General features: G+C 71.1%; 36 protein-coding genes and 5 pseudogenes. 24 read left to right on the forward strand and 17 right to left on the reverse strand.

Annotated elements, in window-relative coordinates; all coding sequences use genetic code 11:
• Positions 1-111 precede the first annotated feature (111 nt).
• Entirely contained in the window at positions 112-708 is a 597-nt protein-coding gene (locus LE181_RS32615; protein ID WP_225660445.1) for a GNAT family N-acetyltransferase, read from the forward strand.
• 280 nt (positions 709-988) lie between these two features.
• Here the strand turns inward: LE181_RS32615 and LE181_RS07775 are convergent, their stop codons facing one another.
• Entirely contained in the window at positions 989-1,396 is a 408-nt protein-coding gene (locus tag LE181_RS07775; protein ID WP_225660446.1) for a DUF4258 domain-containing protein, read from the reverse strand.
• Positions 1,397-1,642: 246 nt separating this feature from the next.
• Here LE181_RS07775 and LE181_RS07780 point away from each other — a divergent pair, with 246 nt between their 5' ends.
• The 3 genes from LE181_RS07780 to LE181_RS07790 all read left to right on the forward strand — a co-directional run bounded on the left by LE181_RS07780 (position 1,643) and on the right by LE181_RS07790 (position 5,715).
• Entirely contained in the window at positions 1,643-2,878 is a 1,236-nt protein-coding gene (locus LE181_RS07780) for a S1 family peptidase (protein ID WP_225660447.1), read from the forward strand.
• A 140-nt stretch (positions 2,879-3,018) separates the two neighbouring features.
• Entirely contained in the window at positions 3,019-5,568 is a 2,550-nt protein-coding gene (gene lanKC, locus LE181_RS07785; protein WP_225660448.1) for a class III lanthionine synthetase LanKC, read from the forward strand.
• A gap of 51 nt (positions 5,569-5,619) precedes the next feature.
• Positions 5,620-5,715 (forward strand): class III lanthipeptide, encoded by a 96-nt coding sequence (locus LE181_RS07790; protein ID WP_225660449.1) that lies wholly within the window; start codon positions 5,620-5,622, stop codon positions 5,713-5,715.
• A gap of 493 nt (positions 5,716-6,208) precedes the next feature.
• On the opposite strand, the gene LE181_RS32430 is transcribed toward LE181_RS07790, so the two are convergent.
• Together LE181_RS32430 and LE181_RS32435 are read right to left on the reverse strand one after the other, a co-directional pair.
• Positions 6,209-6,457, reverse strand: coding sequence for an IclR family transcriptional regulator domain-containing protein (locus tag LE181_RS32430; protein WP_308103105.1), 249 nt, complete (start codon positions 6,455-6,457; stop codon positions 6,209-6,211).
• 190 nt (positions 6,458-6,647) lie between these two features.
• Positions 6,648-7,112, reverse strand: coding sequence for a hypothetical protein (locus tag LE181_RS32435; protein ID WP_225660484.1), 465 nt, complete (start codon positions 7,110-7,112; stop codon positions 6,648-6,650).
• A gap of 23 nt (positions 7,113-7,135) precedes the next feature.
• Between LE181_RS32435 and LE181_RS07805 the strand changes: the two genes are divergently transcribed.
• From LE181_RS07805 to LE181_RS07815, 3 genes are all read left to right on the forward strand, one after another.
• Positions 7,136-7,426, forward strand: a complete 291-nt coding sequence (locus LE181_RS07805; RefSeq protein WP_225660450.1) for a DUF6596 domain-containing protein — start codon at positions 7,136-7,138, stop codon at positions 7,424-7,426.
• A gap of 144 nt (positions 7,427-7,570) precedes the next feature.
• Positions 7,571-8,023 carry a hypothetical protein gene (locus LE181_RS07810; protein WP_225660451.1) on the forward strand — a complete coding sequence of 151 codons (453 nt, stop codon included), beginning with the start codon at positions 7,571-7,573 and terminating at the stop codon, positions 8,021-8,023.
• A gap of 13 nt (positions 8,024-8,036) precedes the next feature.
• The gene (locus LE181_RS07815; RefSeq protein ID WP_372458281.1) at positions 8,037-8,288 is read left to right on the forward strand and encodes a transposase; all 252 of its coding nucleotides are present in this window, start codon (positions 8,037-8,039) and stop codon (positions 8,286-8,288) included.
• 244 nt (positions 8,289-8,532) lie between these two features.
• On the opposite strand, the gene LE181_RS07820 is transcribed toward LE181_RS07815, so the two are convergent.
• Positions 8,533-8,958 carry a MarR family winged helix-turn-helix transcriptional regulator gene (locus LE181_RS07820; protein ID WP_225660452.1) on the reverse strand — a complete coding sequence of 142 codons (426 nt, stop codon included), beginning with the start codon at positions 8,956-8,958 and terminating at the stop codon, positions 8,533-8,535.
• Positions 8,959-9,164: 206 nt separating this feature from the next.
• Here LE181_RS07820 and LE181_RS07825 point away from each other — a divergent pair, with 206 nt between their 5' ends.
• Positions 9,165-9,809, forward strand: coding sequence for an MBL fold metallo-hydrolase (locus tag LE181_RS07825; protein ID WP_225660453.1), 645 nt, complete (start codon positions 9,165-9,167; stop codon positions 9,807-9,809).
• A 39-nt stretch (positions 9,810-9,848) separates the two neighbouring features.
• On the opposite strand, the pseudogene LE181_RS07830 reads toward LE181_RS07825, so the two are convergent.
• Positions 9,849-10,073: pseudogene (locus tag LE181_RS07830) on the reverse strand (transposase); the annotation flags it as partial.
• A 43-nt stretch (positions 10,074-10,116) separates the two neighbouring features.
• On the opposite strand from LE181_RS07830, the pseudogene LE181_RS07835 reads away from it, so the two are divergent.
• Positions 10,117-10,266 (forward strand): annotated as a pseudogene (locus LE181_RS07835) (NmrA family transcriptional regulator); the annotation flags it as partial.
• Positions 10,267-10,288: 22 nt separating this feature from the next.
• Here the strand turns inward: LE181_RS07835 and LE181_RS32735 are convergent.
• A pseudogene (locus LE181_RS32735) lies at positions 10,289-10,554 on the reverse strand (IS5/IS1182 family transposase); the annotation flags it as partial.
• 318 nt (positions 10,555-10,872) lie between these two features.
• Between LE181_RS32735 and LE181_RS07845 the strand changes: the two are divergent.
• Positions 10,873-11,115 (forward strand): MbtH family protein, encoded by a 243-nt coding sequence (locus LE181_RS07845; protein WP_225660455.1) that lies wholly within the window; start codon positions 10,873-10,875, stop codon positions 11,113-11,115.
• Positions 11,116-11,201: 86 nt separating this feature from the next.
• Here the strand turns inward: LE181_RS07845 and LE181_RS07850 are convergent, their stop codons facing one another.
• Positions 11,202-11,600: a VOC family protein gene (locus LE181_RS07850; protein WP_225660456.1), complete on the reverse strand. Its 399-nt coding sequence runs from the start codon at positions 11,598-11,600 to the stop codon at positions 11,202-11,204.
• Positions 11,601-11,693: 93 nt separating this feature from the next.
• Here LE181_RS07850 and LE181_RS07855 point away from each other — a divergent pair, with 93 nt between their 5' ends.
• The 3 genes from LE181_RS07855 (at position 11,694) to LE181_RS07865 (ending at position 14,899) form a co-directional block, all read left to right on the forward strand.
• Positions 11,694-12,686 carry a helix-turn-helix transcriptional regulator gene (locus tag LE181_RS07855; protein ID WP_225660457.1) on the forward strand — a complete coding sequence of 331 codons (993 nt, stop codon included), beginning with the start codon at positions 11,694-11,696 and terminating at the stop codon, positions 12,684-12,686.
• 332 nt (positions 12,687-13,018) lie between these two features.
• The gene (locus tag LE181_RS07860; protein ID WP_225660458.1) at positions 13,019-13,963 is read left to right on the forward strand and encodes a LysR family transcriptional regulator; all 945 of its coding nucleotides are present in this window, start codon (positions 13,019-13,021) and stop codon (positions 13,961-13,963) included.
• 129 nt (positions 13,964-14,092) lie between these two features.
• Entirely contained in the window at positions 14,093-14,899 is an 807-nt protein-coding gene (locus LE181_RS07865) for an MBL fold metallo-hydrolase (RefSeq protein ID WP_225660459.1), read from the forward strand.
• Positions 14,900-15,790: 891 nt separating this feature from the next.
• Here LE181_RS07865 and LE181_RS07870 read toward each other — a convergent pair.
• Positions 15,791-16,309 (reverse strand): winged helix-turn-helix transcriptional regulator, encoded by a 519-nt coding sequence (locus LE181_RS07870; protein WP_225660460.1) that lies wholly within the window; start codon positions 16,307-16,309, stop codon positions 15,791-15,793.
• Positions 16,310-16,412: 103 nt separating this feature from the next.
• On the opposite strand from LE181_RS07870, the gene LE181_RS07875 reads away from it, so the two are divergent.
• Both LE181_RS07875 and LE181_RS07880 read left to right on the forward strand, forming a co-directional pair.
• A complete protein-coding gene (locus tag LE181_RS07875; RefSeq protein WP_225660461.1) occupies positions 16,413-16,832 on the forward strand; it encodes an SDR family NAD(P)-dependent oxidoreductase in 420 nt (139 codons plus the stop codon).
• Complete coding sequence (locus LE181_RS07880) at positions 16,829-17,188, forward strand: nuclear transport factor 2-like protein (RefSeq protein WP_225660462.1); 360 nt, start codon at positions 16,829-16,831, stop codon at positions 17,186-17,188. Before LE181_RS07875 ends, LE181_RS07880 begins: the two co-directional genes overlap by 4 nt.
• Positions 17,189-17,231: 43 nt before the next feature.
• On the opposite strand, the gene LE181_RS32180 is transcribed toward LE181_RS07880, so the two are convergent.
• Entirely contained in the window at positions 17,232-17,360 is a 129-nt protein-coding gene (locus LE181_RS32180) for a hypothetical protein (RefSeq protein WP_263868578.1), read from the reverse strand.
• A 12-nt stretch (positions 17,361-17,372) separates the two neighbouring features.
• Here LE181_RS32180 and LE181_RS07885 point away from each other — a divergent pair, with 12 nt between their 5' ends.
• Genes LE181_RS07885 through LE181_RS07895 form a run of 3 tightly spaced genes read left to right on the forward strand, consistent with a single transcriptional unit; the run spans position 17,373 to position 19,370 of the window.
• Positions 17,373-17,720, forward strand: a complete 348-nt coding sequence (locus tag LE181_RS07885; RefSeq protein ID WP_225660463.1) for a hypothetical protein — start codon at positions 17,373-17,375, stop codon at positions 17,718-17,720.
• A complete protein-coding gene (locus tag LE181_RS07890) occupies positions 17,717-18,400 on the forward strand; it encodes a hemerythrin domain-containing protein (RefSeq protein WP_225660464.1) in 684 nt (227 codons plus the stop codon). The genes LE181_RS07885 and LE181_RS07890 overlap by 4 nt, the downstream gene beginning before the upstream one ends.
• Positions 18,401-18,446: 46 nt before the next feature.
• Positions 18,447-19,370, forward strand: a complete 924-nt coding sequence (locus LE181_RS07895) for a TIGR03619 family F420-dependent LLM class oxidoreductase (RefSeq protein WP_225660465.1) — start codon at positions 18,447-18,449, stop codon at positions 19,368-19,370.
• Between the two features lie 8 nt (positions 19,371-19,378).
• Here LE181_RS07895 and LE181_RS07900 read toward each other — a convergent pair whose 3' ends face one another.
• Together LE181_RS07900 and LE181_RS07905 are read right to left on the reverse strand one after the other, a co-directional pair.
• Complete coding sequence (locus LE181_RS07900) at positions 19,379-22,780, reverse strand: ATP-binding protein (RefSeq protein ID WP_225660466.1); 3,402 nt, start codon at positions 22,778-22,780, stop codon at positions 19,379-19,381.
• 615 nt (positions 22,781-23,395) lie between these two features.
• On the reverse strand, positions 23,396-23,839 hold the full coding sequence (locus tag LE181_RS07905) for a hypothetical protein (protein WP_225660467.1): 444 nt from the start codon (positions 23,837-23,839) through the stop codon (positions 23,396-23,398).
• Positions 23,840-23,986: 147 nt separating this feature from the next.
• Between LE181_RS07905 and LE181_RS07910 the strand changes: the two genes are divergently transcribed.
• Entirely contained in the window at positions 23,987-24,820 is an 834-nt protein-coding gene (locus LE181_RS07910) for an IclR family transcriptional regulator (protein WP_225660468.1), read from the forward strand.
• Between the two features lie 364 nt (positions 24,821-25,184).
• Here the strand turns inward: LE181_RS07910 and LE181_RS07915 are convergent, their stop codons facing one another.
• The 6 genes from LE181_RS07915 to LE181_RS07940 form a co-directional block, all read right to left on the reverse strand.
• Positions 25,185-25,997, reverse strand: a complete 813-nt coding sequence (locus tag LE181_RS07915; RefSeq protein ID WP_225660469.1) for an SDR family NAD(P)-dependent oxidoreductase — start codon at positions 25,995-25,997, stop codon at positions 25,185-25,187.
• Complete coding sequence (locus LE181_RS07920; protein ID WP_225660470.1) at positions 25,984-27,519, reverse strand: class I adenylate-forming enzyme family protein; 1,536 nt, start codon at positions 27,517-27,519, stop codon at positions 25,984-25,986. Before LE181_RS07920 ends, LE181_RS07915 begins: the two co-directional genes overlap by 14 nt.
• 1 nt (position 27,520) lies before the next feature.
• Complete coding sequence (locus LE181_RS07925; RefSeq protein WP_225660471.1) at positions 27,521-28,132, reverse strand: hypothetical protein; 612 nt, start codon at positions 28,130-28,132, stop codon at positions 27,521-27,523.
• A gap of 252 nt (positions 28,133-28,384) precedes the next feature.
• Entirely contained in the window at positions 28,385-28,540 is a 156-nt protein-coding gene (locus tag LE181_RS07930; protein ID WP_225660472.1) for a P-loop NTPase family protein, read from the reverse strand.
• Positions 28,541-28,626: 86 nt separating this feature from the next.
• Entirely contained in the window at positions 28,627-29,826 is a 1,200-nt protein-coding gene (locus LE181_RS07935) for a cytochrome P450 (RefSeq protein WP_225660473.1), read from the reverse strand.
• A gap of 167 nt (positions 29,827-29,993) precedes the next feature.
• Positions 29,994-31,637, reverse strand: coding sequence for a PLP-dependent aminotransferase family protein (locus LE181_RS07940; RefSeq protein ID WP_225660474.1), 1,644 nt, complete (start codon positions 31,635-31,637; stop codon positions 29,994-29,996).
• A 1,062-nt stretch (positions 31,638-32,699) separates the two neighbouring features.
• Here LE181_RS07940 and LE181_RS07945 point away from each other — a divergent pair.
• From LE181_RS07945 to LE181_RS07965, 5 genes and pseudogenes are all read left to right on the forward strand, one after another.
• Positions 32,700-33,113, forward strand: a complete 414-nt coding sequence (locus tag LE181_RS07945; RefSeq protein WP_225660475.1) for a hypothetical protein — start codon at positions 32,700-32,702, stop codon at positions 33,111-33,113.
• 357 nt (positions 33,114-33,470) lie between these two features.
• Positions 33,471-34,706 carry a cytochrome P450 gene (locus LE181_RS07950; RefSeq protein WP_225660476.1) on the forward strand — a complete coding sequence of 412 codons (1,236 nt, stop codon included), beginning with the start codon at positions 33,471-33,473 and terminating at the stop codon, positions 34,704-34,706.
• A 370-nt stretch (positions 34,707-35,076) separates the two neighbouring features.
• Positions 35,077-44,589: pseudogene (locus tag LE181_RS07955) on the forward strand (SDR family NAD(P)-dependent oxidoreductase); the annotation flags it as partial.
• 3 nt (positions 44,590-44,592) lie between these two features.
• Positions 44,593-45,855 carry a cytochrome P450 gene (locus LE181_RS07960; RefSeq protein WP_225660478.1) on the forward strand — a complete coding sequence of 421 codons (1,263 nt, stop codon included), beginning with the start codon at positions 44,593-44,595 and terminating at the stop codon, positions 45,853-45,855.
• Between the two features lie 48 nt (positions 45,856-45,903).
• Positions 45,904-47,903: pseudogene (locus LE181_RS07965) on the forward strand (type I polyketide synthase); the annotation flags it as partial.

Consider the following 47,903-nt stretch of genomic DNA (forward strand, 5'->3'; position numbering starts at 1 on the left):
GTCGGCGGCTCGTGCAGCGAGTAGGGAACCAAGCCCGGCCCCGCCGGGTCCATTCATCCGCGCCCCGCCGTTCAAGAACGCGCCCTGCAGGGGCTGGGGACTGACACCTGATTGACGCCCTCCGCCGGCAGTGCTCGCAGGAGAACCTCCTGCGCCGCTGGGGCCGCACCCGCGTCACCGGGCGCCACGTCGAACGCCTGCTGGAGCACAGCACCTGCTGGATCAGCCTCGACCGCGCCGGCCGCCCCCCTCGCCCTGACCTCCGCCGGGTGGCTCAGCCAAGAAGCCGGCGTCGTCGACCTCGCACTCCAGGTCGCCAACGCACACCAGCGTCGCGGCACCGGCACCGCCCTGGCCCGGCACGTCGCCGCTCACGCCCGCAGCCGCGGCGCTCACACCCTGACCGTGCACACCGACGATCGAACGGCGCGTGGCGCCCTCGGCACCGAGGTCGCCGGAGCCGCATCGCCTCGACCTCGTCACGGTGCACCTCCGGATCGAGCGCATCGGAATCGACCGGGCCGCCCTTGCGATGGGAGACCGTCTTCGCCCTGCCCCGCGGACCGTCCAGTGCCGGGAACCGCAGCCCGATACCCGCTCCCCCGTCCCACAGGAAGGCTGGGTGCCGGTCAGTGCCGAAAGGGCCGGTCCGCCGCGGGGCGCGAACCGGCGTATGACCCGGCGCTCGGTCCGGAAAGGCACGGCTGACCGGCGGGCAGCCGTCCCGGCCGCGCCCTGGCGGTGACGAGCCGCTCCGTCATTCGGCGCCGTGGGCGGCGGTCGGTTCGAGGCGAGCCGTCATCGCGAGCCCGGGCCGCACGGCCCGGCCGCCTGTCCGGTGATGCCCGCCCCACGCGGACGGCGTTGGCGGGCGGCCAATGGCGCCCGGAATGGCAGCAGCCGAGCCGCTGAGGAGAGCGGATTCATCGGCGTGCCCTCGGAGCCCGGCGACGACTGTCGCCCTCCCCCCAGAAGATGACGTCGCCTGCTACTCATTCCAGAAGACCGTCACGACGACCGCAGCACTGTCGTGGCTCCAGACAAGGATGACTTTCAGGATGCCGGCTGCCGAGCCCAGCTCATAACGCCACTTGCCGTCTTTCTGGCACACAGCGGTCCTGGCGCCGAGCTCGACCGCCTTGTGGACCTGGTCCTCGCTGATCCCGCGCTCAGCCATCCGGTCCCGCGCGTGCTTGGTGAAGCGGTCGACCGAGGTGGGCGCGGTCCCACCGCAGTCGGTATTCGGCAGCAGGCAGCTGGAGTCGCAGTGGATCGACGGATTCCCCAGTGCTGCTGCGGGTGCCGCGGCGAGTACCGGGCCGGATAAGAGCGCGGCACCCGAGGCCGCCAGGGCGAGGAAGGCGCGACGGAAGCGTTGCGAACGGAACACGGTCATTTCCGATCCTTTCAGGGACATACGTCTGGGTCCGGTACGGCGCTTGCCACCGACCGCAGACGACGGTGCCAAGCGCTGTTCAACACCGTGCAAATGCCCCGTTTATCGAGCGGTGATCGGCATGGCCGACGGTACGGCCATGCCGATCCGCGGCGAACCGACCTCCCTGGAACGAGGCTCGTCGGCGTACGGCCGGACCGCACGCTGCCGGGCACCGGCGGCATGCCTCGACGAAGGAGGACGCCAGTGAAGGTGCGACGTACGGCACAGTTGCTTGCCGCGCTCGCCGTGGTGGGCGCCGGCTCCATAGTGGCGATACCGGCGCAGGCATCCGGCGAAGCCGGCAGAGCCGGAGGTCCGGACCTGACGCTCGGGACACCATCGGGGCGCCCGTCCCTGGACGCCATGGCAGCCGCGCTCCAGCCACAACTGGGCATACCGAAAGCCCGCATCGTCGCCAATCTCAAGCGTCAGCCCAAACTCGCGGCTAGCGCTGAAACGCTTCGAAAGCAACTGGGGTCCCGCTTCGCGGGGCTTTGGATCGACCCGGTCGCCGGCACCCTGAACGCGAACGCCCTCGACGCTTCCGAGTCCACCAGGATTCGCGGCGCAGGAGCCGTACCCCATGACGCGGCCTACTCGATGGCTGACCTGGAGCGCGTCAAGGCGGCTCTGGACAAGGTCGCCCAGCGGGGTCACGCGCCAAAGGACTCCTCATGGGGCATCAATCCGAGGACCAATCGGGTCGAGATCGACCTGCCGGCCAAGTCCGGCGGCAAGGGGAGCCCCAAGGCCGCCGATGAACTTCTGGCTCGCGCCGGTCTCAACACCGCTTCCAGCGCAGCGAAGATCACCATCAAGCACCATCCGGGCAAAAGCGCCAGAATGGGTCTGGTTGGCGGGGACGGACTGACCACACCCAGGGGAACGTGTTCGGCGGGAATCATGGTCCAGCGGGGGGAGGTCACCTCCATGGTGACCGCGGGCCACTGCGTGGACAAATCCGGCGACATCGTATCCCGCAACGACGGCTCCGGCCTGATCGGCGTAGTGGCAGATCGCGACTACGACCGGAACGACTTCGCCCTCGTAGGCGTGCTCCGCCCGCGGAACTGGCACCCCTTCGGGACATGGGTCACCCAGTACAACGGCAGTTTCACAGCCTACGACGGCTGGGCCAACGCGACTGCGGGCGCGAATGTCTGCAAGTCGGGTGTCAAGACCGGATGGACCTGCGGAACGGTCGTCGACGACGGTGAGACCTGGACGGACTCTTTGAATCCGCCCCACACCACGTACAACCTCATCAAACTGAGGGACATCGATGCGTCCGGCGGAGACAGCGGTGGCGCGGTGCTGTCGGGCAACCAGGCGCTGGGCACAGTAGTCGGCGGCAACGAGCAATTCCGGCAGGCGTACGTGGAGCCCATCAGCTTGGTACTCGCCGCTACGAACACAACGGTTCTCAACTGGCGGCAGTGACAGGGCGGATGATCCGGCCTCGAACCGGCCCCGGGTGAACCGGAGGGCCGGTGGAATACACCGATCGGCGCGGACGGACCTCAACGGTCATACCGCATTCGACCTCGTCAAAGGATCCCGAGGTGAACGAAGGAGCCCCGATGGACCTGTTGCAAGTGCATCTGCATTGTCTCGCCGATCCGGTGTATTTCGAGGGACCTCAGCGAATCCGGGACGAGAAGACGCGATGGACACCACCTCCGGTCGGCAACGGCACGAGGATCGAGGACGAGGGCGTCTGGGTGCGCGTGTCCTTCGGCAGGAGGCTGCCGTCGCAGGGCTGGAAGATCCACGTCTCGGCTGCTGCAGACGCCGCGCAGACGATCCTGGACACGGCCGCGGCCATCTGCACCCGTCACCGCGCGGCTTTCAAATATCTGCGCAGTGCCCAATTGCTGGCGGCGTTCAACTCCAAATACTCTCACCGGGGCTCCTCCGGCAAGTTCATTACCATCTACCCTGCCGACGATGGCGAACTCCGGGAGCTCCTGGCCGACCTCGCCACCGGATTGGAAGGGCAGCGCGGCCCATACATCCTCTCCGATCTGCGCTGGAACGACACCAGCCCTGTATTCATCCGGTACGGCGGATACACCGCACGGTGGACCACCGGGCCGGCCGACGAGCCGGTGCCGGCCATCGCCCGGCCTGACGGCGCACTCGTCCCCGACCTGCGCACAGCGGCGTTCACCCTGCCCGACTGGGCGCCCGTCCCCGACTTCGTCCAGGACAGGATCGCCGAGTTCGCCGCGGTGAGCAGGGCCGACTTGCCCTACGAGATCGTCAAGCCGCTGCACTTCTCCAATGGCGGCGGGGTATACCTGGCCAAGGACCGGACGAGCGGCGAGCCTGTCGTCCTCAAGGAAGCGCGGCCGCTGGCAGGTCTCGACGCCGAAGGACTGGACGCCGTCGTCCGCCTCCGACGAGAACGCGACATGCTCCTAGCGCTGGCCGGGACCGGGCTCGTCCCCCGCGTACTCGGCTACGAGGTCTACTGGGAGCACCACTTCCTCATCCAGGAGTACGTCGAAGGCGATCCCCTGGGGAAGATGACCGTGCTGCGTCAGCCGCTGGTCCGCCCTGATGCCACCGATGGTGACTATGCGGAGTACACGTCCTGGACCCTCGATGTCATCGACCGGGTGGACAAGGCGGTGGCCGTAGTCCACAAGACCGGAATCGTCTTCGGCGACCTGCACCCCCATAACATCATCATCCGTCCCGACGGCAGCGTCGCCTTCGTCGACCTGGAAGCCGCCCACCCGATCGGCAGCCCTCGTACCGGACTTCTCGGCGCGCCCGGATATGCCGCACCCCGCCATGTCACCGGCACGGAGATCGACGGGTACGGACTGGCCGCACTCAGGGTGGGACAGTTCGTACCGCTCTGCGCCATGGCTTCCGTCGTCCCCGACAAGCCGACCCAGATAGCGCGTTGGGCGCACGAGCGCTTTCCCTTGCCGACCGGGTACGCCACCCGCGCCGCCGCCGTCATGCGGACCATTGCCGGTGTCACCGCCGTGGCGTCCGAGCCCGGACTGGCTTCGCATACCTGGGAAGCGAACCGGGAGCTGCTCACTGCCGCGATCACGAATTCGTCCACCCCTGATCGCACCGACCGTCTTTTCCCCAACGACCCCGGTGGATCGAGGGAAGGGGGTGGCATCGGCCTGTCCCACGGCGCCGCGGGAGTCCTCTACGCCTTGCACGCGACGGGGCATGCCGTCGACCCTGCATGGGGCGACTGGCTCGTCGCGGCCGCCGGCCGGACCGCCGCCCTCGCACCGGCCGGGCTGTTCAACGGATTGTGCGGCGTGGCGACAGTCCTGGACCTGCTGGGGCGGCGCAGCCATGCCGCCTCCATCATGAGCCAGGCCATCGCCCGCACCGGCGAGTTGTCCAGTCTGAGCCTGCTGACGGGGCTGCCCGGCGCGGGCTTGGCCGCCCTCGGATTCCATGGCCGCAGCGGCGACAGCGGCTATCTGGAGCAGGCTTGCCAGATCGCCGACCGGACTGAAGCCGCGCTCACCCGGCCGGGTGACGAGAGCGTCACCCCCGGCGCCGGCTGGGCGACCGGGGCGGCCGGAGCGGCCCTGTTCCTGACGCGGCTGTACGAGCGGACCGGTGACGGCGGTTACCTCGATCTCGCCGCACAAGCAGTGCGTCGCGACCTCGGGCGGTGCGCGGACTTCAACGGGTCGCTGCAGGTCAACGACGGCTGGCGAGCGGTTACTTATCTCGGTTCCGGTTCCATCGGGATCGGGCTCGCTTTGGCGGCCTATACGCGTCACCGCACCGACGCCGAGTTCTCCGGCGCCCTGGCCGGTATCCGAAAGGCCGCGCGGAATCAGTTCACCATCTTTCCCGGGCTGCTCCATGGCCGTGCCGGACTGCTGTATTTCCTGAGCGTCACCGGGCAGGGTGATGACGAGGCGGCGATCAGGGGCCATCTGCGCGAGCTGTGGTGGCATTCCGTTCCCCATCGCGGCGGCCTCGCCTTTCCGGGTGAGCAGTTGGTCCGGCTGTCGATGGACCTCGCGGCCGGTACCGCCGGCGTGCTCGCGGCGATGGATGCCGTTCACCGCCGGATCGACCACCTTCTCCCGCTGCTCGGCGGTCGGAGTCCACAGACCGCCGCGTCAGCCTGCTGAACCGGCTCCTCCGGTTCGGTACCCCGCTTCAACGGAAGGGAGGTGAGAACCATGCCCATCCTCGATCTTCAGCAGCTCGAGACCACCAAGGACGGTGCCGAGGCGCTGCACAGCAACTACAGCATCGCCTGCCAAGTGACGATCTGAGCCACGGTTCGCCCGGTTTCAGGTCCGACAGGAAAGGGGGTGAACACCCATGCACATCCTTGCACTTCAGAGCCTCCAGCGGGAGCCGGACGCGGAACGACTGATGGGCAGCCTTATTTCCCTGGGCTGCGACGACACCGTGATATGAGAACGAGAGGAGAACCGTCATGTCGGTCCTGCACCTTCAGAGCCTGGCCGCCGAGGCCGCTGACCAGCCGCTGTTCGGCAGCGCCTGGAGCATCGGGCACTGCGACAACCTCACTCTTGTCACCGTCGCGGCCGGCTAGCGCGTCGCGCGCCCAACGGTGACCGAGAGCCCTGACCTACGCATCCGGCAAGGAGGTGAACACACATGTCGATCCTCAATCTCCAGACCCTGGCCGACCGGGCCCGACCGGCTGAGGCACTCGCCTACAGCTTCATCAGCTACGGCGGCTGCGGAACCGCGGTCTAGCAGCGGATAGCCGGCTGGTGATACCGGTTGACACCGGTATCACCAGCCCATCGCGTTGTCAGCGCCGGCTGACCTGCGTGGCCTCCTGGCCGCCTCCCGCACGGTGGCGATCAGCTGCTGCCGGCGGGTGTGCAGGTCGTCCGGGCGGACGCAGAGCGAGACGGAGCCGATCACGTCCCCGTCCGCGCCGAGAACGGGCGACGCCAGGCAGGCCAGCCTTTCCTGGGCCTTCTCGAGGCCGAGGGCGACTCCGGTCCTGCGGATCTGCCGGAGTTTTCGTCGAGCCACTCGGCGGAGGCGATCGTGTGCGGGGTGAACCGGCGCAGTCCGGGCTCTTCGAGGTAGCGGCGGCGAGCCGCCGGCCCGGCGGAGGCCAGTGCGATCTTGCCGTGCGCCCAGGCGTGACTGCGCGGGTCGACGCCGACGGCGAGGTCGGGGCCCTCGTCGCCGTCGACGGCGGCGGTTCTGATGTCCGCGATCAGCAGGTCGTCGCCTGGTAGGCCACGTACTTGGCCGAGGCGCGGGTGGCTTGCCGCAACCGCGCCAGCAGCCCGTGGATGCCGTCGTCCAGGCCCATCTGGTTCTGGAACGAGCGGTGGAGGGCGGGGATCCGGTACCCGAGGGCGTAGCCGCCGTCCGCGCGGACCAGGTATCCGCGCTCGGTGAGCGGCGTTCGCAGGGGGTAGACGGTGGACGGGGCACAGCCGAAGGTGCGGGCCCATGCCTTGGCCGATACCGGAGCCGATGGCGCGCTGCGGCGGTGGCCGGCCGACGGCGTGCCGGACAGGCCACTGGCCTGGTACGCGGAGCGGCTCGCGGCGCGGCGGGTGGAGAGCGACCGGGCGGCCGCCGCGGCCCGCCGAGCCCGGATTCCACGACATCCCCGACGAGAGGCCGACTGTTCTTCACCTGCTGCCGCCCCGCCATCACCCCCAAGGCGCACACTGCGCTGCCCTGCGCTTCCTCGTGGGCCTGCCCCCCGAAGTCGCCCGTGCCTTCCTGCCGCCCACCGCGACGATGGCCCAGCGCATCGTGCGCGCGAAGCGCAAGGTCCGCAGCGCGCGGATCCCGTTCCGCGTCCCCGGCGCGGACAAGTTGCCCGCGCGGCTGCCCAGTGTGCTCCGCGTCGTCTACCTCGTCTTCACGGAGGGGTACGCCGCCAGCTCCGGCGATGACCTCCTCCGCCCTGACCTGGCCGACGAGGCCATGCGGCTCGCCCGGATCCTGGACCGGCTGCTCCCCGGGAACGCGAGGTGACGGGGCTGCTCGCGCTCCTCCTCACCGACGCCGGGGCGCGGCAAGGGTCGACGAGACGGGGGGCCAGGTGCTGCTCGAAGACCAGGACCGCGCGCTCTGGACGCCGACCTCATCGCCGGCGAACAGATCAGCGGGGACGGCGCGGTGTCCTCCCACCTGGCGGCGGTGTCGCGGATTCCCACCAGCATGGAGGCCTTCTCCTGCAGTCGGAGCCCTGAGGGCGGGATCGACACCCATTACTGGTACGAGGGCGACAGGTGTCGCGTCAGGGGGATCGCGCCGGTGGACACTGACTTCACCACGACGCCTTTGGCCGCGCTCTCGCGTGTACCCGGGCACATGGAAGTGTGGTGGGACAGCCGCCCCCGATCCCTCGACGGCGCGTACTGGTACGGGCAGGACTGGACCTGTTACCAGCTCTCCCCGGGTCCATTGGCGATCGGTCGCACCGCGGTCTCGCACAAGCCGGAACACATGGAGGTCATGTGGGTCGGAGAGGACGGCGCGGTCAACACCGCCTACTGGTACGGCCCGGAGGGCTTGAGCGCGCCCTGGTGTCAGTGCCCGGCACTCAGCCGTGCCTCTCCGATCATGTGACGTTGTTCGGGGTGTGTTGAGCAGGGGGGATCTGACGGATGACGAGTGGGCGGTGCTGGAGCCGCTGCTGCCGCTCAGCAACAACCGGTGCGGTCGGTGGCGGGACCACCGTCAGGTGATCAACGGAATCATTCACTGGCTGCGCACCAGCTGCCAGTGGCGTGAGCTGCCCGAATGCTTCGGTCCGTGGCCACAGGAGGCATCTGCTGTGGTCGGCCGACGTCGCCTGGGGGCGGCTGCTCCAGCCCGTCCAGGCCGCCGCTGACGCGGCGGGTGACACCGACTCGTCATCTGGCTCCGATCATGATCGGAGAAACACGGCCTACCGCCGAAGCCCTGGCCTTCAGCTGGCGGTGCGCGGCAAGTACGAAGTCTCCCGGCAATCAACGATCTTCGCCGAAGTCATCCGTGCGCGACCAGCGTGGGCATTCCGAACATCACGCACACAGACTCGTGACCTGCAACTTCACAATGCACAGCGCTCGATGACCCAAGCGACAGTCCCTGGGCTACTTGCCATTCAAGTGTGTGGCCAGGCGTGACAGCAGAGGCAGCGCCGCCTCAAGCGTCTTTCGTTCATCGGAACTGAGGACATCGTTGATCGCGACGCCGAGCCAGTCCGCACGCCTTCGGCGCTCCTCGGCCAGACGGCCACTTCCCGTCGGCGTGAGGTGAAGCAACAGCTTGCGCCCGTCGCTGGGGTGTGCCTCGGCATGCACAAGGCCCTGAGCCAGGAGTTCTTTGACCGTCTTGGCGGCCGACTGGTGACTGACTCCCCGCTGTTGTGCGATCTCGGCGGTGGTCAGCGGGCCGCCGCGGTCCAGGTAGCCCAGGACGGCGGCCTCGCCGGGCGGCATCTTGTCGGCAGTGCGCACAGTGCGTACGAGCCGTCCGATGGTCAGGCGAAGTTCTTCGGCCAGCTGATTCTCGTCCATGATGCCAGCTTACCCACACCCATCAACCAAACTGTACAACTTGGCTCCATTGTCTGCCTGGTTCTCCAGGAGTTCCCATCGGCCCTCGCTGTGGCGAGGGGTGGGGGTTCTGGAGCCAGGTCGCAGTCGACGTTCGCGGCGCGATATCTACAACCACACTGTACAATCTGGTTGTAGATATGCGGTCGGCTCGGAAAGGACCCGATGTGAAGCTCACCAAGCACGCCCATGCCTGCGTCACGCTCGAGAAGGACGGCACCCGCCTGGTCATCGACCCCGGCGCCTTCACCCCGGACGCGGCAGAGGCCGTCACCCAGGCTCACGCCGTCCTGATCACCCACGAACACTTCGACCACTTCGACGAAAAGCTCGTCGCCGCCGCTCTCGAAGCCCAGCCCGGGCTGCAGGTCTACGGCACAGCCGCGGTCGCAGCCACCCTCGGCAGCCACGATGGCCGCGTCCAGGCCGTCGCCGCGGGCGACACCTTCAGCGTCGGTTCCATCACCGCCACCGTCCACGGCCACCGCCACGCGCTGATCCACGCCGACATCCCGTGCCCCGACAACGTCGGCTACCTCCTCGACGACGGAGCCGTCTACCACCCCGGCGACGCCTACTTCGCGCCCGACGCTCCCGTACGCACCCTCCTGCTGCCGACCAGCGGCCCATGGACAAAGCTCGGCGAAGCCGCCGACTACGTCCGCACCGTCAAGCCCGAGCGCATCATCCAGATCCACGAACTCATGCTCAGCGACCTCGGCCAGCACTCCACCGCCAATCTCCTCGGCGAGAAGGGCCTGACCGGCACCCCGATCGACCGCCTCGAGCCCGGCACCACTGTCCAGCTGTAAGAGGGCGTCTGGTTCGCGCAGTTCATGAGTGATTGCGTTTTATGCGGCTCGCCAGGCAGAGGTGGATTCTCCGGTTGCCCGCTTCGCGAGGTTGGAGATGGCGGCGAGGCAGATCATGCTCTCGGAGTGTTCGGGCTTGGTCTCGTAGCCGCGGGCGAGCCGGCGGTGCATCATGACCCACCCGAAACTGCGCTCCACTACCCAGCGTCGTGGGAGTACGCAGAAGCCTTTGACCTGTGGCTTCCTGGGCACGACACCGACACCGACACCGACACCGACACCGACGTCGATGCCGAGCCTCGCGCCGCCGGCGGAGCTCGCCGAGGACACTTTGGACATCCTCGGTTCCCCGAGCCCGGCCGAGTTGCGCATCAGCCCGGACGTCCAGCGGGTCCTCGGTCGCGGCCCGCGGCCATTCGCCGAGTGGGCCGCCCGCAATATCGCCGCGTTCCGCTGAGACTGGTCAGCGCCGCTGAGCGGGCTGAGGCGGCAGCGACCAGGGGCAGTCCGACCGCGTCCCGACAGGATGTGCATCTTGGAACCCGGTCTGCCCCGGTCCAAGGGGCTCGGACTTGTGAGTTCGCCCCCGGCCCGGACATGGGCTGGACCGAGAACCACTCGGGTCATCTCGACCAGATCGGCATCCTCGAGTCGGTGCGGGACCGCCTCACGCAGTCGGCCCCAACGGCTTCGCGATCTCCCACTGCCCGTCCGGAACAATCCGGCTCCACGTATCCGGCCCCATGCAGGGTCGACGTCCGTCTCGCCACACAGGTCACCGCGTCAGTGGCGAATTCATGCTGGGTTGCCTCCCGCTGAGGTTCCGGAGAGTGCTACTTGCCGTGCGTGTGTGCGGGTCGGGTTCTGGCGGCTTTGCCCGTTCCGCAGATCGACCCGACCAGGCGCCGGAGGACACACCCCCACCGACTTCCCACTGCTTGCTCTGACTCAAGAGGAGATCGACGACCTCGACAGCACCTGGAAGACGTGGGAATGACTCCATCGGACGCAGATGGTGTAGGGCCGTTGAGGCCGCAGCATCACGAGCTCACAGGGAGTTTGGGTGAACAATCCGTTCGATGACGAAGACGGCGTTTTTCACGTACTGGTCAACGACGAGGGTCAGCACTCACTGTGGCCGGTATTCGCGGATGTACCTGCCGGCTGGTCCGTCGTGCTCGCCGATGCCGCCCGACAGGTATGCCTGGACTATGTGGAGGAACACTGGACCGACATGCGTCCCAGGAGCCTTGCCGAGGCCATGGAGCAAGCGGGAGGGGGAACAGAGCGGTCTGGACCTGAATGACGCGGACCGCAGCAGCGAGCGGGATGTCCCCCCCTTTCGGGAGCCCTGGAATCTCAGGTCTCCCGAGTGAGCGGCTGTGTGTGGCGTCAGCGTGCGAACTTTTCGATGGCCGCTGGGGTGACGGGGGTGAAGAAGTTGACGAGGTTGCCGTCGGGGTCGCGGAACAGCAGTGACCGGTTGCCCCAGGGCATCGTGGTGGGCTCGGTGACGAAGTCGGTGACGAAGCCGGTCAGGTTCTGGTGAACGCGGTCCACGTCGTCGACGAGGAACTCGGTGATCACGCTGTGGTTCTCCGCCGGGCGGGCGGAGCCAGGGGCAAACAGCGGGACGGTGCGCGTGCCGGCGATCGCGAGGGTGGCGCCCGCGGTCTTGAGTTCGGCGAAGTCCTCGGTGGCCCACGTCGCCCGCGCCCCTGTGGCTCGCTCGTAGAAGTCGACGAGGCGCGCTACGTCGCCGGTGATGATGCGGATCGAGACGAAGTCCATGGGAATCTCCTTGGCTGTACTGGAGGCGTGCACGTCGCAGGCTAGGAGAAATAGTGGACAGAATCGGTCCTGTATTCGCGTTACGCTGCGAACATGCCTCGACCCACCGCCCGCGTGCTGACACTCCTGGAGCTGCTGCAGTCGGGCGGCACCCGGACCGTGGCCGAACTCGCCGACCGGCTCGGCGTCGAAGGGCGCACCGTGCGGCGCTATGTGGATCACCTGATCGACCTGGACGTGCCCGTGGAATCGGTGCGCGGCCGCTACGGCGGGTACCGGCTCGCCCCCGGGTACCGCTTGCCTCCGCTCATGCTCAGCGACGACGAGGCGCTGGCCGTGCTGCTCGGCCTGGTCGCCGGCCGCCGGGCAGGGCTGACGACGGCGGAGCGCACGGCCAACGAGACGGCGTCGGCGAAGATCCGGCGGGTGCTGCCCCAGCACATCGCCCGTCGGCTCGACACACTCCTGGAGGCTCTCGCCTTCACGGATCAGCCCGGCGAATTCGACACCCCGGACGCCGAGGTCCTGCTCACCCTCGCCGATGCGGTGCACCGCCGCCGACCGGTCTCGATCCGTTACACCGACCGCGACGGACGGTGCAGCGAACGCACGCTGCACGCGTACGGGATCGTCGCCCACTCGGGCCGGTGGTACGTCACGGGCGAGGACGCCCGGATCGGCGAGGACCGAACCTTCCGGCTCGATCGCATCGCAGAGGCGAGGACCCTGCCCGGCTCATTCGAAGCGCCCATGGGTCCCGGTCCGGCACAGCGCGTGCTGTCCGGGTTCGCCACGGCCGAGTACCGGCATGAGGTGACCTTGCGGATCCACGGGACGGTCGAGCAGATCCGCGCCCACCTTCCCGCCGGCGTCGCGAGCCTGGAGGAGCACGAGCCCGTCGCAGGCGGGGACCGGGCGGCGGCCGAGCGCTGGCTGCACGTCGAGCTGCGGGCGGAGCGGCTCGACTGGTTGCCTCCGGTGCTCGCCGCACTCAACCGGCCGTTCGTCATCGAGCGCCCCGATGAACTACGCGACCTCGTCACCGCGCTCGCCGATCGCCTCGCATCCTGCGCCCGCCAAGCCTGACCGCGAGGAACCAATGTCACGATATGGCACAAGTAGAACGGAAGCGGCCTCCGGTGGGGATTCATCGCGGGGCGAACTATGACGGTGCGTGTACGTGAACCGCCCACCCCCATCGCGGCCCGCAGCACCCCGCAGCACGGTCGGCCACGGGCAGGCGGCCCGGGCTGCGGTGCAGGTGTGGGCGGCCATCACAAGCGCTTGTTTCATGATCACGCACTTTCGCGGTCTTCTCCGGGAAAGGGGCTTCCGCAGCGACGCCAGGCCGCTGGCGCGGAGGGTGGACATGCCGGTTACGCTGCATCCATGTCCACCAGGCATAGTGCGAGACGACGGTGACCGCGCCCGGCGCCGCGAGCGCGTCCGGCATTGAGCTGAGGCACCTGCGGGCGCTCGCCACGGTCGCCCGGTGCCGCTCGTTCACCCGGGCCGCCGAGGAATTGCTGATCACGCAGCCGGCCCTGAGCCGCACCGTCGCCCAGCTGGAGGCGGGGCTCGGCGTACGGCTGCTGGAACGCTCGTCGCGCGGCGTCGCCCTCACCGATACCGGCGCCGGGTTCCTCGTCCACGCGGAGCGGACTCTGGCCGCCTTTGACGCGGCTCTGGCCGCCGCCCGTCACGAGTCGACGCTGAGGCTCGGTTTCAGCTGGCTGCTGCCCGACCCCTGGGCCCAGCGTGCCATCGCCCGCTTCGAGCGCGAGACCGGTGCACAGGTCGAGTTGGTGCGCTGCGACGATCCGCTCGACGACCTCGACCGTCAGGGTGTGGACGTGGCACTGGTGCGCGGCGACAGGCTGGTCGGGGACGCCGTGCGCACGGTGCACCTGTACGACGAGCACCGCGTCGCCGTCCGCGCCCGCGAGGAAGCCGAGGACGGCGGGCGGGCCGCCTCACGCGGCCATCACCCTGAGGCCGTCGGCGACGCTGTGCGCTGGCAGGACGCCCGTGAGTGGACCCTGGTCGTCAACACCGCCAGCGGCACCACCGGCTCCTGGTGCTGGCCGCACGGGGACGGCCCCCGCCGGTACGTTCAGACCGCGAACTTCGACGAGTGGCTTGAATCGGTGGCCGCGGGACGCGGCCTCGGTATCGTCCCCGACGTCGCCGAACGCCGCATCCACCACCCCGCGCTGCGCTTCCTGCCGCTGACCGGCGCACCGCCCAGCCCGGTCCGCCTCGCCTACCGCCCGGAGGCCAGAACCGGCTCCGCGCTGCTGCGCCGCTTCCTCGACGCGGCCATCGAAGCGGCCGCGACCTGCATCTATGCGGGTGAGGCATAGGCGCAACCGGAGCGGCATTTCCGCATGCCCCTGCCATCTCCCTACGGTCGGCTGCAGGGGACGGGCCTGCCGGGACCACCCGGGCACCCACCGTCCTCCCTCCCAACCTGACCAAGGAGCTGCAGCAGCATGGCCTCGCCTTCCCCCCTTCCCCGCCACGATGGCCAGGCCTTGGTCGTCGGCGGCCCCACCACCGTCCTCGACCTTGGAGGGCTCCGCATCGTCTCCGACCCGACCTTCGACGCCCCGGGCCCGCACGGCTACCTGACCAAGACCGAGGGCCCGGCCGTCACCGAGGACCGGCTCGCTGACGTCGACCTGGTCCTGGTCAGCCACGACAATCACGCCGACAACCTCGACGACCGCGGCCGCGCCTTCGCGCTGGCCGCCCCGCTGCTGCTCACCACCACCGGCGGCGCCGGCCGGCTCGGCGGCCCCGCGAAGGGCCTGGGCGCCTGGGACACCCACACGCTCATCCGCCCGGACGGCGGCGAACTGACCATCACCGCCGTGCCGGCCGTCCACGGCCCCGAGGACGGTGAGCGGGACGCGGACGGCGACGTCAACTGCCAGGTCGTCGGCTTCGTCCTCGCCGGAGACGGACTGCCCACCGTCTACGTCAGCGGCGACAACGCCTCCCTGCGCACCGTCACCGAGATCGCCCGCCGCACCGGCCCCATCGACGCGACCGTCCTGCACGCCGGCGCCGCCCGCGTCCCCGGCAAGTTCCGTCAGCGCCCGGTCAGCCTCGACAGCGCCCGCGCCGCCGCGGCCGCCGCCATCCTTGGAGCCCCCGTCAACATCCCCGCCCACTACACCGGCTGGGCCCACTTCACCGAAGGCCGCAAGGCCCTCGAGCACGCCTTCGACGACGCCGGCCTCACCTCCGTCCTGTGCATCGCCGACCACGGCACCTGGCTCTCTCTGAAGCCCTGACCACCGCTGATCCGAAGGAGCCCACGATGCCTCTCGTACGCATCGACATGATCGGGTTGCCCGGCCCCGAGAACATCCGGGCCGTGACTACCTCGTCGAGGCGCTCTCCGCCCTGGACCCCTGCGTCGTCCGGATCCTCGCCGACGTCCCGACCGCGACCGCGGCTCTCCTGAAGCATTTCGAGAAGTCCCAGCGGGGAGAACAGCCGGCACCGCAGCCGGCGGCAGCGGGGAGCATCCACGGCCGTACCGGTACGGGGATCCGCGTCTTGGCCTGGGTGCTTCGTCAGGGCGTGCCCGATCCAGTAGTGCCGGCCGTAGCGGCGGGGGAAGTGGAGCTGGAGTTCTCCCGCCAGGCCGTCGGTGCCGGTCATCGTGAGCAGCCCTACCGCGTGGCTCATCCGCTTCGTCACCACGCAATCAGCGAAGGCGGAGCCCGCAACCCTGTCCTGCCGCTGGAACGGCGTCTTGCGTGAGGGCCGACGCTCAGTCAACCGTGTCTGTGCCAACTGTCAGATCTGGCCTCCCAGGGGCGGTGGAGGCTCTTGCCCCACTATGTACCGTCACTATTGGTGAGTACGTGAGGAAGTCGTGCAGGAGGACCTCGTGGCCGCCGGCGTCAGCGGCATCCACCAGTACGGTTTCCGACACCCGTCGGGCCGGTTCGGGCGATGCCTCGTGCAGGGCGTTCGTGGAGGCCGTCGTGGTTGCGGACCAGGGGCTCGGCGGCGCGGAGCCCGGTGTCTGTGGCGGGTGCCGGGCCGGGGCGGAGGGCATCGCCGTAGAGGCTGAACAGGGTCTGGGCGGTGTGGGCGCCGGATCCAGTGATGGTGGCGGTCACGGCGTCGGCGTGCTCGGGGTACCGGCCGGGCCGTTCTTCGCCGTGGCCCGCCTACGTACCCGCCGTTGGGGCCACTGGACCCGGTCGCCGGTGGCCGTAGCGGCTGCGCATGGCGTCGCTGGCTGCAGGACCCGCTGCGAAGACGTATGCATGGCTGTCGTCGAGTCGGCGGCCGGTGCTGGCGTCGACGACTACGGGCTCGACCTCCTCCCCGCTTTCCGCGTCGACGAGAATCATGCTGCGTTCGTGCGGCTCCAGCCGGGCATTGCCCCACGCGGCCAGGGCAACGATCACCGGGCGCAGGGAGCGCCCGAGTTCGGTCAGCACGTACTCGTGGCGGACCGGGTTGGTCTGATAGGGCCGACGCTCCAGCAATCCGTCCGTCACGAGGGTCTTCAAGCGGGCCGTGAGCATGCTGGAGGAGATGCCCAGGTTCTCCTGGAACTGATCGAAGCGGGTGTAGCCGTCGAAGGCGTCGTGGAGGATCAGCAGCGTCCACCACTCACCGACGTGCTCCACCGTCGTGGACAGCGGGCACTCCCGGTCCTCCAGCCTGATGCGGCGCGCCAAGGTGGCCGTCCCCTCGGTTGCTGCTAAAGTCGAAGTTAGTGGCTTCTATTTTAGCAGTTCCGGGCGTCGCGCCGTACACGCACAGCAGGTACCGGGAGACACCATGACCAGCCCCGTCAGCGAATCGCTCGAAGGCCGCCGTGCCCTTGTCACCGGCGGCACCAAGGGCACCGGGGCCGCGCTCGCCCGACGGCTCGCCGAAGCCGGCGCCGACGTGCTCGTCACCGCCCGCAGCCGCCCCGAGGAGGTCGGGGAAAAGACCTTCATCGCTGCCGACCTGTCGACCGCCGGAGGAGCCGACCAGGTGACCGCCGAAGTGGAGGCACGCCTGGGAGGTGTCGGCATCCTGGTCCACACCCTCGGCGGCTCCGAGGCTCCGGCCGGTGGATTCCCGGCGCTCGGCGAGATGGACTGGGTCCGCGAACTCAACGTCAACCTGCTGGCCGCGGTCCCGCCGAACACGTCATCGATGGCGGTACGACCCCCACCGTCTGAGCCCCCACAGCCAGGAGGACCGTCATGATGAGCCATCAGCCCCGCACCATCACCCCGAGCGATCTGCCCCAGGCGATCACCCGCTACCTGAAGGCCCACCAAGACCACGACACCGCGACCGCGGTCACCGCCTTCACCAGCGATGCCATCGTGATCGACGAGGGCAGGACGTACCAGGGTGCTCCTGCAATCGAACAGTGGCTGAACCGCTCCGCCACTGAATTCACCTACACCGTCGAGCTCACTGAGGCGCAGCAGCTCGATCCGACCCACTACGTCGCCACGCACCACCTCGAAGGCGACTTCCCCGGGGGCAGCGTCGACCTGCGCTATCGGTTCGTCCTCCGCGACAACCTGGTCGAACGTCTGGTCATCGAGCCCTGAGCACGCCGTCGCGTCCCGCCAGGACGCCCGGGACCTCAGGTGGTCACGACGGGAGGGCCTCGGTGACGAGGGTGCAGAGCCCGACGATGACGCCGTCCTTGCAGCGGGCGACCGCCTTGGCCCGGCGGTCGGGATCGGGTTCGTTGAAGACGTCGAGGAGGTTGCGGAGCATCAGTCGGCGACGGTGTCGGTCGAGCCCCACCGAAGCAGTGGTGAGGTTCTCGGCCAGGTGCGTGCGGGTGCAGGGGACGAGCAGGATGGAGGAGGCGAGGTCGAGCCGTCAGGCGAGGGCGACATCGGCGCCGGCGCCGAAGAAGTGCTCGACGTCTTCTGCACTCCGTCCCCGGAGAGCCGGAGGGTCGGCCAACAGTCTCTGCAAGGCATGTTCGCCAGGACCGCGGACCGGGACGCGCCGACCTCCTGGGCGAGCCGCGAACAGCTGATCAGCCGTTTCATGACGGTCCGCGCGGCAGGGCGTGGCAAGTCGGCTGCAAGTGGCGTGCAATCGCGCCCCGAAGACTGGGAGTCATGAACGCGAGCAACCCTTCCGTCACCACCGTCCACCCCTACACCCGCGAGATGGCTATGGTCCACCAGGTGTTCCGCCGCGAGTCGCGCCTGCTGGCCGAACTCGTCCAGGAGGTCCGCCCCGCCGACACCGCCCGCTCCCGGATCCTCGCCGAGCACTGGCGGCTGTACTCCGTCGGCCTGCACACCCATCACACCGGCGAGGACGAGATGCTGTGGCCGGTGCTGCTGCCCCACCTGGACCTCGATGCCGAACAGGTCCTGGCGATGGAGGCGCAGCACCACGCGCTCACCGAAGGGATCGCCGAGGTCCAGCGGCTCATGGACCGGTGGCAGGCCCGAGCCCTGGTCGAGGACCGCGACGAGCTCGCCGAGGCGTTGCGCACGCACCACCGGCAGCTGTGCGCCCACCTCGACGAGGAGGAGCGGGAGGTGATGCCGCTGGTCGCGCTCCACGTGAGCGCGGAGCAGTGGCACGCGGTGGGGGAGCGCGGCCTCGCCGAGACGCCCCGCAACCGGCTGATGATCGCCCTGGGCGCCATCCTGGAGGACGCCTCGCCCGAGGAACGCGAGGAGTTCCTCGCCCGGCTGCCCCTCCCGGCCCGGGTGCTGTGGAAGCTCCTCGGGCAGCGGCAGTACCGCCGCGAGACCGTCCGCGTCCGCGGCCGGCGCGCCACCGCCTGACGTGCCGTCCCCGTCCCGTCCCGTACCGATCGAGGAACTCCCACCGATGCGCATCGGATTCTCCGTCCCCCAGTTCGGCCCGTTCGCCGACCCCGACCGCACCGCCGGGATGTGCGCGGCGCTGGAAGACCTGGGCTGCCACAGCCTCTGGGTGGGTGACCGGCTGCTGTCCCCGCTCGACCCGCCCGACGGCTACGCCGGCGGAGGGCGGATGCCCGTCCGGTACGGCACCCACCTCGACCCGCTGCTCGCCCTGTCCGTGGCGGCCACCGCGACCGAGCGGGTCCGGCTCGGCAGCAGCACGCTCAACGCCCTGTGGCAGCCGCCCCTCGTGCTCGCCCGGGCGCTGACGACCCTCGACCTGATCAGCCACGGGCGCCTGGACGTGGGCATCGGGCTGGGCTGGATGCGGGAGGAGTACGAGGCCGTCGGGGTGCCCTGGCAGGGCCGCGGGGCCCGGCTGGAGGAGACCCTCGACGTCCTGGACGCCGTGTGGCGCTGCGATCCGGTCGTCCACACCGGCTCCCTGTGGACGATCCCCGAGTCGACCGTCCTGCCCAAACCCCACCAGGGCCCGAGGCCGCCGGTGCTGCTGGGCGGCTTCACCCCGTACGCCCTGGAGCGGGTCGGCCGGCGCGCCGACGGCTGGCTGGCGGCCTCGATGCCGCTGCCCTACTTCCACGCGCTGTGGGCGGTCGCCGTCGAGGCCGCCGAGCGGGCGGGCCGGGAGCCGGCCGGGCTGCGCCGGGTGTTCCGGGTGAACCCCGAGATCACCAGGGCCGAGGCCGACCCCGCGGAGACCCACCACCGCGGGACCGTGCGCCAGATCTGCGACCACCTCAGGGAGATGTGCACGGCCCGGACCGACGAGGTGCTCGTGGACCTCCAGCTGACGACGGACGCCCCCGAGGAGTTCCTCGACCTCGCGGCGGAGTTCCTGGACGAACTGGCCCCGCCCTCCCCACGGTGAGGGCCACCCTAGGCGGGCGCCGGCGGCAGTCCGGCCAGGCCGGACCGCGCCGCGCCCGCCCAGTGGGGGGAGTCCCACGCGGTCGCCACCCGCGCGGCTTCGAGGAAGTGGCGCCGGGCCGCTTCGGGGCGGCCCAGGAACTCGGCCAGCTCCCCGAGGGTCTGCGCGACGGGCCGGAACGCGAGGCTGAGGCTGCTCGTGCCGCCCGCCAGCCCCTCCAGGGGCGACAGGTCCTCGTACACCTCGGTGGCGGCCGCCGTGTCGCCGAGGGCGACGGCGGCCATGCCGCGCAGCCCGGCCAGGATGGAGAAGGCGAAGTCGCGCCGCAGCGGCACGCGTTGGGCGAAGATCTCCCGGGCCTCCTCGGGACGGCCGTCGGCCAGCAGCGCGAGCGCGGCGAGGGCTTCGTTGTGCGGCTTGTACCGCTCCCACACCACGAGCAGCACGGGCACCATCTCGGCCAGCCGGTCCTGCTGGAGCCGCATGCACCCGACGCCCAGGGCGGCCAGCCCGCTCAGGTCCACCGACCCCCGGGCGCGCAGCTCCGCCACCGCCGACCCCATGGCCTCCTCGGCCTCCTCGAACCGCCCCCGGGCCATGGCGAGCATGGGACGGCGCAGCCTGGCCACCGCGAACGCGCCCTGGAGCCCGTACCTCCGGGCGATCCCGTCCGCCCGTACGAGGCACCGCTCCATCTCCGCCGGGTCGTTGCCGGCGGCGGCGATCCGGGCGGCGGTGTAGGCGCTCATCCAGGAGTACTCGGGGCTGTCCTGGGCGTCGGCCACCTCGCCGAGTTCCCGGTGGAGCTCCAGGTAGACGGCGGGTTCGAGTTCGCAGTCGACCTTACGCAGGAGGGAGGTGAGGGTCAGGCCCCGCAGTCGCGGTTCGCCCACGGTCCGGGCGAGGTCCACGGCCTGCCGTGCCACGGCCACCGCGCGGGGATCGGTGTCGTCCAGCGCGTCGGACAGCTGGTCCAGGAGCAGGCAGCGCTGCCGGTCGGTCAGCCCCGGGTCCTCCAGCAGCTCGCCGAGCTCCTCGACGGCCTCCGGGTCGGACGCCGCGTACGGGCGCACCCGCCAGGGCGTCGGCTCGGTCCACGTGGTCCAGGCCGCGACCAGCAGGTCGGCCCGGCCCTCGGCCCGGGCCACCCGGACGGCCTGCTCCTGTGCCTCCCGGGCGGGGACCACGGCCCCCATCCGGATCCGGCAGTCCACCAGCTGCCCCAGCAGCATCACCCGCAACAGCGCCACATCCTGGTCGGCGAAGGCGGCCGGATGGTCCGAGAGGAGTCCGAGGGCCGCGTCCAGGAGGGCCTCGGCGTTCTGCGGGGCGTAGCGGCGCACCGCCTGCTCGCACGCGAGCCGGGCGTGCCGGACCGCGGGCCCGGCGTCGGCGGTCACGACCGCGGCCGCCCGCAGCAGGTGGTGGGCGGTGGCGGCGACGTCGTCCGAGCCGAGGGCGATCAGGCCCCGGCCCAGACGGGAATGCATCCGAGCGAGCCGCAGGCGCGTGAGGTCGCCCTCCAGGGCGTCCCGTACGAGGGCGTGGGTGAAGCGGACCGTGCCCGGACGCGGTTCGGTGAGCAGACCGGCGGTCACTCCCGTGTCCAGCGCGTCGAGGAGCTGCTCGGCGTCGCTGTCCGCGGCGTGCACGAGCAGGGCGACGGGAGCCTCGCGGCCGGCGACGGCCGCCAGCCGCAGCCCGGCCGTGACGGTCGGCGCCAGCAGGGCCAGCCGTCGCCGCAGCACGTCCTGGACCCCCTGCGGGACCCGGGCCAGCGCCTGCTGCTCCCCCTCACCGGCCAGCAGCAGCGAACTCTCGCGCAAGTAGAACGGGTTGCCCCCGGCCCGCTCCGCCAGGGCCACCGCGGCCTGGTCGCTCATGTCCGCCGCGCCGCGCCGCAGCAGCTCCACCGCCTGGTCGTCCGACAGCCCGCCGAGCGCCAGCCGCACCGGCGAGCAGGCGGCCAGCCGGGCGAGCGCCCCTGTCAGATCGCCCTCGCCGGTCCGGTACGAGCCCACCAGCAGCAGCGGTACGTCGCGCAGCTCCTCGGCGCAGAGCAGGAACAGCTCGATGCTCTCCGGGTCGCCCCGGTGCAGGTCGTCCAGCACGATCGCCAGCGGCCGCCGCAGGGCCGTGTCCCGGAGCCAGCCGAGCAGCGCCCTGTGCAGGCGGAAGCGCCGGGCCGGGCTGCCCTCCGGCTGCGCGGAGTCGCCCCCGGTGCCGGGGGCCAGGAGCGGGCTGAGCTCATCGGCGTACGGGCCGGGCGGCGCGGTCCGCGCCAGGTCCGGCAGCATGTCGAACCAGGCCCGGCCGGGCGGGGCCCCGTCGGTCTCCGGGCACTGCCCGGATCCGACCAGCCAGCCCTGCCCGGGCAGTTGACGGACGGCGGCTTCCAGGAGGCTCGACTTGCCGATGCCGGCCTCGCCGGAGACCACGACCACCTGGGCCCGGCCGCCCCGTGCCCGGTCCGCCGCGGCGGCGAGCCCGGCCAACTCCTCGTCCCGGCCCAGAAGCCGGTTCGCGGTCAGCACCGTCGGCGTCCCCGGCCCGGCCACCGCGGCCGGACCGCGCACCGCCACCGCGGTGGAGGCCACCTCGGCGCCCACGACGGCCACCGCCGTCGAGGCGGGGGTCCCGGTCGCCCGGTGCAGCACGTCCAGGCGCTGGTGCAGCAGGGCCTGTTCCAGCTCCAGCAGGGCGGATCCGGGCTCGACGCCGAGTTCCTCGCCGAGGATGTGGCGGGCCTGCCGCAGCGCGGCCAGGGCGTCCCCCTGACGGTCGCGGGCCCACAGTGCCAGGGCCAGCAGCCGCCAGCCCTCCTCGTGCAACGGCTGCTCGCGGGTCAGGGCGCCCGCGTCGGCAAGGGCCTGCGCGGCCTGTCCGCAGCCCAGTCGCGCCGCGGTGAGCCGTTCGCGGGCGGCGCGGTGCACCTCCTCCAGGCGGGCGCGTTCACCGGCGGTCCACGGCTCGTCCGAGAACTCCGCGTACGGCTGCCCGCCCCAGGCGGCGAGCGCCGCGGCCAGGCCCTCGACGACGGCCCAGGCGGGCAGTTCGGCCGCCGAGGAGGCCGCCACCCGGTCCTCGAACACCCAGGCGTCCACGGCGTCCTGCTGCACGGCGAGGGCGTAGCCGTAGGGTGCGCTCACCAGCAGCCGCGCCGGTGTGCGCGGCGCCCGCCCCGGTTCGAGGACGCGCCGCAGCCGCGCTATGTAGGCGTGGAGGGATGCCTGGGCGCTCGACGGGACCCGGGTCGGCCACAGCCGTTCGACGATCCGTTCCGTCGGCACCACCGCCCCACGCGCGAGCAGCAGTTGGACCAGGACCATCCGGGCGAGCCGGCCGCCCGCATCGACCGAGCGGCCGTCGACCTCGACCCGGAACGGGCCAAGCACCTTCAATGTGATCATGACAAGAACATCGTAGACGGCGCGGACCGCGCCCCGAGAGGGCGCCGCGCCGAGGGCACGCGTGATGCCCGAGGCCGGACCTGGGCCCGAGCGGGGACATCCGGTGCGGCTGCGCTCGACTGATGCCGCCCCGTCATCGGGTCAGGGCCGCTCCAAGACATTGCGAACCTCGCCACCATCGATTTCGACAAACGACATCTCGTCCGTGTATCTCGCGTCTCCGACGACCAGGGTCCCACGCCACCGGGGTCCTGGTCCTGACGGCCGAAGGGCCAGCCGAAGAAGACAGCCAGTGGAGTGCACGGCGCGAGTCGGCATGCGGCTCCCGCCACGGTGTCGGCGGCAGTGCTATGAGGGGGTGGGGTTCTCGGCCGAGGGCGTGACCAGGCCGCGCCGGAGCGCTGTGGTCACACCTGCAGTCTGCCGCACACCGGCCCGGCCGCCGCGCCCCCTGGGCCGCCTTCGCTTGTTGAAGGGTAGGCGAGATGGGCATGAGCTGCCCGAGGGGGGACCCACCCAAGGCTGATTTCCCGGACCGTCATTCCAGGCAAGGGCGTTCTCGTCAGCCTGTGCGCACCAGCCCGGCGGTGCTGGGCTGGTGCGCTGTCGGCAGCGTCACCAGCGGGAGATACCCATGGTCTTCGCCGCGTCGTGGATAGCTATGTAGTGGTAGGGCGACATGCCCGACTGCTTCAGCGGAAGGTTCTTGTCGTGGGCCCGGTATTCGTCCCGCGCGCAGGCCAGCAGGTTGACGCCGTACCTGGCCGGCACGCCGGTCGTGCCGTGTTGAGGGTGGGACTTGGCCGCGGTCATGCTGCCGGCCTTCGCCAGGATGCTCCGGGCCTGGTTGTACGCGGCAGGACTGATCTGGATCGGGTTCCCCGCGCGGGGACGCAGCACGCGGCGACCGTCGGTCTCCTTCTGGACAGAGCTCACCTTGTCCGGGCCGGCCGCCGCATGGTCACTCTTGGCGCCGGCGGCGCCGGCCGGCGGGGCGGCCACGGTGAGCGCCGCGGCTGCTACCACGGCGGCCAGTCCGGTACGCATGGCTAACTTCATGACTGCACGTCCTTCTCTGGTTGACGATGTCGACGCTAGGCCCTGAAGGGCCTAGCTCGACGCGGAGGATGCTCGCGGGTCTGTCGGTTACGGACCAGCCCTGGTTTCATTGAGTGGACCCGTCCGGCGCGACCCGTGGAGCTTGGGGTGAACGGCTCGCACGACGGCAGCGGCACCAACGAGGAGCGGCCCCGCGCCCGCGGACACCGCCCGGCTCACGGCGAACCCCTCCTGGACCGGGCCTTCCGTGTGCTCACCTGTTTCGGGCCGGAGACACCGGTGCTGTCCTTGACCGCCCTGGCCGCGCGGGCGGACCTGCCCAAGGCCACCACGCTGCGCATCGCCCGCCGACTCGTCGAGCACGGCGCGCTGGAACGTGCCGACTCCGGTCACTACACCATCGGCTTACGGCTGCTGGAGATCGCCACCGTGGCACCGCGCGGCCACGGCCTGCGCGCCATCGCCCTGCCCTACCTGCAAGACCTCTGTCATGCCACGCGCCAGCACGTGCAACTGGTCGTGCGCGAGGGCCTGGAAGGCGTCCTGGTCGAGCGGCTGTCCGCACGCGATGCCCAGCGCGTGATGTACAGGGTCGGCGGCCGACTCCCGCTGCACGCCACCGCTCCCGGGCTCGTCCTGCTGGCGTTCGCCCCCACTCAGGTCCAAGAGGACTTCCTCGCCGCCGACCACCCGCCCGACGAGGACGACCTGATGGGGACGGCCGATGCACTTCGGTCCCGGCTCGCGGCCATCCGCCGCGACAGATTCGCGGTGTTCTCACGCCCCCAATGGGACGTTTCCATGACCGGCGTCTCTGCACCCATCCTCGACCGGCGCCCCGCCACCATCGCCGCCATCTCGGTCATTACCCCGACCGAACGGAGCCAGCCCGCCGCGCACATCCCCGCCGTGGTCGCCGTAGCACGCGCTATCACCCGCGCCATGGGCACAGAATCCGTGGGCGACGCCCCGGCTGACTGAGTCGGCAGCCGTCCCAACGTCGTGGGTGCCCCCCGCAGTCGAAGACGCCGCCGACGCGATCGACTTCGTCGTCGAGACGTCGTCCACGCCCAGCTCGGACGCCGCCCCTGACCCGGTCACGACGGCCGACCTCCTCCGCCACGGCAAGCCCGTACAGTCCAGGCCCTGCCGAGCAGCTGTGAGCACGGGGCCTTCAGGCCCGGTCAAGTGATTCGACACCGCGGCGGACGCTGAGTGGGGGCGGTCGGTGAGGAAAACCGCAGGTCATAGCCCTGTCTGTCGCTCGTCGCCGTCTCCCGCCGCTCACCCGTCGCGTCGCTGTCCGTGCCCATGCCCGTGCCCATGTGTCGCCCCCTGAAGCCGGCTATTGCCGCGACAAGGCGACGTCCTCGACAGTCAGATATCGGCCGGACAGGTCCGCCGCTGGGCCCGTGACCAGTTCGAGGACGGCGGTGACCGCTCGAGGGAGCGGAACGGCCTGCCCTGCTTCGATCTGCTCGCGGAGCCAGAGGGCGCGGCGTCGGCGCCAGGGGTCGGTGGAGTCGGTCTCGCCCAGTGCGCTCGTGGTGAGTCCGGTCGCCACGATCCCGGGATGCAGGCTGAAGGCCAGGACTCCGTAGGGGCGCGCTTCGCTGGCGATGTTCTCGATGAACGTGATGCCGGCGGCCTTGGCGACGGAGTAGGCGGACAAGGTGGGCCAGCGGTGCCGTCCCGCGGCGCTGCTGATGCTGATGACGCGGCCACCTCCATGACGGGCCATCAGTGGAATCACAGCGTGCACGGTGGCGACGGTGCTCAGTGTGTTGACACGCACCGCCTCCCACCATTGTTCGACGGGGATCTCCCAGGTGAGGCCGATGGGGCCTTCCACGCCGGCGTTGTCGATGAGGACATCGATGCGGCCGAAGTCGGCATAGATCTTCTGCATGGCGATGGCAGCGGCCGCTATGTCGCTGACGTCGGCGCACACTGTCGTGACCGGACCGCCCGGCTGTGTGGGCAGCGCCGCGGCGAGGTGCTCGAGCGCTGAGCGGGTGCGCGCGACAAGAGCCAGCCGGAATCCCCGTTCGGCACAGGCAGCGGCGATGGCCGCACCGAGTCCGCCGGTGGCACCAGTGATCACGACAACGGGCGGACCATCGGCGACACGCTCATGGGTTCCGTCATCCGACGACATGGGGCGTGTCCTCCTGCTCGGGTGCGCCGTAGCAGCCGCGCAGTGCGGCACGGTCGAGTTTGCCGGTGGCTGAAAGGGGCAGCCGCTCGGCGAAGTCGATGGAGCGGGGCACCTTGTACCGGGCGAGCAGTCCGCGGCAGTGGCTGAGCAGTTCCTCGGCGTCCGGTCGGCTGTCGTGTCGGGGAACGATCACGGCGTGGGGGACTTCGCCGCGCCGGCGGTCGGAACGGGCGATCACGGCGGCGTCCTCGACCTGGGGATGAGTGCGCAGTACGTCCTCGATCTCGGCGGGCTGCACACTGTACCCACCGGTCATGATGGTGTCCTTGGACCGTCCGACGATACGGACGCACTCGTGCGCGTCGCGGACCACCAGATCGCCGGTGCGCAGCCAGTCCTCATCGTCGGTGACGGAGGCCACGTGTCCGCAGTTCGTACGGTAGCCGGGGGTGACCTGGGAGCCCCGGACCCACAGTTCGCCGACCGTACCGGCCGGCATGGGGCGTCCGGGGGCCTGGGGGTCGATGACGCGGACGTCCAGGCCCGGGACCGGAATGCCGGCGCTGTCGCGACAGGAATCGGCGGTGGGGCTCAGCCCCGCGCCGGCGAGCTCGGTCATCCCCCAGCTCTGCAGCAACTCCACGCCGGTGCGCCGATGCCAGTCGCGGCGCAGGTCGTCGGGTGCTTGCTGTCCCGCGCTCAGGCAGCGTCGCAGAGTGGTCGGCCGCCACCACTGACCGGCGGCCTCCAGCAGCCTGCGGTAGACGGTCGGCACCGCCTCGATGACGGTGACGTCGCGAGCGGCCAGCTGTTCCAGCCACCAGGCCGGCTCGAAGGCGCGGGAGGAGGTCAGCAGCGTCGCCCCGGCCAGCAGCGTGGAGATCGCCGCGAGATGGCCGTACGTGTGCGCGAGGGGGATGGGAACGGCCACCACATCATCTGAGTTGCGGTGCCGGCCGCGCCAGATGCCGGTCGCGAGGTGAAGCGCCTGTTCCGTCTGGATCACGGGACGGCAGATGCCCGTCGATCCCGATGTATGCATGATCATGCAAGGGCTGTCCGCCACGCGGCCGGTGTCCGCCCGCTGCTTCGCGCTCCCTGCCGCTCCGCGTGGACCGCACGCGACATGCCTTTCCGGCGTCACCACGATCACGTCCACACACAGCCGTCGCCCGGCGCACAGTTCCTTGATGTCATCCGACCGTTCCGGGCTGGTCAGCAGTGCCCGGGGGCGGACATGCTCCAGTACGCGGACGATCTCGTGCTCGGTGAGCACAGCGTTCATCGGTGCCACCGCCGTGCCTGCTTTGTGGGCGGCGAGGTACGCGGCGAGCCAGGAACGACCGTTGGGCAGGAGGAGCGCGGTGCAGTCCTCCGCGGTCCGTACCAGCGGGCGCAGCATGTCGGCCAGCGAGGAGGACCAGGCGTCCAACTCGGCGTAGGAACAGGCCGCGGTCTCGTCGAGGACGGCGACGCGGGAGCCGCCCACGGCGAAGGCGTCGATCAGGGCGTCACGGAACATCTCAAGCACGCTCCCCAGCTGCCGCCGCCTCGCTCCGCACCCCGGGTGGGACGATCCGGGGACTGAACAGTTCGCGGATGTACGCCCACGGCCTGTCGTCGCCGTTCAGGGTGTAGGCCTTGAAAGCACAAGACGTGTCCGGGGCCTGCGGCCAGCTTGTCAGGCCGATCCGGCTGATACGGCGGTTCATCGGCAAGCCCGCCGCGGCGAACGCGAACCCGATGGGGCGCGTACGATCCTGCATCGCCGCATCGATCCGTGCGTCCTGTCCGGCCTGCGCCGTCACGATGTTCGCCGACACCACCTCACCGGTACGGCTGACCAACCGGGTGCGGCGCACCAGGCACACATCGCCCGTCGCCAGGCGCAGCAACCCGCGCGCGGTCGTCTCCACATGCTGGCCCGGCGTCATCTCGATGCCGTCCACCTGCGGGGTGAGGTCTGAATGTGTGAGGGCCTGGAGCAGGACGGTGGTCAAACCGTCGCTGGCGAGCAGTATGCGGGTGACAGGCGACCGGAAACCCGAGAGGTTGCCGGCGGGGAACCCATCGCGGGTGTCTGCAGGAACAGTGAGGTGGCGCACCGTGTGCTCTCCGGAAAACTTCACGTGCACGGTGGCAGTTCTCCCATCGGAGAGTCACTACTGGCTCCGTGCGAAGCCCGGTCCAGGAACAACGGCTCGATCCGCGCCCACTGCGCGTCAGTCAACGGCACAGCCAGCCCAACGACTGACTGATCCAAACGAAACTGCCGGGTCCGTAGGAAGCCGTGCAGGCTGGCGGGTTCTGTGCGGCCCCGCGCGATGATCTCGCTGAAGATCGTCGGGGCAGGGCCGACCGCCCCCGTCCAGCATTTCCATACGCAGTCACCAATCTCGCCGAGGCCTGCCGTCGACGGCGATCAGGAAGTTCCGCGGGTCGCTGTCCTTGTACGTCACCGGTGCACCGAGGAGCGCGCCCAGCTCGCGGGCGACATGTGATGTGCCGCTGCCTTTGCAGCTGACGACGGCGACCTTCCTCATGGTGCTCCAGCCCAGGGGTTACGGCGGTGATCCGGCGGCCTGGCCCCCTCCCCGGAGTCGGAGGGGCCCGGTCCGGGGGCCCTGCCTCAACCAGCCGGCCCCGGCGCCGTCGTCCGGTCCGCGGAGTCGCCGAGGCCGTCCACGCAAAGGCGTGCGGTGTAGCGGGCGGCCCAGCCGGCCAGGCGGGGCTGTTCCGAAGGGTCGGCGCGGACGCCGGGGTGGACATCGAGGATGCCGGTGACCATGCCTTCTACGATGGCGGGAATGAACGCGCGCACGAGGCAGGCGTGTTCTCCGTATCCGAAGGTGACCAGCGGCTGCCGTCGGCGGCGGAGGTCGAAGGTGTCGGGCTGCTCGAACACCGTCTCATCACGGTTCGCGGAGCCGATCGCGGCCAGGACGTGTGCACCGGCGGGCAGGCGTGTGCCGCCCAGTTCCACCGGTCGCGTGGTCATGCGCTCGACGAGCCCGAACGGTGGCATCCAGCGCAGGACTTCGTGGACGGCATCGCCGAGGAGCTCCGGGTGGTCCCGGACAAGCCGGCGCTGGTCCGGGTCGTTGAACAGTGCGACCAGGAGGCTGCCCGCCGCCCACCCGGGTTCGGGAAGTGACGGGAGGATCACGCGGATCGTCGGGAGGACCTCCGCGACGTCTCGCGGACAAACGCTTCCGGGGTTGACGTGTCGCCACCGTGCGATCGCCGAGGACGGGTCCGGGCCGAGGCCCTCGATCCAGGGGGCAAGCGCGGCGTCGAGCTCGTTCGCAGCGGCGGCCGACACGGCGAGCTTGGCGGGGTCCCCGGAATCGAGGGCGCCCAGCCACAGGTCCTGTGCCAGGCGCAGCAGGGTCGTGCTGTCGACCTCGAGGCTCAGCATCCACCGGAACACCTCTGCCACGACGGGTTGCAGGACCTCACCCATGAGGTCCGCTTGCCCGTGCATGCCGGAGACCCGCTCGATGACCAGCTCTCGTGCGTACGCTCGGGCGCGACCGGCGTATTCGGGCTCGAAGAGTTCCTCGGCGCCGGCGCGCATCGCTTTGTGGATGTCGCCGCTCCTCGACAGGATGTTCTCCGGTCCGTAGATCTCCGACATCGCGGACGGAAAGCTGGTGGTGAACGTCTCACTGTGGCTCATCACCTGACGCACGTCCTGCCAGCGCGTGACGAGCCAGCAGCCGAGCGCAGGGACCTCGGCCACAGGGTGGTCCCGTCGAAGCCGCTGATAGACCGGATAGGGATCCGCGTGGAGCTCCTCCGATGTGATCGTGTCGAGGAACGAGGTCATGCGTCCTTCCGAATGGCTTCGCAGCAGTCTTTGGAGGTCACCGGCAGCCGGTGGCGGTGACGGGCCCAGGGTTGCGCCCTTGGCCAGTTGCCCCGCACGTGGGGATGTACGGGGCAACCTCGCCAGGAGGCGGGCGGGCGATTGCGGTCCGGCTGCCCGCCTGCGGGTCAGCGCTGGTGGGGAATCGGGGGCCGCTGCGCGTCCTTCTCCGCGGAACGGTCGAACGCTCCGGGCTGGGCGAGGTCCTCGAGGAGTTCGTCAATCAACTCCTGGGTGACGTGCGGCATGACGTAGACGTGGCTGTAGTCGTGGCGGCGTCCACCGAGATTGAGTGGCACGCAGGCCAGCGAGTACTTCTGCGCGATCTCAGCCCGCGGCTGCTGGAACCAGACGCTGAGCGCGTGATCGCCGTGGCCGACCTCGATTCCGTCCTCGGCCCAGGGCTCACCGCGCTCCTGCAGCTGCTCGCTCAGCCGGCGAAGGCGTTCGGCCGTGTACTCGGCGATCCGCAGGACCTCGGCGGCCTGCCGCACCTGCTGCTCCTCGCTGAACTGGGCGAGGTGGTTCCACATGGCCAGGGAGGCGAAGCCGCTGCGGGAGCCGGCGAAGGTGCTGTCGGGGGAGGAGACGACCGCCGGGTCGGACGGCGGGCGCAGCTTGGATCCCGCGCGGGACATGTAGATCCCGGTGGGGACGGGCGCGCCGGGGTACTTGTGTCCGCTGGTGACGATCGAGGACACCTCGGGAATCCGGAAGTCGAAGACCGGCGGCGCGCTCTCGATGAGTCCGCTGTCGCGGGCCTTCTCCAGGTAGGGGGCGTAGGCGCCGCCGAGGGCTCCGTCGACGTGGATCCAGTACCCGTTGCGGATGCTGACCCGGGTGGGGTCGTCGGGGTCGAAGCGCACGGTGCGGTCGACGAGGCCGTGCCGCTCGAAGACGGGTCGCAGGCGCTCGCAGGCGCCTTGAACGTCGTCGTAGGCGCCCTTGAAGACGCTGCCGATGTTGAAGTTGACCAGGACGGGGTGGCCCTTGGCGGCGAAGAAGTCCACGAGGGCCACCAAGGCGTCGACATCGACCGTGCCCGGACCCTCGTCGCCGCCGGTGGTCGGGACTCCGCCGAGCGGCCACCCGTTGTACGTCTGCATGCCGGCGCCGGCCACGTCGATGGGGCACTCGCCGGGGTAGAGGCTGCCGCCCAGGTCGTAGAAGGTCGGGATGTCCAGCACCCGCATCGCCTTGATGTGCGAGTAGTGGGTCTCCTGCGAGAAGAACGCCACCGGCATGTAGGCGTTGGGATTGTCGTCGGGGTGTTCGGCCCGCAGGTAGGTGGTGCGGCAGCTGACATCGCCGGAGACCTCGTCACGCACCAGGGCGTTGCCGTCCAGGTAGTCACGGGCGTTCCACATGGCGTACAGGTTGCCCTCGGTGCTGCCCATGGACAGCACGTACCCCCACCCGTCCTTTTCCCCAGGACTGGCCGGGTCCTCGGGCAGCGGGGCGTGCCACAGCCGGGCGTAATGCTCCAGGACCGCCCGCTCCAGCCACCTCGAGTGCAGACTGTAGTTGCTGTCGACGAACGGGTCCCCGATGTTGTTGATGTGGTAGCCCAGGAAACGACCCAGCGCGGCGTGACCGTCGAGCGACAGGTTCACCTGGTAACCCAGAAGACGATTCCGCTGCCCTCCCAGGTACCCCTCCAACTTGGCAAGAACCGCAGTCCGCTGTTCATCGGTGTATGCCTCGGTACCCAGCCGGTAGTCCTCGTTGGCCGGCCGTGCCGTGAGATGCGTCTCGGAGTGTTCGATAGTCATTCGATGTCCGATTCTGAGCGAAATTGCGAGACTGCTGCAAGTGGGGATCGCCGCCAGGCGCCAAGGGTCTCGAAAATCGCTCGGATCCAGGGGGTGGGTGGTTGTGCGAGTCGGCCGCCTGTGCGACGGCCAACGAGCGGTTGCCGAATCGGTCGGTCGCCTGTCGTCGGACTGCCGAAGCGGCGGTTTCCGCGGAGTGCGGGTGCCCTCTCCGGGAACTCGCGGTACGCAGGATATGCGTGACGTGCCACCCCGATTGCCCACCCTTCTATATTTATCTCCATCTGATTATTTTAAGTGACAAGCGTTTGGCGCCGGTTATCCAGGAGCGCCTTCAGGAGTGACGTTTCGGCAACTCTCGGAAAGGTGGATCTGCGTCGCAGAAGTGTGCTGTAGTCGTGTTCTTTTCCGGCCGGGACCAGTCCCGGGCGTCGTCAGCTACGGCCTACAGGCCCGGTGGGGCACGGGGGGGGGGCGGGGGCCGGACCACGACGTCGCCCGCGCTGCTCTCGCCCACGTCCGGGCCCACGTCCCCGAAGGCGAACCGGCCGTCGCCGTCCAGCGCTCCATCGAGCGTCTGCCCGGGCCGGCCCGCCGCGAGGTCCGGGCGATGGACCTGCCCGAGCGGCCCAAGGTGTTCGGCATCGGCCTGCCCCGCACCGGAACCCGCAGCCGGCGGACCGCCCTGCGTCCCGGCGCGACGACGAGGCCCGCAGCGCTGCGCTGGAGAGCCGGCGGTTCCTGCGGACCTCCGTCTCTGGCGTCGACGCCACGTCGCCGACGCCCTGCTCCGCCACGGTCCCAGGTGACCGGCCTCGACCTGCGCCCGGCTTCCATGGAATGGGCCGCTCGGTGCCGCCGCGTCCCAGGGTGTCCCCATCCTCTCGTGGGAAGCAGCGTCCCAGCAGGTCACAGCGCGCTTCGTCCCCCCGTCGTCCCGCCTCGGGGCGGCCTCCTGGCGGCCTGCCGCCGGGCGTACGACTCTGTGGGTGCCGGATCCGGCGGCGGGGCGAGCGACCGCCCGCCGGTCGGGCCTCAGGTCACGACAGGAGGAGGCAACACATGCTCATCGGCAATACGTTCCAGCGGGTCGGCCTCGGCACGGCCGCCCTGGTCCTGGCGGGCACGGCGTTCGGCGGCGCCGCCCACGCGGCGGATTTCGCGAGCACGTCCGCAGCCGCCAAGCAGGCCACGTGCGAAGGGTGGCGGTTGATCACGATGCCCGGAGGCGAGGTCAAGTACAACGAATGCCACCGCACGTACAAGGGCAAGCGGCAGTCCAGCGTCACGCTGTACGTCGCGGACCACGCGTACAACTCATCGCCCAGGGCGAGGGTCGTCATCGGCGCATGGGAAGCCACGTATTCGCACTACAACCCCGGCGGCCCGGACACGCAGTGGAGCGAGAAGTACAAAACCGGCTGGCACAACGGCGGCGACGCCAAGGTGACCCTTTCCATAGTGAGGCACCCGTAGTGAGGTGCCCTTCCGCAAGATGACCTGTCCTCCCTGATGAGGGGCGCTCGCCGAGCCGCTCTCCGATGTCAAGGCACCGAGCCGCCGCGCCTACGCTACGGAGAGCCCTTCCCGGCCCGGGTGAAGCCGGTGCTCAAGCCCCTCATCAGCGAACGAAGAGCCCGCAGATGAGCATCGGCAACACCCTCGGCAACACCCTCGGGCAACACCCTCGGGAACCTCGCCGGCGCCGTCGTCCGCTTCGTCACCAAGGCGATCGCCGGCGGCCTGCTGGACGCCGCCGGCTCGTGGACGGCTGAGTTCCGACCTCAACGGGAGTCTAGGGAAAATCGGGTATCACCAGCCATACGGTTGTCCTTGACTTCCGACAGAGTCGAGGTGGTGACCATGCGCGACCAGAGCCCGCTGCGAGCCGAGACTTGGCCGATGTTCCGGACCTGCCCGTTCTCCCCTCCGCCGGACTACGCCGGCCTGCGCGAGCACCCCGGCCTGCCCAGGGTGACGGGCCCGAGCGGGCGCACCGTGTTCGTTGCCGCGCGCCATGAAGACGTCCGCGCTGTGCTCGGCGACGCCCGGTTCAGCTCCGACCGTTCGCACCCCGACTTCCCGTGGATGCGCGTCGGCGAGACCGTGTACCCCGGCTTCAGGCCCTCGCTGATCGGGATGGACCCGCCCGAGCACGGCCCCGCCCGCCGTGCGGTCGCCGGCGAGTTCACCATCGGCCGCATGCGGGAACTCCGCCCCAAGGTCCAGTGCATCGTCGACGGTCTGCTCGACGATGTGCTGGCCGGCCCCAAGCCCGCCGACCTGGTGTCCGCGCTGGCCGTGCCGATGTCCGGTCTGGTGCTGTGCGAGCTGCTCGGCATCCCGACCGGTGACCGGCAGGAGTTCACCACCAACACCATGGTGCTGATGGCCCACGACTCCGCTGATGCGGATCGCGCCGAGTCCTTCCGTTCTCTGATCGCGTATTTCGACGCGCTGTGCGCCACCAAGATGACCGAGCGGCCCGAGGACCTGCTGGGCAGGCTGGCGGGCCACCAGCTCTTCAGCGGTGACGAGGGCCGCTGGGCCATGGTCGAACTGTGCATACTCCTGGTCGCCGCGGGCCTGGAGACCACCGCCACGATGACCGCACTCGGGGTCCTGGCCCTCCTCGAACACCCCGACCAGCTCGCCCTCCTCACCGCCGACCCGGGCCTGACCCCGGCGGCGGTGGAGGAACTGCTGAGGTTCTTCTCCGTCGTCGAGCTGTCCCTGATGCGCCGCGCCACGGCGGACGTCGAGATCGCCGGCACTCCGATACGGGCGGGTGAGGGCGTCGCCGCCCTGTCCGCCGCCGCCAACCACGACCCCGCGGCCTTCGCCGACCCGGACACGTTCGATGTCACCAGGGACAACCGCAGGCACCTGGCTTTCGGCTCGGGGCCGCACCAGTGCCTCGGCAAGAACCTGGCCCGGATGGAGCTGCGCATCGCCCTCGACACACTGTTCCGGCGCATCCCCACCCTCCGCCTGGCCACGCCACGCGACGAACTGCACTTCGTCAACGGCTCCGCGTTCTCGGTAATGGCACTCCCGGTCACTTGGTGACGGAGGCAAAAAAGCGCCGGCCGTCAGTCATGCGTATACCGAGTTGTGGGAGAGGCAGTTCGTTCGTACCGGCCAAATTTGGGCAGGAGTGTGGACCACGCCCGCGTTTTTCGGACAAAGAGCCGGCGGTGATTGCAATTCATGTGGCGGCCTGCTCAAGAAGTTCTTCACAACAGGCCCGGAGTTTCTAGTGAAAGCCCCAGATCTCGGTCGGTTGGAGATGTTGTGTGGAATGGGTCTGGGTGCTGATCATGTTGATGCACCTCGATTTGTCGGCGTTGGGTTAGATGGTCGCGAGTTCGGCGAATGATCTTGCATCCATGGTGGCCGGCAAAGTCCAACTGCCGTGGGAGGACACCGGATGCCGGGCGAACCGATTGCGATTGTGGGAATGGCGTGCCGCTACCCGGGCGGAATAGTCGCCCCGGAAGGGCTCTGGCAGGTGGCCAGGGACGGGATCGACGCGATCGGCGAGTTACCGGACGACCGGGGCTGGGACCTGGCGGCTCTCTACGATCCCGACCCGGACCGGCCCGGCACCTCCTACGTCCGGCACGGCGGCTTCCTCTACGACGCCGGCCATTTCGACGCCGAGTTCTTCGGGCTCTCCGCCCGCGAGGCGTTGACCACCGATCCGCAGCAGCGCCTCCTGCTCACGACGGCGTGGGAGGCCCTGGAGAACGCGGCCATCGATCCCACCTCGCTGCGGGGCAGCCGCACGGCCGTGTTCGCCGGCTCGATGATGCACGACTACGCGCCCCGGGTGCATACCGTCCCGGACGGGCTGGAGGGGTACCTGATCACCGGGAACACCTCCAGCGTGGCGTCCGGCCGAGTGGCCTACGTGCTCGGCCTCACCGGCCCCGCGGTCACGGTGGACACCGGCTGCTCCTCGTCGTTGGTGACCACTCATCTCGCGGTGCAGTCACTGCGTCTCGGCGAGTGCGACCTGGCCCTGTCCGGCGGCGTGACGGTGATGGCGACCCCGGAGATGTTCGTGGAGTTCTCGCGGCTGCGGGGCCTCGCCCCGGACGGCCGGTGCAAGCCGTTCTCCGCGACGGCGGACGGTACGGCCTGGTCCGAGGGCGTCGGAATGCTGGTGCTGGAACGGCTCTCCGACGCCCTGCGCCATGGGCACACCGTGCACGCGCTGGTGCGCGGCACCGCGGTGAACTCGGACGGGGCCTCCAACGGGCTCTCCGCACCCAGCGGGCCGGCTCAGGAACGGGTGCTGCGGGCGGCGCTGGCCGACGCCGGACTGTCCGAGGCGGACCTCGACGCGGTGGAGGCGCACGGCACGGGCACCATGCTCGGCGACCCGATCGAGGCACGGGCGCTGCTGGCGGTGCACGGCCCGCAGCGGGCGCGCTCGCTGCTGGTGGGGTCGGTCAAGTCGAACATCGGGCACACGCAGGCCGCTGCCGGGGTGGCGGGCATCCTGAAGATGGTGCACGCCATGCGCGACGGCGTGCTGCCGCGCATCCTGCACCTGACCGAGCCCAGCCCGCACGTGGACTGGGAGTCCGGCCGCGTCACCCCGCTCGCGGAGGACACGCCGTGGCCGGAGACCGGACTCCCGCGCCGGGCCGGGGTGTCCTCGTTCGGCATCAGCGGCACCAACGCCCATGTGATTCTGGAACAGGCGCCGGAGCGCGCGCCCGCCGCGGCACCGCCACCGGCATCCGCGGTGCCGCTGCTGCTGTCCGCACGGTCGGCGGAGGCGCTGCGGGAGCAGGCCGGCCGGCTGGCCGAGCGGCTCCGCCCGGACCGGGTCGGCCTGCTGGACGCCGGATTCACGCTGGCGACCGGCCGGGCCGGGTTCGAGCACCGGGCAGCCGTCCTCGGCCGGGAGCGGGACACGTTGGTGCACGCACTGGACGCGCTCGCCGAGGGCGGCTCGGCACCGGGCACGGTCGTCGGGTCACCCTGCCGGGACACCAGTCCGGTGCTGTTGTTCCCCGGCCAGGGCACGCAGTGGACCGGGATGGCCACGGGACTGCTGGAGTCCAGCCCGGTCTTCGCCGGGCACATGGCGGCCTGTCAGGACGCGATGGCGCCGTACGTGGACTGGGACCTGCGCGACGTGCTCACCGACGCGGACGCGCTGCTCCGGGTGGACGTGGTGCAGCCCGCGCTGTGGGCGGTCATGGTGTCGCTGGCCGGACTCTGGCGGGCACACGGGGTGCGGCCGGCGGCGGTGGTGGGCCACTCCCAGGGCGAGATCGCGGCCGCGACCGTAGCCGGCGCGCTGTCCCTGGACGACGGGGCGCGGATCGTCACGCTGCGCAGCCAGGCGTTGCGGGCGCTCTCCGGCACGGGCCGGATGCTGTCCGTGGGGCTGCCGAGAGCGGCGGTCGAAGAGTCGATGGCCCGCTGGGGCGAGGACCTCTCGGTGGCCGCGGTCAACGGGCCGCGCTCGACGGTGGTCTCGGGCACCGTCCAGGCGGTCGAACAGTTCGCCGCCGCACTGGTCGCCGAGGACATACGGGCGAGCCTGTTGCCGGTGGACTACGCCTCGCATTCGGCACAGGTCGAACTGCTGCGTGCGGAGCTGCGCGAACTGCTGGCGCCGGTGACTCCGATGGCGGCCGAGGTTCCCTTCCACTCGACCGTGACCGGCGGTCCGGTGGACACCACCGGCCTGGACGCGGACTACTGGTACCGCAACCTGCGCGCCACGGTCGAGTTCGAGGCGACCGTGCGCGGGCTGGTCGCCGCCGGGCACACCACGTTCCTGGAGGCGAGCCCGCATCCGGTGCTCGCCGGCGGCGTGCGGCAGATCCTCGGTGACGACGAGGAGGACCACGACGGGGGCGGCGTGGTGCTGGAGACCCTGAAACGGGACGACGGTGATGCCGACCGCTTCCTGCTGGCGGTGGCCGAGGCAGCCGTGCACGGTGTGGACGTGCACTGGAACGGGCTGTTCGACGACGCCCGGAGTGTGGACCTGCCGACCTACCCGTTCCAACAGCAGCGGTACTGGATGTTGCCCACCGCCGCCTCCGGGCCCGTCGCCGGGCATCCGATGCTGGACTCGGTGGTCCAGCTCGCCGGCGGTGGCCTGGTCGCCACCTGTCGGCTCTCTCTCACCCGGCACCCCTGGCTGGCCGAGCACGCGGTGCGCGGCACCGTGCTGCTGCCCGGCGCCGCGTTCGTCGAACTGGCGCTGCACGCGGGTGAGCGGGCGGGGCTGCCGATGCTGGACGAGCTGGTGCTGGAGAGCCCGCTGGTGTTGCCGGAGCGGGGCGAGACCGAGTTGCAGATCGCGATCGGCGAGACGGATCCGGGCACGCTGGCGATGTACGCCCGGTCCGCGCCGGACGCGCCGTGGACCCGGTACGCGACGGGGACGCTCCGGGCCGCGGAGTCCGGCGGCGCGACCCTGACGGAGTGGCCGCCGGCCGGTGCCGAGGAGATCGACCTCGACGGCGAGTACGTACAGCTCGACGAGCGAGGTTACGAGTACGGGCCGGCCTTCCAGGGGTTGCGGCGGGCCTGGCGGCTCGGTGCGGAGCGCTGGGCCGAGGTCGAGCTGCCGGTCGACCCCGGGCGGTTCGGCCTGCACCCGGCCCTGCTCGACGCCGCATTGCACCCGCTGCTGCTGGATGCGGGGGACACGTCGGTGAGGTTGCCGTTCTCCTGGAGCGGGGTCGCACTGCATGCGGTCGGGGCCACAGCATTGCGGGTGCGGCTGACTCCGCAGGGCAACGACTCGTTCGCCGTGGCGCTCGCCGACGCGGCGGGGGAAGCGGTGGCCACGATCAGCGCGCTCGCGCTCCGGCCCGTGGGGCCCGTGCGGCCGGGGACGGCGGGCGTGGACCGGGCGCTGCACCGGCTGGACTGGGTGCCGGTTGCGCGGCGGCCCACCCCGGCGATCGTGGACGCGCCGGTCGTGGACGTGGCCGGGGCCGAGGAAGCACTGGCGCGGGTCCGCGAGTTCTTGGGCACCGACGACGAGAAGGCGACGGGCGGGCCCCTGATCGTGCGGACCCGTGGTGCGGTCGCGATCGCCCCGGAGGACGACCAGGACCCCGACGCCGCGGCGGTCTGGGGCCTGGTCCGCGCGGCACGCACCGAACATCCCGGCCGGTTCGTGCTGGTCGACCTGGACCGCTACGGCGACCCCGAGGACGCCGGCTCCGCCCTGGAGCTGGCGTTGGGCACCGGTGAGCCGGAGATCGCCGTCCGGGGCGGGCAGGCGTTCGCGCCACGGCTGGCTCGGGTGACGCGGACGGGGGACCAGCCCGTCCTCGCCGGAGGCACGGTCTTGATCACCGGCGGGACCGGCGTACTCGGCCGGGAGCTGGCCCGGCACCTGGTCACCGAGCACGGGGTGCGACACCTGGTGCTGGCGGGGCGCCGCGGCGGCGCGGCGGCGCTCGAATCCGGTCTCGACGACCTGACCGCCACCGCCGACATCAAGGTCGTGGCATGCGACGTCGCCGACCGGGCCGCCCTCGCCGAGCTGCTGGCGGCGATCCCCGCGCAGCATCCGCTGACCGCGGTGATCCACGCCGCCGGGGTACTGGACGACGGCACGGTGCGCTCCCTCACCGCCGAACGGCTGAACGCGGTGCTGCGACCGAAAGTCGAGGGTGCGCGCAACCTGCACGAACTGACCGAACACCTCGACCTGGCCGCGTTCGTGCTGTTCTCCTCCGTGGCCGGTGTCCTCGGCACGCCGGGGCAGGCGAACTACGCGGCCGCCAACGCGTGGCTGGACGGGCTGGCGCAGCACCGCCGCTCGCGCGGACTGCCCGCTGCGTCGATGGCGTGGGGACTGTGGGCGCAGGACACCGGCATGACCGGGCGGCTGGGCGACACCGACCGGGCCCGGCTGCGGCGCACCGGGCTCGTGCCGATGTCCCGCGACCACGGGCTCGCGCTGTTCGACGCGGCGCTGGGCACCGACCTGGCGTGCACCGTGCCCGCCCGTTTCGACCTGGCCAACGTGCGTGCGGCAGGCCCGGAGCGGGCTCCGGTGTGGGCCGGGCTGCTCGGCGTCCGGCGGAGCGCGGCCCGGCCGGCCGCCGTGGCCGCGGCGCCCGCGCTCGTCTCCGGTGGCGAGCGGTCGGTGCTCGATCTCGTGCTGGCCACGGTGGGCTCCGTGCTCGGCGTGGAGCGCCGGGTGGACCCGGCGCGGGCGTTCCGCGACATCGGCTTCGACTCGCTGTCCGGGGTGGAGCTGCGCAACCGGCTCACCGCCGCGACCGGGGTGCGGCTCCCCGCGACCGCGGTGTTCGACCACCCCACCCCCACGGCCCTGGCCGGGTACCTGTCCGGGCAGCTCCCCGGCGCGGAACCCGGCGGCCGGACACCGGTCGCCGGGCCCGGCCCGCACGACATGGACGACCCGGTGGTGCTGGTCGGCGCGAGCTGCCGCTTTCCCGGCGGGGTGTCCACCATGGACGAGCTGTGGGAGTTGCTGGCCGCCGGGCGGGACGCGATCACCGAGTTCCCGGCAGATCGCGGCTGGAACCTGGACGAGGTCTACCACCCGGAGCCGGGCCGTGGCGGGCGCAGCTACGTGCGGCACGGCGGCTTCCTGGACGGGATCGCCGAGTTCGACAACGGCTTCTTCGGCGTCGCCCCGGCCGAGGCGGTCTCGATGGACCCGCAGCAGCGCATCCTGCTGGAACTGGCCTGGCACGCGCTGGAGGACGCCGGGATCGACCCGACCGCGTTGCGGGGCACCCGCACCGGTGTCTACCTCGGGCTGATGGGCAACGACTATGCGCGCCGCGCGCACCGGACGCCCGAGGACCTGACCGGCGACGTTTCGATCGGCAACGCGGGCAGCGTCGCGTCGGGGCGGCTGGCCTACACGTTCGGCTTCCACGGCCCGGCGATCACGGTGGACACGGCGTGTTCCTCCGCGCTGGTGGCGATGCACCAGGCCGCACAGGCGCTGCGGGCCGGTGAGTGCACGGTCGCGCTGGCGGGTGGCATCACGGTGCTCACCACGCCGACGCTGTTCGTGGAGTTCTCCCAGGTGGGGGTGCTCGCCCCGGACGGCCGGTGCAGACCGTTCGACGCGGCCGCGGAGGGCACCTCGTGGAGCGAGGGCGCCGGACTGGTGGTGATGGAGCGGCTTTCCACCGCGCGCGAACGGGGCCACCGGGTGCTCGCCGTGCTGCGCGGCTCGGCACTCAACTCCGACGGCGCGTCCAACGGGCTGACCGCGCCGAACGGATCGGCCCAGCAGCGGGTGATCCGGGACGCGCTGGCCGTCGCGGGCCTGGCGCCCGGCGAGGTGGACGCGGTGGAGGCGCACGGCACCGGCACCCCGCTCGGCGACCCGATCGAGGCCACCGCGCTGCTGGCGACCTACGGGCAGGACCGGGCGCAGCCCCTGCTGGTCGGGTCCGCGAAGTCCAACCTCGGGCACACCCAGGCCGCGGCGGGCTTGGCGGGTGTGCTCAAGATGGTGCTGGCCATGCGGCACGGCCGGTTGCCCGCGACCCTGCACTTGAACGCCCCGAGCCCGCACGTGAACTGGGACGACGGCGCGGTGCGGTTGCTGGACGAGCCGATCGACTGGCCGCGCGTGGACCGTCCGCGCCGGGCGGCGGTGTCCTCGTTCAGCCTCAGCGGCACCAACGCGCACGTGATCCTGGAGGAACCCGAGCCCGAGCCCGAGCCCGGGCCCGAAACGGAGCCGGCGACCGCCGCGGCTCCGCCGCTGATCCCGTGGGTGCTGTCCGCGGCCACCCCGGAGGCGCTGCCCGCGCAGGCCGAGGCCCTGCTCCGCCAGCTGACCGACGAGGACGGGAACGGCTCGCCGTCCGCGCTGGACGTGGCGTACTCGCTGGCCACCACGCGGGCCCGGCTGCCTGCCCGCACCGTCGTGCTCGGCACGAACACCGGGGAGCTGACCGCCGCGCTGCGAGCCGGGACCGGCAGTACCGGAGTGGCGGCCGACGGCGCGACCGCGTTCCTGTTCCCCGGCCAGGGCGTGCAGTACGCCGACATGGCCACGTCGCTCCGCGACCGGGTACCGGTGTTCGCGGCAGCCCTCCAGGAGATCGCCGCCGAGCTGGACCCGCTGCTGGACCGCCCGCTCGACGAGATCCTCCGGGACGGACCCGGTGAACGCACCGACCATGCGCAGGCCGCGGTGTTCGCGGTTCAGGTGGCGATGTTCCGGCTGCTCACCACGATGGGGGTGCGGCCGGACGCGGTGGCCGGGCACTCGGCCGGCGAAATCGCCGCAGCGCACGCCGCGGGCGTGTTCTCGCTGGCCGACGCCTGCGCACTGGTGGCCGCGCGCGGGCGGCTGATGCGCGAACTCGGTGGCGAGGGCGCGATGATGGCGGTCCAGGTACCGGAAGCCGACGTGCCGGAACTGCTGCGCGGCCACGAGGACCGGGTGGCGCTGGCCGCGGTGAACGGCCCCGCCTCGGTGGTGCTCGCCGGGGACGCGGACGCGCTGCGGGAGATCTCGCAGCGGGTGGCCCACGTGCACCGCCTGCCGGTGCGGCACGCGTTCCACTCCCACCACATGGACCCGGTTCTGGACCCCTTCCGGAAGGTGCTGGCCGGACTGGACTTCCGGAAACCGGTGATTCCGGTCGTGTCCTCGGTGACCGGCGCACGGGTCACCGAAGAGCTCTGCGATCCCGAGTACTGGGTCCGGCACGCGCGGGAACCGGTGCGCTTCCACGACTGCCTGCGCGCTCTGGACGCCGCGGGCACCAGCACCTACCTGGAGCTGGGACCGGGCGCGACGCTCAGCGCGCTCGGCCAGGAGGCGCTGGGCGGGGACGGTTTCCTGCCGGTGCTACGGCAGGGCGCCGACGAGGTGCACGGCCTGCTGACGGCGTTGGCGACCGCACACACCCGGGGGGTCGACGTGGACTGGGCGGCCTGGTGCACGGGCGGGCGGGCGGTGCCACTGCCCGGCTACGCGTTCACCCGGCAGCGGTTCTGGCTGCCCGACGACGAGGGGGCCTCCGCCGACCCTCTGCTGCACGGTGTCGAGTGGCCGCTGCTGCCCGTCCCCGGCCCGGTCGCCGACGCGCCGGGGCCGTGGCTGGTGGTGGCCCCGCCGGGCGCGGACTGGGACCGGCTCACCGAGGACGTGGCGGGCGTGCTGGGCGAAGGGACCCGCACCGTGCGCGGCGACGCCGTGGACGCCGAGCACTGGGACCGGCTGCTGCCCGACCTGCCGGGCGGCGGGATCGTGTCCCTCCTGGCGATGGCCGAGGGCTCGGACACGCCGCGGGTGCCGACCGGCCTGGCCGCCACCCTGGCGCTGCTGCGGGCGCTGCTGTCCAGAGGCGCGGACACGCCCCTGTGGTCCCTCACCAGCGGCGCCGTGCGGGCCGGCACGGCGGACACCGTGCCGCATCCGGAGCAGGCCGCCGTGTGCGGGCTGGTCCGGGTCGCGGGCATGGAAGCGCCCCGGCTGCACGGCGGCCTGGTGGACCTGCCGCTGCGACCGGCCGTGGAGGACCTGGCCGCGCTGCCCGCCGCGCTGGCTGCCAGGGACGAGATCGCGATCCGGGACGGGCGGCTGTACGCCAGGCGACTGGTCCCGGTGCCCCGCACCGAACCCGCCACGACGGAGCCCATCGGCACCGTGCTGATCACCGGGGGACTGGGCGGCATCGGCGCGCACGTCGCCCGCCGGCTGGCGGCCCGGGGCGCGGACCGTCTGCTGCTGGTCGGCCGCCGGGGCGTGGACACCCCTGGCGCGACGGAACTGCGCGCCGAACTCACCGCGCTGGGTACCGAGGTCGAGATCGCCGGCTGCGACGTGGCGGACCGCGAGGCGCTGGCCGGACTGCTCGCCGGGCGGTCGCTCACCGGCGTGGTGCACGCCGCCGGGGTGCTTGACGACGGGGTGCTGGAGGCGCTGTCCGAGGACCGGCTGGCGCGGGTGTTCGCGGCCAAGGCGGACGGCGCGCGGTTCCTGCACGAGCTGACCGCCGGCCATCCGCTGCGCTTCTTCGTGCTGTGCTCCTCGCTGGCCGGCACCGCAGGCTCGCCGGGGCAGGGCAACTACGCCGCGGCCAACGCCGTCGTGGAGGCGCTGGCAGCCCATCGACAGGCCGGCGGCCTGCCCGCGACGAGCCTGGCCTGGGGCCCCTGGCTGGACACCGGGATGACCACGTCCTGGCCCGTCGGCCCGCGGTCGGACAGCGGCGCCACGCCGATGCCCGCCGACCGGGCGCTGGACGCGCTGGAGCGAGCCCTGTCCGGCGGTGCGGCGCAGTACGTGGCCGGTGCCGTGGACTGGCCGCGGTTCGCCGCCGCACGGCCGGGGCGCCTGTGCTCCCAACTGCCGGGCGTGGGCGCGGACACCGGGCCCGAACCCGCGAGCGCGTTGCGGGAACGGCTGGCGGCCACCGCACCGCAGCGGCGGTCGGCGGTGCTGCTGGAGCTGGTCACCGCCCGGGTCGCCGACGTCTCGGGCCGGCCGGCCGGAGACCTGGACGCGCACCGGCCGTTCCAGGAGCTGGGCCTGGACTCGCTGGCCGGGGTCCGGCTGCGCAACCTGCTCGGCGCGGACACCGGAGTGCCGCTGGCGGCCTCCGCGGTCTACGACCATCCCACCGCCGCCGCGCTGGCCCGGTACCTCGGCGACGCGCTCGGTGTCGACGAGGGAGACCCGGCCGAACGGGTCGTGCTCGACCGCCTGAGGGAACTGGAGGCGGCCCTGCACCGGCGGCCGCCGTCCGTGCCCGTCCCCGAGGTGATCACCACGACACTGCGGCGACTGCTGCGCAGCCAGGAAGACGGCACCGCCGATGAGCGGGCCACGGTGCCCGACCTGAGCGGCGCCACGGACGACGAGATGTTCACGCTGATCGACGACGTGCTCGACGACGCGAAACCGGACACCGGTCGCACTGCCGGCCGTGGCACGGAGAGGAACTAGCCCATGTCAGTGCCAAGCCGCCCACCGGCCCGCGTGCCGGACAACCCGCTGCACGCCCTGCTCGACCGGGAGGTGCTCGCCAACCCCTACCCGCTGTTCGAGCGGTGGCGAGAGCAAGGTCCGATGTGGACGTCGGACGGTTCCCTGCTGCTGAGCGACCACGCCACCTGCATGGCGGTGCTCAAGAGCCACACGACCATGGGCAGTGACACGTTCAACGCCCCGGGGATGCGGGAACTCTTCGGCGACCGCGGCGACGAGCCGGTGCTCAACTCGATCTTCTTCATGGACGATCCCGGACACGGGCGGCAGCGCAACCTGGTCAGCAAGGCGTTCACGCCACGGATCACCGCGCGCTTCGAGCCGTGGATCCGCGAGATCGTGGACGAACTGCTCCGCGACTGCCTGGCCGACGGCGAGTTCGACGGCGTGCAGGACCTGGCCGCCGTGCTCTCCCTGCGGGTCATCGCGACCCTCCTGGGCATCCCGGGCGAGGACATCCCGATGCTGCGGGAGTGGTCCAGCGACATGGCGCTGTCCACGGAACTGCCCACGCTGGTGGCCAGCTTCCACTCCACCGCGATGTTCGACCGCGAGGAACTCGTCCGCATCATCCGCACCACCACCGAACTGCACGGCTACTTCGCGGACCTCATCCACAAGCGCCGCCGCAACCCCGGCGAGGACCTCATCTCCAGCCTGCTCTCCACGCAGGAGAACGGACGCGGGCTGAGCCGGCGTGAGGTGACGAACGTCGTGGTGACCGTGTTCACCGCGGCCCACGAGTCCACCACGAACCTGATCACCAACGGCCTGCTCGCGATGTCGCGCCACCCGGAGCAGTTCCAGCTGCTCCGGCAGGACCCGGCGATCGTCGGCGACGTGGTCGGCGAGGCGCTGCGCTACGACTGCCCGATCATGCTGACCGGCCGTGTCGCGCTGCGGTCCGACCGGATCAACGGCCTCGACATCCCCGAAGGCTCGGTGGTCACCCTGGTCCTCGCGTCCGGCAACCGGGACGAGCGGGTGCACCCGAGGGCGGGTCAGTTCATCGCGGACCGGAAGCCGGCCGTGATGAACCTCGCCTTCGGCGCGGGCGCGCACTACTGCCTCGGCAGCAGCCTGGCCCGGCTGGAGGCGGAGATCGTGTTCGGTGAGCTGGCTCGCCGCCTGCGCGACTTCCACGTGCACGAGGACTCACTGAGCTATCGCAGGCACGTGGTCGTCCGCGGCCTCGACACCGAACGCATCACCTTCCAACTCTGACCGGCCAACCGTCGCAGGGAGTCGTTCATGCCCGATGAAGTCAGCACGCTCCGGCAATATCTGAAAAGGGTCACCACCGATCTGTTACGCACCCGGGAGCAGTTGCGTGACGCGACCGAGCAGTCCGCCGAGCCGATCGCCGTGATCGGCATGTCGTGCCGGCTGCCCGGCGACGTGGCCTCCCCTGCCCAGCTGTGGGACCTGGTGGCTGCGGGCACGGACGCCATTTCGCCTTTCCCCACGGACCGCCACTGGCCGATCGAGGAGCTGTACGACGCTGATCCGGAGTCCCAGCAGGCACGGCGGTCCTACGTGCGCGAGGGCGGCTTCCTCAGCGGCGCGGGCGATTTCGACCCCGCGTTCTTCGGGATCTCCCCGCGCGAGGCGCTGGTGATGGACCCGCAGCAGCGGCTGGTGCTGGAGCTGGCCTGGGAGGCGTTGGAGTCCGCGGGCATCCTGCCGGACTCGCTGGCGGGCGAGCGGGCCGGGGTTTTCGTCGGCGCGTCCAGCAACGACTACGAGATGCTCTGGCAAGGCACCGACCAGTTCTCCCAGTACGGCATCACCGGCAACACCATGAGCGTGATCTCGGGCCGGATCAGCTACGCCTTGGGCTTCCACGGCCCGGCCCTCACCGTGGACACCGCCTGCTCGTCCTCCCTGGTCGCCACCCATCTCGCGATGCGGGCCCTGCGGGCCGGCGAGTGCCCGATCGCGCTGGCGGGCGGTGTGACGGTGCTGAGCACTCCGGAGACGTTCGTCGAGTTCTGCGGCCAGGGCGTCACCTCCCGGGACGCCCGGATCAAGGCGTTCGCGGCCGGGGCGAACGGCTCGATCTGGGCCGAGGGGGCGGGTCTCCTGGTACTGGAGCGGCTGTCCGACGCGCGGCGGCACGGCCATCAGGTGCTCGCGGTGCTGCGCGGCTCGGCGGTCAACTCCGACGGCACCAGCAACGGGCTCTCCGCACCCAACGGCACCGCCCAGCAGGAGGTGATCCGTACCGCGCTCGCCGACGCCGGACTGTCCACCCAGGACGTCGACGTGGTCGAGGCGCACGGCACCGGCACCCCGCTCGGCGACCCGGTGGAGGGCAACGCGCTGGTGGCGACCTATGGCCGGAACCGGCCGCCCGGCCGGCCTCTGCTGCTGGGCTCGCTGAAGTCCAACATCGGGCATACGCAGGCCGCGGCCGGCGTGGCCGGCATCATCAAGATGATCATGGCGATGCGGCACGGTCTCGCCCCGAAGACGCTGCACGTGGACAGCCCCACCCCGAAGGTGGACTGGGGAGTGGACGGGGTCAGCGTGCTCGCCGATGCGATGCCCTGGCCGGAGACCGGCCGAGCGCGCCGCGCCGCCGTCTCCTCCTTCGGGATCAGCGGCACCAACGCCCATGTCGTGCTGGAACAGCACGTCGAGCCGGAAGCGCCGGAGCCCGGCGTGCCGTCCGCCGGTCTGGTGTGGACGGTGTCGGGCCGGACCGAGGACGCGCTGCGCGACCAGGCGACCCGGCTGCTGGCCTTCGCCGAGTCCGGCGATGCTCCCTCCGCCGAGGGGCTGGCGCACGCATTGGCCACCCGCCGCACCCACTTCCGCCACCGGCTGGCAGTGTCCGGCCGGGACCGAGCCGAACTCACCGCCGCGCTGCGCGGCCACCTCGACACCGGCCTGGTCCGCGATGTGGCGGTGGGCGCTGCGGCCGGCGGCGGGCTGTGCATGCTGTTCACCGGCCAGGGCGCGCAGCGGCCCGGCATGGGGCTGCAGCTCGCCGCCTCCTTTCCGGTGTTCGCCGAGGCGTTCGACGAGGTGTGCGAGCTGTTCGACCAGGAGCTGGCGAGTCCGCTGCGGACCGTGCTCGAAGGCGAACCGGACCTGCTCGACCGCACCGACTACGCCCAGGCCGCCCTGTTCGCGGTGGAGGTCGCGCTGTTCCGGCTGATGCACTCCTGGGGTGTGCGCCCGGACATGCTGCTGGGACATTCGATCGGAGAGATCAGCGCGGCGCACGTGGCCGGGGTGTGGTCGCTGCCGGACGCGGTCCGGCTGGT

The organism is Streptomyces sichuanensis, assembly GCF_020328095.1.
Classification (GTDB): Bacteria; Actinomycetota; Actinomycetes; order Streptomycetales; family Streptomycetaceae; genus Streptomyces; species Streptomyces cinnamoneus.

Excerpts from the sequence above, each read along its gene's own strand:
- LE181_RS07900 (WP_225660466.1), bottom strand. The coding sequence starts at position 22,780 with ATGATCACATTGAAGGTGCTTGGCCCGTTCCGGGTCGAGGTCGACGGC.
- LE181_RS07935 (WP_225660473.1), bottom strand. The coding sequence starts at position 29,826 with ATGACCTCGTTCCTCGACACGATCACATCGGAGGAGCTCCACGCGGAT.
- LE181_RS07775 (WP_225660446.1), bottom strand. The coding sequence starts at position 1,396 with ATGACCGTGTTCCGTTCGCAACGCTTCCGTCGCGCCTTCCTCGCCCTG.
- LE181_RS07960 (WP_225660478.1), top strand. The coding sequence starts at position 44,593 with ATGTCAGTGCCAAGCCGCCCACCGGCCCGCGTGCCGGACAACCCGCTG.
- LE181_RS07880 (WP_225660462.1), top strand. The coding sequence starts at position 16,829 with ATGATGAGCCATCAGCCCCGCACCATCACCCCGAGCGATCTGCCCCAG.
- LE181_RS07915 (WP_225660469.1), bottom strand. The coding sequence starts at position 25,997 with ATGTCGTCGGATGACGGAACCCATGAGCGTGTCGCCGATGGTCCGCCC.
- LE181_RS07850 (WP_225660456.1), bottom strand. The coding sequence starts at position 11,600 with ATGGACTTCGTCTCGATCCGCATCATCACCGGCGACGTAGCGCGCCTC.
- LE181_RS07895 (WP_225660465.1), top strand. The coding sequence starts at position 18,447 with ATGCGCATCGGATTCTCCGTCCCCCAGTTCGGCCCGTTCGCCGACCCC.
- LE181_RS07890 (WP_225660464.1), top strand. The coding sequence starts at position 17,717 with ATGAACGCGAGCAACCCTTCCGTCACCACCGTCCACCCCTACACCCGC.
- LE181_RS07865 (WP_225660459.1), top strand. The coding sequence starts at position 14,093 with ATGGCCTCGCCTTCCCCCCTTCCCCGCCACGATGGCCAGGCCTTGGTC.
- LE181_RS07790 (WP_225660449.1), top strand. The coding sequence starts at position 5,620 with ATGCCCATCCTCGATCTTCAGCAGCTCGAGACCACCAAGGACGGTGCC.
- LE181_RS07875 (WP_225660461.1), top strand. The coding sequence starts at position 16,413 with ATGACCAGCCCCGTCAGCGAATCGCTCGAAGGCCGCCGTGCCCTTGTC.
- LE181_RS07945 (WP_225660475.1), top strand. The coding sequence starts at position 32,700 with ATGCTCATCGGCAATACGTTCCAGCGGGTCGGCCTCGGCACGGCCGCC.
- LE181_RS07855 (WP_225660457.1), top strand. The coding sequence starts at position 11,694 with ATGCCTCGACCCACCGCCCGCGTGCTGACACTCCTGGAGCTGCTGCAG.
- LE181_RS07905 (WP_225660467.1), bottom strand. The coding sequence starts at position 23,839 with ATGAAGTTAGCCATGCGTACCGGACTGGCCGCCGTGGTAGCAGCCGCG.
- lanKC (WP_225660448.1), top strand. The coding sequence starts at position 3,019 with ATGGACCTGTTGCAAGTGCATCTGCATTGTCTCGCCGATCCGGTGTAT.
- LE181_RS07820 (WP_225660452.1), bottom strand. The coding sequence starts at position 8,958 with ATGGACGAGAATCAGCTGGCCGAAGAACTTCGCCTGACCATCGGACGG.
- LE181_RS07920 (WP_225660470.1), bottom strand. The coding sequence starts at position 27,519 with ATGTTCCGTGACGCCCTGATCGACGCCTTCGCCGTGGGCGGCTCCCGC.
- LE181_RS32180 (WP_263868578.1), bottom strand. The coding sequence starts at position 17,360 with ATGCTCCGCAACCTCCTCGACGTCTTCAACGAACCCGATCCCGACCGC.
- LE181_RS07930 (WP_225660472.1), bottom strand. The coding sequence starts at position 28,540 with ATGAGGAAGGTCGCCGTCGTCAGCTGCAAAGGCAGCGGCACATCACAT.
- LE181_RS07940 (WP_225660474.1), bottom strand. The coding sequence starts at position 31,637 with ATGACTATCGAACACTCCGAGACGCATCTCACGGCACGGCCGGCCAAC.